Below are 55,895 nucleotides of genomic sequence, written 5' to 3'. Positions count from 1 at the left end.
GCCGCGATGATGTACTGGAACTCCAGGCCGATGCCCTGGTTGGCCTGCACGCTCGCGTACCGCAGGATGTTGATCGAGCCGACGAGCCACGCGGCGAACGCGGTCGTCATGAACAGCAGGATCTTCGACCGCACGACCGGCACGCCGACCGCGCGCGAGCTCTGCGCGGCACCGCCGACCGCGAAGATCCAGTTGCCGAACCGGGTGCGCATCAGCACGGTCGACGCGACAACGGTGAACAGCACCCACCAGATGATCGACACGTAGAAGCCGGTGCCCGCGACCTGGAACGTCGAGGCGAACAGGAACCCGGCCGACTCGTACCCGGCCGCCGAGCGCATGCCCGACACCTGCACGCTGCCCGTGACCAGGCGCGTGACGCCGAGGTTGAGGCCCTGCAACGCGAGGAAGCTGCCCAGCGTCACGATGAAGCTCGGCAGGCCCGTGCGCATCACGAGCCAGCCGTTCAGCGCGCCCACCGCCAGCGCGAAGGCGAGCGACACCAGCAGCGCCAGCCAGACGTTCAGTCCGAGCTGGGTGGCGAGGAGAGCCGTGACCAGCGCGGTGGACGCGGTCATGACGCCGGCGGACAGGTCGAACTCGCCGCCGATCATCAGCAACGCCACCGCGACCGCCATGATCCCGAGCATGGACGCGTCGTCCAGCCAGGTGGCGGCACCGCCGACGCTCAGGAACTGCTCGCTGACCACGGAGAAGAACACGAACACGAGCAGTGCGCCGAGCATGGCGCCGATCTCCGGCCGCTTGACCAGCTGGTCCATCGGCTTCGGCTTGCCCAGCCGTTCGTCGGCAGCCGGTGGAGCTGTGGCTGTCACGGTCATCTCCCCGCCTCCTCCTTACCTCTTGCCGTTCTTGGCGTACTCCGCGACCTTGTCCACGTTGGACTTGTCGACGAAGCCGGGGCCGGTGAGCACGGGCTTGCCGCCACCGAGGGTGTTGGCGTTGTCCTTGAACAGCTTCAGCATCACGACCGGCAGGTAGCCCTGCTGGTACTGCTGCTGGTCGACGGCGAAGAGCACCTCGCCCGCCTTGATCGCGGTGACCACGTCCGCGTTGAGGTCGAAGGTGGCGACCTGCGCCTTCGAGCTCGTGCCCTTGATGGCGGACGCGGCGTTCACGGCGACCTGCGGGTTGAGCGCGAGCACGCCGTCGACGGTGGTGTCGGACTGCAGCTTGGCCTTGATGCGGGCCTCGACGTCGGTCGGGTTGGAGATGTCGACCTGGAGGTTCTCCACCGCGCCGCCGAAGCCGGTGCGGGCACCGTCGCAGCGCTGGTTGAGGCCCGAGTTGCCGGCCTCGTGGATCACGCAGAGCAGCTTCGTCCGGCCGGCGGCCTTGAGCTTCTTGCCGGCTTCCTCACCCGCGATCGTCTCCTCCTGGCCGACGTGCGCCATGGCACCGAACTCCGTGCTCTTCGCGCTGCCGGAGTTGATCGTGATGACCGGGATGCCGGCCTTCACCGCGTTCTCGACGGAGGTCTTGAGCGCGTCCGGGTTCGCCATCGACACGACGATGCCGCCGACCTTCTGCGACACGGCGTTGTCGATCAGCTTGGCCTGGGCGCCGGGGTCGCCGTCGGAGTTGTAGGTGACGCCGACGCCGAGCTGCTTGCCCGCGTCCTCCGCGCCGACCTTCACGACGCTCCAGAACGCGTCACCCGCGGTGCCGTGCGTGATGACGGAGACCTTGAGGTCGCCCGACGCGGCGGCCGGGGCGTTGTCGCCCGTGTTCTGCGACTGCGTTCCCGTCGGGCCGCTGCACGCGGCCAGTAGAGCAACACCGGCGAGAGCGGCGCCCGCACGGATGACCAGACGAGACTTCATCGTCTCCCGTCCCTTCAGAGGATCTTGCTGAGGTGCGCGAGGCTGCGCGCGGTGTCCTGGAGCGGCTTGTCCACGGGACCTCCGTGCTTGAGCCGGGTGTCCTGCTCAAGCACGAACCAACCGGTGTAGCCCGCCTCCAGGACGGACTTCACCAGTGCTTCCACGTCCACGTCGCCGTCCCCGAGCGGCACGTAGATGCCCTGTTCCACGGCATCGGTGTAACTGAGCGCGCCGCTGCGCACCTTCGCCGCGATCTCGTCACGCACGTCCTTGAGGTGCACGTGACCGATCCGGTCCGGGTAGCGGCGCGCCAGCTCGACCGGGTCCGTGCCGCCGATGAGGAGGTGGCCGGTGTCCAGGCAGAGCTGGAGATCGGAGTCGGCGAGGAACCGGTCGACCTCCGCCTCCCGCTCGACGTGGGTGCCCACGTGCGGGTGCAGCACGGTCCGCAGTCCGTGCCCGGCGGCGATCTCGCGGATCTTCGCGCAGGTGCCGACGAGGGTGTCCCACTCGTCGTCGCTGAGCTCCGGCGTCTCGTCGTAGCCGTCGAGGCCGGTCGCGGCGGCGAGCACGAGCACCTCGGCGCCGCCAGCGGCCAGGATCGCGGCGACCCGGTCGGTCTCGTCCAGGGTGGACCGGGCGCCGGTGTGCAGCGGGACGGCCAGGAAGCCGCCGACGAGGCCGAGCTCGTGGCTCTTGAGCAGGGTCTTGAGCTGCTCGGGGTCGGCCGGGAGGTAGTCGGGCGGGCCGAGCTCGGTCGCGGTGAGGCCGAGCGAGCGCATCTCGCTCAGCACGGTCCCGGACGGGAGCACGTCACCCCAGCCCGGCACCTCGCACACGCCCCAGGAGATCGGTGCTCCGGCGATCTTCGCCATGTCCTCAGTTCCCCTCGATCCGCACCGGTGCGCCGCTGCGGCGCGACTGCTCACACGCTTCGGCCAGGCGAAGGCTGATCAAACTCTGCCCCGCCGGCGACGGGTTCGCGACCTCGCCCTTGATGACCTGCGTGAACAGCTTCATCTCGTTGACATAAGCACGGTGGAAGCGCTCGGGGAAGCCGGGGTAGGCGTCCGGTCCGGCCACGTGGCCGCCGGGCTCCAGCGAGTTCAGCGGGGTGCGCGGGTCGACACCCGCGACCAGCGAGTCCTTGCTGCCCAGCACCTCGATGCGGTGGTCGTAGCCGACCGGGTCGTGCCGCCCGCCGGCCAGCGTGGCGTGCGCACCACCGGCGAACTTCAGCAGCACGACCGCGTTGTCGACGTCGTCGGCGTCGGCGAACGCCTGGTGCACCAGGACCGACCCGCTCGCGTAGACCTCGACGACCGGCTCGCCGACCAGCCACGGCACGCAGTCCAGGTCGTGGATCAGCAGGTCGCGGAAGATGCCGCCGCTCGCGGGCAGGTAGGAGAAGTCCGGCGGGGTGGCGTCGTTGCCGATCGCCCTGACCAGGTAGACGTCACCCACCTCACCCGCGCGGATGCGGCGGTGCAGCTCGTGGATCGCCGGGTCGAACCGGCGCTGGAAGCCCACGAGGACCTCCACACCGGACTTCTCGACGTCCGCGACCAGCGCGCGCATCTCGGCGACGTCGCTCGCGATCGGCTTCTCGCACAGCGTGGGAACGCCCTTGGCGATGGCCGCGCGCAGCATCTCGGGGTGCGTGTTCGTCGGGGTGGCGAGCAGGACGCCGTCGACGCTGCCCAGGAGCGTGTCGAGGTCGTCCACCGCCGTGGTCCCGGCGAGGCCCGCCGACGCCTGCGCTGCCCTGCCGGGCACCGGGTCGAAGAGGAGCACCTCGTCCACCCGATCCAGTGCGGCGAGGTTGGTCGCATGCATGGTGCCGATCCTGCCGACACCCGCTACTCCGATCCGCATCGCAGGTTTCCCCTGTTCATCGACCTGATGTGTTAGAGCGCTCTATTGGTTGGAGCGCTCTAATGCTGTAGCTTGCGTCACACGGGTGTCAAGGGTGCGTTTCCCGCCCGTGACGTGAGGGGAGGTGTTGCCGGTGGTCAGGCCGACGATGGAAGACGTCGCACTGCGCGCGGGCGTGTCCCGCGCCCTCGTGTCACTGGTGATGCGCAATTCACCCAAGGTGAGCGAGGCGCGACGCACCGCGGTGCTGAAGGCAGCGGAGGAACTGGGGTACTCCCCGCACGCCATGGCGCGCTCGCTGGCCTCGCGCACCTCGACGGTGCTCGGCGTGATGGTGTCCGACCTGCACAACGCGTTCTTCGCCGAGGTCGTGGACGGCATCGACGAGGTGGCGCGCGAGCAGGGGTTCGACATCATCATCAACACCGGCGGCCGCTCACCCACCCGCGAGCGCAGGGCGCTGGAGTCGCTGCTGTCGTTCCGCCCCGGTGGCCTGGTCCTGCTGTCGCCGGTCGTGCCCGCGACGGCGATCTCCAAGGCGGCCGAACAACTCCCGGTCGTGCTCGTGGCCCGTTCGTCCCGTATGTCCACCGTGGACACGGTGAACGACGACGGCGAGGTGGGCGCCCGGCTGGCCGTCGACCACCTGGTGTCGTTGGGGCACAGGCGGATCGCGCACCTGGACGGTGGCGAGGGCACCCAGGCGGGGCCCCGCCGGCGCGGGTACGTCGCCGCGATGGAGGCGCACGGGCTGGTGCCGCAGGTCGTGCCGTCCGAGTACACCGATGCGGCCGGCGCGCGGGCGATCCGCGGGCTGCTTGAAGCAGATGCCCTGCCCACGGCGATCCTGTCGTGCAACGACTTCAACGCCGTCGGCGCGATCTCGGCTCTGGAGGACGCCGGGTTGCGCGTACCTGCCGACGTTTCCGTTGTGGGGTACGACAACACGTCGCTGGCGGCGTTGCGGCACGTCTCGCTGACGACGATCGACCAGCCCCGCGCCGAGTTCGGCCGGTTGGCCGCTTCCGCGCTGCTGCAACGGGTTCGTGACGGACGCACCGAACCCGTGCGCCATCTCCTCACCCCTTCCCTCGTAGTCCGGAACACGACAGCTCCCCCAGGAGGACCGCGTTGAGCACCATCCCCCACTGGATCGACGGCGCCCGCACCACCGGGGTGTCGTCCCGGACCTCCGACGTCTTCAACCCGGCCACCGGTGCGGTGTCGGCGCAGGTCGTGCTGGCCGAGCAGGCCGATGTCGACCTGGCGGTGTCGTCGTCGCTGAAGGCGGCGCAGTCGTGGTCGGAGTCGTCGCTGTCGACCCGCGGCAGGATTCTGTTCGCCTACCGGCACCTGCTGCACGAGGCGCGCGACGAGCTCGCGGCGATCATCACGGCCGAGCACGGCAAGGTGCTGTCGGACGCGGCCGGTGAGGTGCAGCGCGGGCTGGAGGTCGTCGAGTTCGCGTGCGGCATCCCGCAGCTGCTCAAGGGCGAGCACTCCGAGCAGGTCTCGCGCGGTGTGGACGCGTACTCGCTGCGGCAGCCGCTGGGCGTGGTCGCGGGCATCACGCCGTTCAACTTCCCGGTGATGGTGCCGATGTGGATGTTCCCCATCGCCATCGCGACCGGCAACACCTTCGTGCTGAAGCCGTCCGAGCGCGACCCGTCGGCGTCGGTGCGCCTGGCCGAGCTGTTCCAGGAGGCCGGCCTGCCCGATGGCGTGCTGAACGTGCTGCAGGGCGACGCCTTCGCGGTCAACGCCCTGCTCGACCACCCGGACGTCGCGGCGGCCTCGTTCGTCGGCTCGACCCCGATCGCCCGGCACGTGTACGCGCGCGGCACGGCGGCCGGCAAGCGGGTGCAGGCGCTGGGCGGCGCGAAGAACCACATGGTCGTGCTGCCGGACGCGGACCTCGACGTGGCCGCCGACGCCGCCGTGTCCGCGGGCTACGGCTCCGCGGGCGAACGCTGCATGGCGATCTCGGTGGTCGTGGCGGTGGGCCCGGCAGGCGACGAGCTCGTGGCCAAGATCGCCGCGCGCACCCGCGACCTGCACCCGTCCGTGCTGCCGGGCACCGACCCGTCCGCGCAGATGGGCCCGCTGGTGACCGGCGCGCACCGGGACCGCGTCCGGTCCTACGTGGACGCGGGCGAGGCCGCGGGCGCGTCCCTGGTGGTGGACGGCCGCGGGCACGCACCCGAGGGCCACGAGGACGGCTTCTGGCTCGCGCCGACGCTGTTCGACCACGTCACCCCCGACATGAGCGTCTACACCGACGAGATCTTCGGGCCGGTCCTCGTCGTCGTGCGCGCGGAGACGTTCGAGGACGCGCTCGCGCTGGTCAACGCCAACCCGTACGGCAACGGCACCGCCATCTACACCGGTGACGGGCTGGCGGCGCGCGAGTACCAGCGGCGGGTGCAGGTCGGCATGGTCGGGATCAACGTCCCCATCCCCGTGCCGATGGCCTACTACTCGTTCGGCGGCTGGAAGGACTCGCTGTTCGGCGACACGCACGTGCACGGCGCCGAGGGCGTGCGGTTCTACACGCGCGCGAAGGCGATCACGGCTCGCTGGCCGCAGCAGCACGGCGTGAACCTGGGCTTCCCCACGCACGGCTGACCCCGCCTTCACGGCACGCGGGGACCTTTCGTACCCCAGGAGGGTACGAAAGGTCCCCGCGTGCCCTGCTCAGGCGTCGATTTTCTCGTGCTGGGGAGAGGGAGCAGCAGGAGGGGTTGGGGTGGGGAGGAGGCGGCGGAGCAGCGGGAAGAACACGATCAGCAGGATCACGACGTAGACGACGATCGCCATCGGCGTGTTGACCAGGCCGGTGAGCGAGCCGTCGGAGAGCTGCAGTGCGCGGCGCATCTGCTGTTCGGCCGCCGGGCCGAGGATGACGCCGATGATCGCCGGCAGAACGGGCAGGCCGTAGCGGCGCATCGCGAAGCCCAGCAGGCCGATCACGAACATCAGCAGCAGGTCGAAGATGTCCGCGTTGACCGCGTAGGCGCCGACCGAGGCGAAGAACAGGATGCCCGCGTACAGGTACGGCCGCGGGATGCGCAGCAGCTTCGCCCACACCGGTGCCAGCGGCAGGTTCAGCACCAGCAGCAGGGTCAGGCCGATGAACAGCGACGCGATCAACGCCCAGACCAGGCCGGACTCGCGTTGGAACAGCAGCGGGCCCGGCTGGATGCCGTACTGCTGGAACGCGGCGAGCATGACGGCCGCGACCGCCGTGGTGGGCAGGCCCAGGGTCAGCATCGTGACGAGGGTGCCGGCGGCGGAGGCGGAGGCCGTGGACTCCGGGCCCGCGACGCCCTCGATGGCGCCCTTGCCGAACTCGTCCTTGTGCTTGGAGAGGCGCTTCTCCGTCACATACGACAGGAACGTGGGGATCTCCGCGCCGCCGGCCGGGATCGCGCCGAACGGGAAGCCGATCACCGGGCCGCGCAGCCACGGCTTCCAGGTGCGCTTGAGGTCGGCGCGGGACAGCCACGGGCGGCCGACCGGGATCGGTTCGAACGGCTTGCGGCGCAGGTGGGCGGCCACCCAGAGGGCCTCGCCGACCGCGAACAGGGCGACCGCGACCACGATGATGTCGATGCCGTCCGCGAGGTGCAGCGAGCCGAACGTCAGGCGCTGCTGGCCGGTCATCTCGTCCAGGCCGACCAGCCCGAGGGTGAGGCCGATCAGCAACGACGCCACGCCGCGGATGCGCGAGGCGCCCAGCACCGAGGTCACCGCGATGAACGCCAGCACCATGATCGCGAACAGGTCCGGTGCACCGATGTCGACGGCGTGCTTCGCGACGAACGGGGCCAGCAGCACGATCAGCAGCGTGCCGACGATGCCGCCGGTGAAGTGGCCGATCGCGGCCGCGGCAAGCGCTTGCGCACCCCTGCCCTTGCGGGCCATCGGGTTGCCTTCGAACGCGGCGACGACCGCGGCGCTCTCACCCGGTGTGTTCAGCAGGATCGACGTCGTCGAGCCGCCGAACATGCCGCCGTAGTAGATGCCCGCGAACATGATGAACGCGCCGGTCGGCTCCATGCCGTAGGTGACCGGCAGCAGCAGTGCCACCGCCATGGCCGGGCCGATGCCCGGCAGGACGCCGATCGCGGTGCCCAGGAGCACGCCGATCGCCGCGAACAGCAGGTGTGTCGGCGTCAGCGCGGTCGCGAAGCCGTCGAGCAGTTGTTCCACCTAGAACACCTCCATCAACGGGCCACCGGGCAGGGGGACGCCGAGCAGGTTGTTGAACACCAGGAAGGTCGCGACCGACATGCCGGCCGCGATCAGCGGGTCGCGGACCAGGTTGCGGCTGCCGAGCGCGTAGGCCGCGCCCCAGAACAGGACCGCGCCGGAGATCGGGAAGCCGACCACGCCGATGAGCGCGGCGTTCGCGAGGAAGGCACCGCACAGCAACAAGACCGTGCGCCAGTCGGCGGGTGCGGTCAGGTCGACGTCCTCGCCGCCCTCGGCCTCACCGCGGCCGCCGCGCAGCACGTCGCGGGCCAGCAGCACCGCCACGACCAGCAGCAGCGAGCCGACCAGGACCGGCACCGCCTTCGGGCCGACCGGGCCGCGCTGGGCGAAGTCGGTCGGGATCTGCACGGCGTCGGTCAGCACCAGCGCGCCGAGCACGACCAGCAGGGCGCAGATGCCCAGCTCGGACCGTTCACGGAGCCAGGCACCCGGCCGTGCCCGAGGCCGCTCCTCCGTCTTCGTCGTCATGCGAGCCCCAAGTCCTTGAGCACCGTTGCCACCCGCTTGTTCTCGTTGTCGAGGAAGGTCCCGAACTCGTCGCCCGGTGCGAACGCGTCGGTCCACCCGTTGCGCTGCAGGGCTTCCGACCACTGCGGCGTCTTCTGCATCCGCTCGAACAGGTCGACGAGCTTGTCGCGGTCGGCCTGCGCGATGCCCGGCGGTGCGACGACGCCCCGCCAGTTGGTGAACTCGACGTCCACCCCCGCCTGCCGCAACGTCGGCGCGTCGATGCCCTGGATGCGGTCCTTGCTGGTCACCGCGAGCACCCGCAGCGTGCCGGCCTGGATCTGGTCGCGGTACTCGCCGACGCCGGAGACGCCGAACGCGACCTTGCCGCCGAGGACGCTCGCGAGCAGCTCGCCGCCGCCGTCGAACGGGATGTAGTTGACGGTCCTGGGCGGCAGCCCGACGGCCTTCGCGATCAACATCGGTGCCAGGTGGTCGGGACCGCCCGGCGCCGATCCGCCGCCGACGGTGACCGTGCCGGGGTTGGCCTTCCACGCGTCCACGAGCTGCTGCATCGACGTGTACGGCGAGTCCTTCGCCACCACGACGATGTCCGGTTCCTCGATCAGCTTCGCGATCGGGGTGGTGTCCAGCAGCGAGTTGGGCGACTTGTTCGTGTAGACCGCGCCCACCACGCCCAGGCCCATCGACATGATCAGCTTGCCGTTGCCGCGCTCGCCGACCGTGCGGCCGAGCCCGACCGTGCCGCCGGCGCCGGGGAGGTTGAACACCTCGGCGTTGCGCAGCAGGTCGGCGTCCTCCATGGCCTTGGCCGCGGTGCGCGCCGTGATGTCGTAGCCGCCGCCCGGTGCGTTCGGCACGAGCACGCGCAGCGCCCGCACCTGGTTCGTGTCGCCGCTGTCCGCACCCGGCGTCAGCAACGGCGGCACCAGCAGGACGGCGAGCAACGCCGTCGCCACCGCCACCCACACCTTCACCGACACTGTGATCCCCGCCTCTCGTCCGCGTGGTTGGACATGTTGCTCTGGTGTAAACCTGGATGTCGCTCTTGCGCTTCTAAGGTTTCTTTCGGTCTTTCTGGTCACGGGAGGTTTCATGCGCCGCCGCCGTTCCCTGGCCAGCCAACTGCTCGTGTGGCAACTCGTAGTGGTCCTGTGCCTGCTGTTCGCGGTGGGCGCGCTGACCGTCGTCCAGACGGGCCGCAACTTCCGCTCCAACGAGGAACGCCGGATGCTCTCCGTCGCGGAGAACGTGGCCGCCACGGACGTCGTGCAGACGCAGATGGGCAACCGCGACCTGCTGGCACCGGCCGCGGAGACCGCGCGGGGCCTCTCCGGCGCCACCTACGTGCTGGTCGTCGACCTCCAGCGGCGCGTCCTCACCTCACCCGACCCCGCCCAGGTCGGGTCCACTCTGGACACCACGACCACCGCGTTCGACGGCAGGGCGTGGGTCGGCACGGCCGGAGGCTCGATCGAGGCGCACGTGCCGGTGTTCGACCCGCAGACCCGCGGGGTCAACGGGATCGTGGTCGCGGGCGTGCGCGAGCCGGGCATCTGGGCGGGCGCCCTCAACCAGCCGGTCGACGCGCTGCGCTACCTGCTGATCGCGCTCGTCATCGGCGTCACCGGGTCGCTGCTGCTGGCCAGGCGGGTGAAGAACCAGACGCTCGGGCTGGAACCGCACGAGATCACCGCGCTGGTCGAGAACCGCGAGGCGTTGCTGCACGGCATCAGGGAGGGCGTGGTCGGCCTCGACGCGCAGGACCGGATCACGCTGGTCAACGACCACGCGCGGGAGCTGCTCGCGTTGCCGGGCGACGCGGTCGGGCGGGCGGTGGAGGAGCTGGAGCTCAACGACCGGCTGCGCGACGTGCTCACCGGGCGGGCCACCGGCGTCGACCAGCTCGTGCTGCGCCAAGGCGTCGTGCTCACGTTGAACCGCATGCCGATCGAGGGCGCGGGCGCGGTCGTGACGCTGCGGGACCGCACGGAGCTCCTCGCGCTGCAACACGAGCTGGACGCCTCGCAGCACGCGACGGACACGTTGCGGGCGCAGGCGCACGAGTTCGCGAACCGGCTGCACACCATCGCCGGGCTGATCTCGCTCCAGGAATACGACGAGGTCACCCACTACATCCACCGGATCAGCTCGGCGCAGGACCAGTGGCGGGCCGAGGTCAGCTCGTCGATCGGCGACCCCGCCGTGGCCGCGCTGCTGATCGCCAAGGCGTCGCTGGCCGCCGAGCGCGGCACGGAGCTGCGGATGGCGCCGGACAGCGTGCTGGGCCGCACCGACGAGGCGTTGTCCGCCGATCTGGTGATGGTGCTGGGAAATCTCGTCGACAACGCGTTGGATGCGCTGAGCTCGTTGAACGGCGACCGGAAGTGGATCGAGGTGGGTGTGGTGCAGGTGGACGACGAGGTCCAGGTCGTGGTCCGCGACTCCGGCCCGGGAGTCGCACCGGAGCTGGCCGAGGAGGTGTTCCGGCACGGGTTCACGACCAAGGCGGCATCGCACGGGGAACGCGGCCTCGGGCTCGCGCTGATCCGGCGGGCGTGCCTGCGGCGTGGCGGGTCGGTGAGCGTGTCCGGCTCGGTGTTCACGGCAAGGCTGCCCTGGTGAAGCGGGTGCTGGTCGTCGACGACGACTTCATGGTGGCCAAGGTGCACAGCGGTTACGTCGCGCGCACCGGCGGTTTCGAGGTCGTCGGCGTCGCGCACACGGGCGCGGACGCGTTGCGGCTGGTGGCGACGCTCAAACCGGACCTGGTGCTGCTCGACGTCTACCTGCCGGACATGAGCGGACTCGACGTGCTGAAGTCGTTGCGCGCCAACGAGGACGTCGACGTCATCGTGATCACGGCCGCGACCGACGTGGACACCGTGCGCGGTGCGATGCGCGGCGGCGTCCTGCACTACCTGATCAAGCCGTTCGACTACGACGCGCTGCGCGACCAGCTCGCGCACTTCGCGTCGCTGCACGAGAAGCTCGACCGGCTCGGAACGGCCGGGCAGGCGGACGTGGACCAGGTGTTCGGTGCACGACCGTCGTCGAAACCGTTGCTGCCCAAGGGGTTGACGCCGGAGACCGCGCGGCTCGTGGAGAACGCGCTGAGGGCGCACCCGGAGGGGTTGTCGGCGTCGGAGTGCGCGTCGTCCACGGGGGTCGCGCGGGTGAGCGCGCGGCGGTACCTGGAGCACTTCGTGTCGGCGGGGCGGGCGGAGGTGCGGTTGCGGTACGGCGGAACCGGCCGACCGGAACGGATCTATGCACTACTCCCAGGAGCCTGAGCGGCCGCGTTTGGTCTGTGCCCGGCGCTTCTTGCCCGCGATGCGGCGTTCCTTCGAGCCCCTGGTGGGCTTGGTCGGCTTGCGCATCGGCGGCGGGGGTGCGGCCGCAGCGCGCAGGATCGCGGCGAGGCGTTCGCGGGCGGCGGCGCGGTTCTGCAGCTGGGCGCGGTGCTCGGAGGCGGCGATCGTGAGGACGCCGTCGACCAGCCGACCGGCCAGGCGGTCGAGCATGCGGCGCCTGAGGTGCTCGGGGATCGTGGGCGAGCCGGCGACGTCGAAGCTGAGCTCCACCCGGCTGTCCGCCGTGTTCACGCCCTGCCCGCCAGGGCCACCCGACCTGGAAAAACGTTCGCGCAACTCGGCCGCCGGCAGCACCAGCGTCCGAGTCACGGTCACGTCGTTCATGCCTCCAGGTTAGAAGGTCAGGCCCGGAAGTGTCGCGATCTTTATCAGCGTCTCGCGGTCGGGCAGCGGCGCCGGCCGGGACGTCGGGGCGTCCAGCTTCGGCGCGCCGGCCACGTTGGTGCGGAACTCGCCCACGTTGACGCTGATGACCTTGACGAACGTGCCGTCCGGCCGGAGCGCCTCCACCTGGTACAGGTGGACGCCGTCCGGCCTGCCCGCGATGCTGGACCGGACCTTGATGCCGCCGACCTCGCGCAGTTCGCACGGTGCGACCTCGGGCTCGAAGCACGTGCTGATGTCCGTGGCGTTGCCGCGGGTGAGCTCGATCGTCAACGCGCCGGTGCCCTGGGCGTCGTCCAGCAGCGCCACGGCGCGACGGCTCTTGTCCAGGTCGAAGAACTGCAGCGCACGTCCCGGCACCCCGGGGACGTCCCGCACGGTCACCCCGGCCGGGATCACGTCCGCGGCGCCCAGGACCGCGGTGAGCTGGGCGTTGCGGTCGATCGTGCCGGAGACCGCGCTGCCCGCGCTGTCGCTCGCCGTGAGCTGCGGCCGGAGTGCGACGACCACCCCGCCCAGGCCCGCGACCAGCACGAACGCGAGCGCGCCCGCGATGGCGGTGCGGCGGCGGGCGAGCTTCGTCCTGCCCGCTCTGATGACCTCGCTGCGGCGGATGCCCGACTGCGGTTCGTCGACCAGCAGGTCGCGCAACGCGGCGAGTCCCTTGGCCGCCTGGCTCTTCACCGTGCCCTCCGTCCTGCCGAGGATGCGGGCGGTCTCGGTGATGCTCAGGTCCTCCCAGTACCGCAGCACTACGACGGCGCGTTGCCCCGGTGGCAACGCGTCGAGCGCCTGGCGCAGGTCCAGGTCGGCGGTCGACGGTTCCGGTGCCGCGCGTTCGGGCACGGCGTCGACGGACCGCTCGCGCTGGAAGAACCCGCGCCGGGACTCGTCGATCGACGTGCGCACGAGCACCTTGCGCGCGTACGCGTCCACGCTGTCCCTGCGCACCCGCGGCCACGCCACGTAGAGCTTGATCAACGCGTTCTGGACGATGTCCTCGGCACGGTGCCAGTCGCCGCACAGCAGGAACGCCGTGCGGCGCATGACGAGCGCGCGTGCGTCGACGAACTCCCCGAACTCGCGGTCCCGGTCCAAGTGCCCCTCCTCGGTCGCCGCCTAGTACGCGGCGGCGACCCCGGGAGGTTGCCTCGGGAGATCAGAAACGCGGGTGGTCCCCGACGAGCGAGGCGCCGCCCTCTTCCGACCTGGTGACCTCGCCGAGCACCCACGACGGCACGTGGCGCGCGGTCAGCACGGCCAGCGCGCGGTCGACGTCCTCCGGCGCGACGACGGCGACCATGCCGACGCCCATGTTGAACGCCTTCTCCATCTCCTCGCGCTCCACCCGGCCGCGCTGGGCGATGAGCTGGAAGACCGGGGCGGGCGTCCAGGTGCCGCGGTCGAGCTTCGCGTGCAGGCCCTCCGGCAGCACGCGGGCCAGGTTCGCGGCCAGGCCACCACCGGTGACGTGGGAGAACCCGCGGACCTCGGTCTCGGCGATCAGCGCGAGGCAGTCCTTCGCGTAGATCTTGGTCGGCTCCAGCAGCTCCTCGCCGAGGGTGCGGCCGAACTCCTCGACGTGGCCCTCCAGCGGCATGCGGGCGATCTCCAGCAGCACGTGGCGGGCCAGCGAGTAGCCGTTGGAGTGCAGGCCGGACGAGCCCATCGCGATCACGACGTCGCCGTCGCGGACCCGGTCGGGGCCGAGCAGCTTCGACTGCTCGACCACGCCGACGCCAGTGCCGGAGATGTCGTAGTCGTCGTCGCCCATCAGGCCGGGGTGCTCGGCGGTCTCCCCGCCGAGCAGCGCGCAGCCGGCCTGCACGCAGCCCTCGGCGATGCCCTTGACCAGCGCCGCGATCTTGTCCGGCACAACCCGGCCGACCGCGATGTAGTCCTGCACGAACAGCGGCTCCGCGCCGCACACGACCAGGTCGTCCACGATCATGGCGACCAGGTCGATGCCCACGGTGTCGTGCTTGTCGAGCGCCTGCGCGACCGCGATCTTGGTGCCGACGCCGTCCGTGGAGGAGGCGAGGACCGGCTCCTTCCAGCGGTCGAGCTTGAGCTGGAACAGGCCGGCGAACCCGCCGATGCCACCGAGCACCTCGGGCCGGTGCGCCTTGGCCGCCCACGGCTTCAGCTTCTCCACCGCCTCGTCACCTGCGGCGATACTGACTCCGGCTGCGGCGTAGGTGGCCTTGGCGCTGTCGGTCACGTCAACTTCTTCCACTTGTTCTGGAGGCCTCAGGGGCGACGCAGTGCGTCCTCGGCACCATAGCCGTTGGGCAGGACGGGAGCGGCCGAGCCCGCCACGCCCTTGAGGCCCTCCAGCAGGTGCTTGCCGATGAGCGCGTCCGCCGGGAGCTCGATCGGGTACTCGCCGTCGAAGCACGCCGAGCACAGCCGCGTCTTGGGCTGCTCGGTCGCCGCGACGAGCTGTTCGAGCGACACGTACCCGAGCGAGTCGGCACCGACCGAGCGGCGGATGCCGTCGTCGTCCAGGCCGTTGGCGATCAGCTCGGCCCGCGAGGCGAAGTCGATGCCGTAGAAGCACGGCCACTTCACGGGCGGCGACGCGATCCGCACGTGCACTTCAAGCGCACCGGCCTCGCGCAGCATGCGCACGAGCGCGCGCTGGGTGTTGCCGCGCACGATCGAGTCGTCCACGACGACCAGGCGCTTGCCGCGGATGACGTCGCGCAGCGGGTTCAGCTTGAGCCGGATGCCCAGCTGCCGGATGGTCTGCGACGGCTGGATGAACGTCCGGCCGACATAGGCGTTCTTGACCAGGCCCGAGCCGTACGGGATGCCGCTGGCCTGCGCGTACCCGATCGCGGCCGGCGTGCCGGACTCCGGCACCGGGATCACCAGGTCGGCCTCGACCGGGTGCTCCTTGGCGAGCCGGCGGCCGATCTCGACGCGCGTGGCGTGCACGCTGCGACCGGAGATCGTCGTGTCCGGCCGCGCCAGGTAGACGTACTCGAAGATGCAGCCCTTGGGCTCGGGGTTCCCGAACCGGCTGGACCGCAGCCCGTCGCCGTCGATCGCGATCAGCTCACCCGGCTCGACCTCGCGCACGAAGCTCGCGCCGACGATGTCCAGCGCCGCGGTCTCGCTCGCGACGACCCAGCCGCGCTCCAGCCGGCCGAGGACCAGCGGCCGGACGCCGTGCGGGTCCCGTGCCGCGTACAGCGTGCTCTCGTCGGAGAACACCAGGCAGAACGCACCGCGGACGGTCGGCAGCAGCTCCATGGCCGCCTGCTCGATGCCCTTGTCCGCCGCCGCGTGCGCGAGCAGCGCGGTGAGGATGTCCGAGTCGGTGGTGGCGCCGTTGCGGCTGGTCAGACCCAGCTCCCGCGCCTTCTCCCGCAGCTCGGCGGTGTTCACCAGGTTGCCGTTGTGCCCGAGGCTGAGCCCCGACCCGGCGGCGGTGGTGCGGAACGTCGGCTGCGCGTTCTCCCAGGTCGTGGACCCGGTGGTGGAGTAACGGCAGTGGCCGACGGCCACGTGGCCCTTCAGCGACTGCAGGACCTGCTCGTCGAAGACCTGGCTGACGAGCCCGAGGTCCTTGAAGACGACCACCTGCGCGCCGTCACCGACCGAGATGCCCGCTGCCTCCTGACCGCGGTGCTGCAGGGCGTAGAGGCCGTAGTAGGTGAGCTTCGAGACGTCCTCGCCAGGAGCCCAGACGCCGAAGACGCCGCACTCCTCACGAGGTTCCTGTTCGGGCTGGGAATGGTCGGCGACCACCGAGTTGGCTCCCTCACGACGGGGCTGGCTGCTACCCGAGTGTATGTGGAGCAGGGGCCTGTTCACCCCCATCGCACCCCCGTTGAGGTGATGAAACTCATGCCTTCCGGCACCCGGCGACCTCGGTTCGCACCGAGTTCGCCGGGACGACACCCCGATCGTGTACTTCCCGGCCGCGCGTCAGGCCTTCCGGCACCCGCTCAGCTCGGTGCCCTTCTGCCAGTCCGCGAACGGGCTGCCCTTCTTCTGGGTGCCCGTGCAGACCACCTCGTCGCCCACGGCCACGTCACCGCTGACGTTGCTCGGCATCAGCGACTTGGGGGTGAGGCCGTCCTGCCACAGCACCCCCTCGGGTGCGTCGCCCACCAGTTCGAGGTCCAGGAACTCGGTGGGGGTCGACCTGTCGATCGAGGCGATCCGGTAGCGCAGCTGGCCCTCCCAGCCGGACGCACCGCACCCGGACAGCAGCAGGCAGCCGAGCAGGACCGCGGTGAGCTCGCGCATCAGTGCCCCCGTCCGACCTGCAGGACGTCCAGCACGGCCCGGTCGCCGGTCATGTCCTGGAGGTTCATCCGGTTCCACAGCCAGAAGTAGACGAGCTCGGCCTCGCCGGTGACCCCGGCGTCACCCTCCTCGCCGGGGGCGGCCGCGCGGACGTCCGGCACCCCGCCCGGCGTGAAGGAGATCAGCCACGACTCGGGCACGTCGGTGGGCCGGACCACGGCGGTGCCGGACAGGACGGCAGGCGAGTCGCCGTCGAGCTTGGCGGCGACGATCGTGGTCAGCACCTCGTCGATGCCGTCGGCGCACAGGTCGGCGTCCGTACCGACGAGCGTGCGGACGACCGTCTGCGCGTCGAACCGGCGCAGCACCGTCTCGTGCGCGATCCGGCGGTGCCAGACCCACGCGAGGTCGGGGGCGGACGGCGAGAAGGTCCACACCGGGCGGTTGCCCGGCACCGCGGTGAGGATCTCGTTCGCGGCCACGAGCTGGAGGTCGAGGTACTCGAGCGGGGACAGCCCGGTCGGCGCGGGCGGCGGCGCCATCGGGTTGCGGCTGCCGGTGCGCAGGTAGGCGGTGGAGGTCTCGAGGAAGCGCGCGAGGTGGATGACCAGGTCCTGCACGGTCCAGCCGGGCCTGGTCGGCACCTCCGCCGCCGGGTCCGCGTCCGCCACTGCCTTGCGGAACATCTCCGCCTGCTCGATGAACACAGCGGTCCACCGCTGGGCCGTCCACCCTGTCTGCACCATGCGCGTCATCGTGCCCGAAACGGTCTTCGCATGAGTGGGGAACCGGTCATGATGCTCCTGCGTCGCATGGATCGACGACCAACCAGGGGGTGGCGATGTTCGGCGTTGAGCCAGAGCTGCTGCGAACCGCGTCGAAGGAGTTCGGCAACGGCTCCGACGCGGTGCGGGAGGCAGCGGAGATGATCTCGATGCTCCAGCTCGACGCCGGTGCGCTCGGCGAGGTGGACGCGGCCGCCGAGTTCGCGGACGCCCTGTCGCGGTTCGTCGGCACCCACTCGCAGGACCTCCAGCGCGGCTCGGCCTGGTTCACCGACGCCGCCGAGGGCCTGGTGTCGAACGCGGAGGCCTACCAGCGCACGGACGACGACCACGCGTCGTTCCTGACGAAGATCATGAACGGACTGGGGGGCGGCCGGTGAGCTACACCGATCCGGAGGGCCTGTACGGCCGGCTCGCCTCGGGGGACGTCAGCCGCATCGCCGCCGCCGCGGACCCGATCACCGGTGCGATCAGCGCCGTCGGCAGGGCCGGGGAGTCGGTCGTCAACGGCGGCAGGACCGCGGTCAGCAGCTGGGTCGGCGAGAGCGCCGCGAAGTTCACCGCGCGTGCGGAGCTGTCCTCCACCGCCACGAAAGCCGTCCGCGAACGCCTCGGTGCCGGCGTGGACATCGTGCAGGCCGCCTCCCGCGCCTACGGGCAGATGCGCGGCGCCGCCGACCAGGCGATCAGCGTGTGGCGCAGCCGCCCACCGGGTCTCGACGAGCAGCAGACGCGCCAGCTGGCCAACCAGGTCAACGCCGCACTGGACCGGGTGCGGACCGGCTACGACGCCGTGCTGCGCTCCTACGCGGGTGCGCTCGCCAAGATCCCGCCGGGCTTCGAGGAGTCCGCGCGGACCGACGGCGGCTGGAGCCGGGCGGCCCAGCGCGCTGGCGGTGCGGGTGGACCGCTGCCGCCGGTGCCGCCGCCGGGAACCGACCCGAAGGCGGTCGCCGCCTGGTGGAACTCGCTCAGCGAGGACCAGCGCAAGGCGTTGCGGGACACCAGGTACCAGGAGCTCGGCCAGCTCCGCGGCCTGCCGGCCGACGTGCTCGACGAGGCCAACCGCAAGCGCATCCCCGAGGACCAGGCCCGGTTCAAGCAGCAGCGCGAACAGCTCGGGCAGCAGCTCGCCGACCGCGCGCGGGAGCTCGGCGTCGACCCGAAGTCGGCGGAGGGCCAGCGCGCACTGCGCAACGACCCGCAGGGCTCCCAGCTGATGGCGCAGTACGACGAGGCGGCCCGGCGGGAGAAGAACTCCAACGACGCGGCCAAGGCGTTGACCGACGCCAGGGACCTGGGCAAGGCGAACGGCAAGCAGCCCTACGTCCTCTACTGGAGCCCGGACGGCGCCGGTGCCAAGGAAGGCGCCCTCGCGGTGTCCTACGGCAACCCGGACACCGCGAAGAACCTCGCGGTGTGCGTGCCCGGCACGACGTCGACGCTCACGTCCTTCAGCCAGCACCAGGCCGCGCAGCTCAGCGCGGCGATGGGACCGGACGGCGCCGCGATCCAGTGGCTCGGCTACGACGCGCCGGAGTTCGCGATCGGCCAGGTCAACGACCCGGCGCAGGCCCAGGAGGGCGCGGCGATCCTCGCGAAGGACGTCGAGGGCTACCGCACCACGAACCCCGGCGCCCACGTCACGGTGATCGGCCACAGCTACGGCAGCACCGTCGTCGGCTACTCGGCCATGGACAACGGGCTCAGGGCCGACGACATCGCGTTCGTCGGCTCGCCGGGCGTCGGCGCCTCCACCGTCGACCAGCTCTCCGCCGGCCGCGGCCACGTGTACGTCGGCGGCACCGAGCACGACCCGGTCGTGCAGGCCACCAGCGGTGACTGGTTCACCAAGGACGGCTCGTCCACGGGCCCCTACGACTCGTCGTTCGGCGCCCAGACGTTCGGCACCGCCACGGACGCGAAGGTCGACTACGCGCACTCGGCCTACTTCGACAAGAACTCCGAGTCGCTCGACAACCTCGCGAAGATCGCCACCGGTCGCGGCGACGAGATCAGCTCGCAACGCTGGCAGGACTCGCCCACCCCGGTCGAGGTGCCCGGCTCCGACCTGCCGGTGGCCGGTCCGATCATCGACTGGGGCGTCAACACCGGCAAGGAGGTCGCCGACATGGGCGAGGACCTCTGGAACGGCGGCGGCCGGGTCGTCGAGGACGTGTCGAACGGCAACTGGGGCGGTGCCGCCGGGCACGCCTGGGACACCGCCAAGGAGGTCGGCAGCGACGCCGTCGACGTCGTGGCGGACACCGTGGGCAACGCGGTGGAGTTGGGCCGCGATGTCGTCGAGGGCGGCGTCGGGATCGTGAAGGGCATCGGCAACACGATCGGGTCGTGGTTCTAGACCGGGTCCTGGAACCTCACGACCGGGAGCAGTGCGGACAGGTCGGCTCGGGTGCCGGACGCGGTGACCCGGGCGGTGTCCACCGCGTCGGGCCAGGTCAAGGCGCCGGTGGCCAGTTCGAGCCAGGTGCGGGCGTCGGTCTCGACGACGTTCGGGGGCGTGCCGCGGGTGTGGCGGGGGCCCTCGACGCACTGCACGGCGGCGAACGGCGGGACGCGGACCTCGACGCTGCGGCCGGGTGCCACCTGTTCGAGGGTGCGCAGGCTCAGGCGCACGGCGGCGGCGAGCACGGGGCGTTCCGGCTGGTCGGCGGTGCCGTGCAGCCAGGGCAGGACGGCTTCGACCGCGGCGCGCATCTGCGCGGGGTCGACGGGTTTGGCTGGCACGCGGGCCAGATTAGCGAAGTGCGAGCAGCCGATTTGGTGCTGTTGGTATATCTGGGCGGTGATCAGGAACTTCGCCGTCGTGGGCCCCAGGCTGGCGACGAGGGAGCGGCTGGCGGCGGCGCTGGCGGCCGCGCCGAACCTGTCCGTCTACCGGATCGGCCGGGGCGCCGACCCGTTACCGGTCTCGGCGAGCTTCGACCCGGCCGACCAGTCGGGGTGCCGCAGCCTGCTCGACTGGTTCGAGCGGGGCGCGCCGTCGGGTGCGGTGCTGCTGGTCGACGACTGGGCGCTGTGCGCGGAGATGGACCCGGAGCTCGACCGGACGGTGGAGTGGGTCGCGGCCTTCGGTCCAGGGCGGGGCGTGCAGACCGTGGTGACGGCGCGGGACTGGGACACGCTGCCCCGGCGGCTGCGCAGGCACCTGCACGGCGAGGCGACGGACTTCCTGGCGCTGCACGGGGTTTCGGCCGACCTGCACGACAAGTGGCAGCGCAGTGACTTCAAGACCGCTCTCGGTACGGATGAGCACGGCTGGCCCGTGTACCTCGACATCAGCGTGGACGGACACGGCTACAGCGGCACGTACCTCGGCCCGTTCGAGCAGCGCTCGCAATGGTTGCAGAGCGCGCTCCTCGGCCTGATGGTCACGCATTCGCCGGCAGACCTGAACATCGCGTTCCTCGACATGCAGGACAACGACGTGTTCGGCGAGCTGCCGAACGCGGGCCACACGACGTTCGAGCTGACCGGCCAGGACGACGACGAGTGGTTCGACCGCTTCACCGCGGGCCTGCACGGCGAGCTCAACCGCCGCCAGGAGCTGATCCACCGGGTTGCCCGGTGCCGCAACAGCCTCGACTACCGGGCCGCACGCGCGGCGGGTGCCGGCCTCGAACCGTTGCCGGACCTGCTGATCTGCGTCGACACCGCGGAGATCCTGATCGAACGCGGCTACCGCAACGTGCTGGAACCGCTGGTCAGGGCCGGGCGCACCCTCGGCATCCGGATGCTGTTCTCCGGCGACGCCTTCCCGCCGCAGCTGGCGCTCCAGCTCCCCGAGTGGCCGCACGCGACCCCCGCGTTCGACCTCGACGAGATGGCCGCGGCACTGCCGCACGTGCTGGTGGGCGGCCCGCCCGCGCACGAGATCGTCCTGGCGCCGCTGCACACCACCGGCGACACGCCCACCCTGGACGTGCTGCCGCCGGGCGCGATCGGCGTGCTCGACCTGCCCTACGAACAACGCCGCGGCGTGCTCGTCCCGTCGTTCACCGGCGAGCTGCGGCACGGCGCGATCGTCGGCGGCCCCGGCACCGGCAAGACCACCACGCTGCGCACCCTCGCGACGGTGCTCGGCGACCTCACCGGCTTCCAGCTGCTCGACGGCCCCGGCGAACCCCTCGACCCGAACCGCCACGTCGTCGTGACGGCCCGGACCTGGGACCAGGTGCCGCAGTTCGTCCTCGACAGCCTCGCGTTCGGCGTCGAGCTCCGCCTCGACGACCCGGCCACGTCACTGGTCGGGGCGCGCGAGGCCGGCCGGGTGCCGGACCGGCCGGGCTTCGGCCTGTCCGTGCCCGACCGGCTGCACGTGCAGATCGCGCTGCCGTGACCCACCGCGCCCTCATCGGCCCGCCCCACCTGACCGGACCACGAGCGCTCGCCGACGGCGGGTGGCGGAGGACGGACCCGAGTGCACCGAGCTGCGGCAGCGGACCGGTCGTGACGCGGCACCGCCCGACCGGTCCGGCTCGGGCTCAGCGGCCGCGCAGGCGCCGCTGCGCGTCGTAGAGGTTGCGCGGCACCACGTCCGTCGTGCCGTACAGCTCCAGCCGCGAGTTCAGCGACTCGGTGAAGTCCGGTTTGTCGACCTGGCCGAAGTCGCGGACCTCGGAGATCGCCACCGTCGCGCTGCACGGGGCGACCTGGTCGATGCGGACGTTGCCGGCGCGCTGGTTGGTCACGGTGACGTTCCAGTGCGCGAACCGGGCGCCGTACAACGGGCCCGCGTCCGCGCTGCCGCCGTGGGCGCCGACGTTGTTGATGGTGATCTCGGTGCGGACGTTGCCGAACGGCAGACCGCGGTGCGTGTCGAACACGTCGTGGTCCATCCTGCCGCGGGTCCAGACGTTGCCGCAGGACAGGCCCTCGACGTTGAGACCGTGGTTGCCCGCTCCCGCCTGGGACGGTTCGGACGGGGCCTCGATCACGAAGCCGTCGGTGAGGTTGTCGTGGGACTGCTCGCGGGTGGCGTAGGCGTGGTGGTGGCCGCGGCCGGAGACACGGGTGTTCAGCAGCGAGATGCCCTTGGCGGACACCAGGAGGAAGCCGTTGTCGACGTCGTGGACGTGCACGTCGTCGGCCCAGCAGTCCCAGGCGCACTGGAACGCCACTCCGTTGTAGCCCTTGTCCTGCAGGTGCTTCGGGGTCGGCACCCGGAACATCTCGATCTTGATGCCCTCGACGCCCGCGCCGGTGACGACGGGTGCCATGGTGGTGAGCCGCGGCTTCCACTCGGGCCGGAGCTCCAGCGGCAACGGCTGCGCGAGCTTGACCCTGTTGCCGCGCACCCACTCCACCCGCACCGGCCACAGGAACGGGAAGTAGGACAACAGCTTCGTCTTGTCGTCCCAGCGGTAGGACGTCGTGCCGGGCACGTCGCCGCACATGTGCCTGGGCAGCGAGAACTCGGAGTCGTCCAGCCGCAACAGCACCCGCTGTCCCGCGTGGATCGACCGTCCATCCGCGACGGTCACGACGAACGCACCGCGCGGTGCGGAGCCGGTGATCCCGGTCAGCACCGAGCCCTGCTCCAGCTCGTTGCCGGTCCAGCCCTCGAACGGCCACCTCTTCGCCTGGATCGCCTCGACCAGCGGCCGGTAGCGGTCGCGGTGGCAGACCCACACCAGGCCGCCCGCCCAGCTCCACGCCGAGTTCTCCGAGCCGTAACGGCTGCGGTTGATGCCGATGATCTGCTCCAGCGACCGGGTCGCGTAGAACGTCGTCTTCGCACTGCCCGCGCCGCGCAGCACGACGTTGTCGTAGCCGATGCGGATGATGTCGTCGATGCGGTAGCGGCCCGGCGGGACGAGGACGGTGCCGCCGCCCAACCGGCCCACGAACTCGACCGCCCTGTTGATCGCGGGCGCGGCGTCGGCGGAACCGTCGCGGCGTGCGCCGAAGAACAGGACGTTCGCCAGCACCGGGCGGCGGGGCGGGCGTTCACCGGTGCGGTGGCCCGCGTAGGCGACGTTGGGGAGCTGCGGGTGGTCGTACGGGTTGGCGACGAACTCCTGCCACAGCGAGGCGGAGGACTCGGCGGACGCCGTCCCCGTCAACGCCGGTGTCCCTGCCACCGCAATCCCCGCAGCCACCAGGAACTGCCGTCTGTCGATGTTCATTTCGCCGTCTCCAAGGGGTCTTGGCCACGGCGGCGGTGGTCAGATCAAACCAGAGATCAGTCCGCTGCGGAACGCACTGCTTCCGCGACCAGCTCGTCCACCTGGTGCATCAACCGGCGGGCGTCGGTCGGCGTGAAGGTGCTCCACGGCGGCTGGCCGTTGGTGGAACGGCGTTGCTGCAGGTAACGGCCCTCTTCGGTGTCGAAGAACGAGATCACGCGGTCGGGCCGGCAGCGCTTGCCGTACCTGTCGCGGGCCGCCGCGCCGAAGTTCCCGGTCCGCACGACGCCGGTGAACATCGTGACGAGCGCCTTCGCGTCGTCCTCGCGCAGGCCGATGCCGCGGAACGCGGCCTCCATCGACTTCGGTGAACCGTCGGTCCGCGCGGCCGCCTTCTCGATGTCCGCACTCGGCAGCGTGACCGAGAGGCCGGTGCCTGCGGGGTGCTGGGGCAGCACCGACAGGACCGCGGCGGCCAGGCCGGAGCCCGCCCACGGCTGGAACGTCAGCTGGTCGTCCCGCAACGTCGCGAGCGCGCCGTGGTCGCCGTTCGCCACGGCGAGGACGCGCAGGCCGTGACCGAGCCAGAGGCGGCCGTCCGCCTCCCGCTCGGGCTTGGAGAACATCCGCAGCAGACCGTCCAGCTCGGCCGACAGGCCGCGGGAGTTGCCGAGCCGGCGGTGGTCCAGCTGCTGGTGGACGCGGTTCTCCAGCGCGATGCGCTCGTCCCGCGTCCGGCCAGGTGAGGGGACCTTGAGCACGAGCGGCATGGGACCGACGTTCAGCCGCTCCCACACCACGTCGAACTCCTCGGCGGACAGGGTGATCGGCTCCCTCTCCGCCGGGCCGCCGAACAGGCTCACTCCGACAGGCCTCCGATGACCGGGGGCGCGATCATGCGGTCGTCGCCGAACACGTCGTCGGTCTCGACCAGGTAGTCGGCCACCTTGTGCTCGATGTCGTCCTCGCCCTCGCCCTTGGCACCGTGCGCGCCACCGGCGCCCATGCCGGCTCCACCGGCGGCACCGACCTTGCCCGCGGCACCGCCGGGGCCACCGGCAGCGCCCATGCCGCCGGGGCGCAGCGCGTCGGGGCCCATGCCGGGCACGCCGGCCTTCAGGCCGCCCTGACCGGCGCCGACGCCCTGGCCGGAGGCACCGAGCGACCCGGACATCGGGCCGAACGCCTTGCCGCCACCGAGCTGACCACCGCGCACGCCACCGGTGCCACCGGGACCGCTGCGGCCGCCACCGGGCACGCCCGTGGCCGGGCGGGTGAAGACCGGACCGGGCCCCGGCGTCGGGGTCGGCTTCGGCTCGGGCGTCGGCAGGGTCGTCGGCGGGAGGTGGGTCGTGGGGGGCGTCGTGGTCGTCGACGGCGTCGTCCACGACGTGTGCGTGGTGTCACCGGGCGGCGTCCACGTCGGCGTCGGGGAGACCGTGCCGGTGGGCGGCGCGGTCCACGACGGCGTGGTCGTGCCCGTGTTCGTGCCGGTGCCCGTCGGCGAGCTCACGCCCGTCGGGGTGTAGCCGACGTGCTGGTTGTGCGTGCCCGTCTGGCCGGGCGGCGGCGTGTCGATGACGATCTGCGGCGGGTCCGGGAACTCGCCCAGCGTGGAGGAGTTCCACCGGCTGTCGGCCTGGTAGTCCTCCATGACCTTCACGGCCTGGGCGGCGGCGTTGTCGGCGGCCGCCTCCTGGCGCTCGTGGTCGCGCTGCTGGCCGATGACGTGCGCGATGCCGGCCGGACCGGTCAGCGCGCCACCGGCGAAGTCGAGGAAGCCGGGCTTCTCGGCGGTGATCGGGACGACCTCGGGCATCTTCTTGCGCGCCTCGGCGATGAACTCGCCCTGCAGGCGTGCCGAGCTCTCCATGGTCGTGGCGCCCTGGTTCGCGAACCCGGCCCACTCCGCCAGCGGCGACAGCGCGGCGTTCGCGGCGTCGGCGGCGTCGGACTCCCAGTCCGCGCCCATCTTCGCCAGCGCGGCGTGCAGGTTCTCGTTGATCTCCGCGAGCGAGGCGGCGATCGTCTTCCAGCCGCCCTCGACCGGGATGGAGGCGGAGACGCCGGGGCCGGAGTTGATCATCTTGTACAGCTCGGGGTGTGCGTACCCCTGGAAGCGGTGGTCGCTCATCGGTCAGTCCCCTCCTCTCAGCCCTGCAGGTGCTTTCCCCAGAGGGCGGTGTTGTCGCCCTCGACCATGCGGTACTGCTCCTCGATCGCGCGGAGCTGGTCGATGACCCCGATGAGCTGCTTCTTGTAGAACACCAACGCGGCCAGGGCCTTCTCGCTGGTCTGCTCGTTGAACGCCTTGGAGGTCTCGCTGCTGATCGGGTCACCGGCCCAGGGCCTGGTGGGCAGCGCGTCCGACGAACGTTCGATCTTGGCCTCGAACTCGTCCAACGCGCGCTCGAACGCCGCCCTCGCCTGGGGAATGGCGGACGGGTCCACCTTCAGCCTGCGTTGACCGAACTCCGGAGGCGACGAAGTACCCCCACCATCCGCGAGATGCACGGCACACCCTCCTCAGTACGGCCCTCAGGATCGGGGCCGCGTGTGCATTTGGAACGACTTTAGCTCTGATGCATGACGCGGGTGACCGGTTCCCGGTAAAAGCGAGTAGTTCTGCTCACTTCGCCCGGAGCGCCGACCCCGCTGCCTCCGCGAGCGGCTTGGCCCTCTCACACGCGCTGTCCGCCGTGGAGTCATTACCCAGACCGGCGGTCACCGCAACCCTCAACAGCTGCCCTTCGTTGGCGTCGAGGAAGACCTCGCACTGGGCCGTCCTGTTCCCGGACCGGCCGGTGGCGAGGTAGGCGGGGTACCCGGCGACCTCCAGCTCGGTCAGCCCGGTCGCCTGGCCGACCGTCCTCTTCAGCCGGTCGGCGCCACCGTTGACCACGGTGTCGATGCTCCAGAGGAACTTGCGGTCCTCGTAGCTCGTGCCGCACCCCCTGCTGCCTTCGCCGTAGTCGGCATCGGGCGTGCCGGGCTGCACGCTGCGGATGCCGAGCGCGGTCCTGGTCTCGGGGGTCACCAGCGTGCACGGGTCGAGCGCCAGCAGGTCGACGGCCCTGGGGCGGTTCACCGGTGCGCTCTTCGCAGACGTCCCGGTCTGCGTGCCGGTCGAGGTCTGCCCGCCTGCGGAGGGGGTGCCGGGTTCGGTGGAAGAACACCCGGTCAGGACCGCTGCCAGCAGGAACGGGACCACCACGCGACGCATGACGGTCAACGTATCGGATCGCCGAACGCGGAGTGTCGCGATTGCGGTGAGCCGAGTCACCCGCACGGCCCATTGCCGGTGACCCCACTGAAAGGAAACCTTCTTTACGATAACCCGGAGCGCCGCCGCCCCGATGCGTCGAGGAGCGACATGCTGCGCAACCGACCACTACCGGCACTGGTCGTGGCGGCCGTGGGGCTGGCACTGCTGGTGCCCACCACGGCGGCCGCGGGTCCGGTGCCCGGCACGGGAGCGGCGCTGACCGTGACCGCACGGCCCGGTACCGCCTCCACCGTCCCCGACTGGCGCATGCAGAGCAGCGCCAGGGCCGCGCAGGCCGGTGACGTGATCTCCGGACCGGCCTATCCGGACACCGGGTGGCTGACGGTGCCCGCGCGGTCCACCGTCATGGCCGGCCTGGTGGCCAACGGCCGGTACCCGGACGTCCGGTTCTCCGAGAACATGAAGCAGGTCGACGCCGGCGACTTCAAGGTCGCCTGGTGGTACCGCAAGGTGTTCAGCGCCGACCCGCAGCCGGGCGTGCACACGTTCCTCCGGCTCAAGGGCGGCATCATCGCCCGCGGCGAGATCTGGTTGAACGGCAGCAAGGTCGCCGGCACCGACCAGGTCGTCGGCGCGTACCCGACGCACGAGTTCGACGTGACGCCGTTGCTGCGCAAGGGCGACAACGCGCTCGCGATCAAGGCGACGCCGGCCGACCCGCAGAACGAACTGCTGATCCACTTCATCGACTGGGCGCAGCTGCCGCCCGACCGCAACCAGGGGATCTTCCGCGACGTCACGTTCGAACCGAGCGGCCCGGTCTCGCTGCGCAACCCGCGCGTCGACACCGACCTGCCGCTGCCGGCCCTGACCAGCGCGAAGATCACCACGAAGGTCGACGCGCGCAACAACACCGGCCAGCCGGTCACCACCGAGGTCACCGCCGCGGTCGCCGGTCAGGTCCTCAAGCAGCGGGTGCAGCTCGCGGCCAACCAGACCAGGACCGTGACGTTCACCCAGGACCTGCGGGACCCGCGGGTGTGGTGGCCGTTCCAGATGGGCGCGCAGCCGCTCTACGAGGCCGTGCTCACCGCGAACGTCGGCACCACCGCGTCCGACAGCGCGAAGACCACCTTCGGCGTCCGCGAGGTGTCGTCGAGCCTCCGCGGCACCGGACGGCAGTTCACCGTCAACGGCAAGCCGTTCCTGGTGCGCGGCGGTGGCTGGGCCTCGGACCTGTTCCTGCGCACGGACGTGCGCTACGTCGAGGACCAGCTCGACCTCGTGAAGGCCATGGGCATGAACACCCTCCGGCTGGAGGGCAAGCCGGAGAACGACGAGCTCTACGACCTGGCCGACCAGCGCGGCATCATGATCCTCACCGGCTGGGAGTGCTGCTCGAAGTGGGAGCGGTACGACTCGTTCGACGCCGAGGACGACCGGGTCGCCGGCGAGTCCGCGGAGAGCGAGGCGCGGCGCATCCGCAACCACCCGAGCATGATCGGGTTCATGATCGGCTCCGACGCCGCACCCGGCGCCGGCCTGGAGAAGACCTACCTCGACGCGTTGCAGCGGGCCGAGTGGAACCTGCCGGTCATCTCGTCGGCCAAGAACATCGGCTCGCCGCAGCTGGGCAAGCCCGGCATGAAGATGGACGGCCCGTACTGGTGGGAGCCGCCGGTCTACTGGCACACCAAGCAGCTCGGCGGCGCGGCCGGGTTCGCCTCCGAGATCGGCCCCGGCGCGACCATCCCCGAGATGGACGAGCTGAAGAAGTTCCTGTCCGCCGCCGAGATCACCAGGCTCACCGACTACAACGCGACGCAGTACCACCTGTCGCCGTCGGCCACGTTCGACAAGCTGACGTTCTGGGGCACCGCGCTCGACAACCGCTACGGCAAGCCGGCGAACGCCGAGGACCTGGTCCGCAAGGCGCAGCTCGCGAACTACGAGACGAACCGCGCGCAGTTCGAGGCGTTCGGCGACAACTTCAGCGACGCGACCAACCCGTCGACCGGTGTCATCTACTGGATGCTCAACAACGCCTGGCCGACGCTCTACTGGCACCTGTACGACTACTACCTCGCCACCGCGGGGTCGTACTTCGGCGCCAAGGCGGGACTGCGGCCGTTGCACGCCCAGTACTCCTACGACGACAAGTCGCTGTCCGTCATGAACACGAGCCTGCACCCGGCCACCGGCCACCGGCTGCAGATCACCCTGTTCAACCTCGACGGCACGCAGAAGGCCGACGAGACCCGGACCGTGACCGCGGCGGCCAACGGTCCCACCAAGGCCGGCGCGCTGCCGCAGCCGTCCGGGCTGTCCACCACGTACTTCGTGCGCCTGCTGCTCAAGGACGCGGCCGGCCAGGTGGTGGACCGCAACGTCTACTGGCTCTCCACCAAGCCCGACACGCTGAACTACGGCGGTTCCACCTGGTACCACACGCCGCAGTCCGGGTACGCGGACCTCAAAGGCCTCAACGCGTTGAAGCCGGGCACGGTCACCTCGACCGTGTCGACCGCACCCGCCGGTGACGACAGGCAGGTCACCACCGTGACGCTGAAGAACACCGGCAGCACCGTGGCGTTCTTCGTGCGGGCGTCGCTGCGCAAGGGCACCGGCGGTGCCGAGGTGCTGCCGACGCGGTGGAGCGACAACTACGTGACGTTGTGGCCGGGCGAGACCCTGGCGCTGAAGGCCGAGTACCGGTCCTCGTCGCTCGGGTCCGCCCGGCCCGTCGTGGAGGTCTCCGGCCACAACGTGGCGAAGAAGTCGGTCAGCTGAGGTACCGCTCAACCACCACGGCAGGTCGCTCGACCGGTTCGCCCCGGTCGAGCGACCACGCCAGCCGCACGTACTGGGCGTGCGTCCAGGCCAGCGGGGTCGCCGACTGCGTGCCCCGGCCGTCCCACACCTGTTCGGGCAGCATCAGGCCGCTGTTCGCCGTCGCCGCGACCTCCCGCAACCGCTTGGCTGCACTCGCCTTGTCGCCCGCGAGCAGCTCGTACTCGCCGCGTTCACCGCTGAGCAACGGCCACAGCCGCCCGTACGTGCGGGTCGGCTCCGGCCAGTTGATGCCCCACGGGCGGCCGTCCGCGGTCTCGCCGTAGCCGTCCTGCGTGAACCGGTGCCAGTAGCCCTGTTCCTTCAGCTGCGCGTCGACCACGGCGACCGTGTTGCGGATGACCGGGTCGTCGGCGCGCTGCACGCCGAGCCGCACCAGTTCGAGGAAGCTCGGGTCGACGACGGCCCGCTGGTCGATGTCGGTCGGGTTGTTGTCACCGAGGTTGTACTTCGTGCCCTGGTCGGGCTTCCCGTCCTTGGTGACGCGCAGGTAGTACGGCTTGGGCGCGTACGGGCCGGTGCTCGTCGCGGTCCAGCCCTCGACCTGCCGCTGCCACGCGTCGGCCGCGGCGAGGTAGCGGTCGGCGTTCTCCCCGTTGCGCCGCAGGAGGTCCGCGAAGCACACCAGGCCCGCGACCGCGGACGCGATCGTCGCCGGCGAGTACCCGCTCTGGTTCTCCCACCGCTCCTGCTCGCTGAACGGCGCGTCCGGGTAGCTCAGCAGGTAGTCGGCCGAACGGCGCAGAGCGTCCACTGTGGACCTGTCACGCCGGTCCAGGTGCCACGCCAGCAGCAGCGGTGCCGCGGTCTGGTCGAGCTGGACCTTCAGCCACACCGGGGTGCCGTCGACCCGCGTGTTCTGCGGCAGGTGGCCGTCCGGCTCCTGCTGTTCGCGCAGCATGAAGTCCAGCGAGCGCTCGGCGAACCCGCGGTCGCCGGCGGCGATCATGGCGGTGGACACGTGGTAGAGGTCGCGCGGCCACACGAGCGCGTACGGGCCGAGCTCCGGTGCCAGCTCCCGATCGGACCCGAAGGCCCACGGGAAGCTCGGCGACGCGATGGACGCACCGGGGTGCGTCTTGTCCTCGGTCGCCGCCAGCACCATCACGGACATGTCGTAGAGCCGCCGGTCCGCCGACCTCGGCCGCTTCAACCCGTCCAGGTACTGGTGCCAGCCGCGTGCGTACTCCCGTGCCACCACACGGAAATCACGGTTCAGCGCCGCCCGTGCGACACCGTCGCCGAACCCGACGGCGAACGTGCCACGAGCGTGCCGCACGGGTTCGGCGGGCAGCGTGCTCTCGACGGTGCTCGCGCCCTTCATCGGCACGTGGTCGATCGTCAGCTTCATCGGCCGCTTGGCCCAGAACTCCACGTCCGCCAGCACGGCCGCACGCTGCGGATCGGTGACGTAGGTGAGCACGGCGTGCCAGCCCTCACCGCGCAAGCGTTGCCGGAACGTCAACGACCGGTCGTCGGCGGGTTCGGTCCGCGCCTGACCGGGCCTGCCGTCGACCAGCAGCCGGGTCTCGCGGGTCGCCGGGGTGCTCAGGTCGGGGTGGAAGACCTCGGACAGGCCCTGGTGGCCGAGGGTGAACCACACCGGGCTGCCACCTCTGGCCGTGCCGAACCCCTGTTTGTCCGCGGGGAGGGGGACGACCTCAGCGGCGTGCACGACCGGTGTCACCGCCACGAGAAGGAGCACGACGAGCGCCAGGATCTTCATGGCACTCGGAGTTCCCCGACCTAGAGATCACCACGCAGCAGGCTGTCGATGTCCTCGGGCGGACCGGGCCGCGCGAAGAACCAGCCCTGGCCGGTGTCGCAGCCCAGCCGCAGCAGCCGTGCGGCCTGAGCAGGCGTTTCGACGCCCTCGGCGGTGACGCCCAACGACAGCGCGTGCGCCAGCTGCACCAGCGTGGCCACGATCTGCGCGTCGACCGGGTCCTCCTCGTTCTCGGCGCGCAGGCCCTCCATGAACGAACCGGCGATCTTCAGCTCGTGCACGGGCAGGTGCTTGAGGTACGCCAGGTTGGAGTAGCCGGTGCCGAAGTCGTCGATCGCGATGCGCACACCCATGTCGCACAACGCCCGCAGCGCCTCCAACGGCTCGTCGGCGGTGCCCATGATCGCCGACTCGGTCAGCTCCAGCTGCAGGTGGTGCGGCGGCAGCGCGCACTCGTCGAGGATGCGCTTCACGTCCCGCACCAGCTCGGGGTCGCGGGACTGGCGCACGGCGAGGTTCACCGACACGAACGGTGCCGCGTCACCGAACTCGACCAGCCAGCGCCGCGCCTCCTCGCAGGCCTTGCGCAGCACCCACCGTCCCAAGGGGACGATCAGCCCGGTCTCCTCGGCCAGCTCGATGAACCGGTCCGGCGCGAGCCGCCCGAACTCCGGGTGCTGCCAGCGCACCAGCGCCTCGACACCGACGACCGTGGAGTCCTCCAGCCGCACCAGCGGCTGGTACTCGACGTAGAACTCGTCGCGTTCCAACGCGCGCGGCATCGTGGCGGACAACGTGAAGCGGGCGACCTCGCGGGCGTTGCGCTCCGGGTCGTACAACGCCCAGCGCGCCTTGCCGTCGGCCTTCGCCCAGTACAGCGTGATGTCCGCGTCGCGCATCAGGTCGGCGGCCGTGGTGCCGGACAGCTGCCGTTCGACGATGCCGATCGAGGCCGACACCGACAGCTCGTGGCCGGCGATGCGGATCGGTGCCTCCAACTCGGTCAGCACCCGGCCGGCCACGTCGACGATGTCCTGTTCACCGGACGAGCCCTCGACCAGGATCACGAACTCGTCGCCGCCCATGCGGGCGACCAGCTTGCCCTCGCCGGACACCGAGTGGTCGAGCCTGCGCCCGACCTCGACCAGCAGCTGATCGCCGACGTCGTGGCCGAGCGAGTCGTTGATGACCTTGAAACCGTCGAGGTCCAGGTAGCAGAGGCCGGCCCGCTGGTGCTTGCCGCGGTTGTTGAACACCCGGCCGAGGCGTTCCAGGAACAGCGCCCGGTTCGGCAGCCCGGTCAGCGGGTCGTGCAGCGCCTGGTAGCGCAGCCGGTTCTGCAGCAGGTGCCGGTCGGTGACGTCCTCGATCATCGCCACCTGGTACTGCGGCTCGCCGTGGTCGTCGCGGACCAGCGACAGCGTCAGGTGCGTCCACACCTGCTCGCCGTCGGCGCGGTGGAAGCGCTTCTCGGCCCGGTAGTGGTCGCACTCGCCCGCGATGAGCTGGTCGTAGAGCCGCCACACGCTGCCCGCGTCCTCGGGGTGCATGAGGTCGCGCACGTTGTACTGGCGCATCTCCTCGACGCTGAAGCCGAGCATGTCCTGCAACGCCTGGTTGACGTCCAGTATCCGGCCGTCGATGGCGGCGATGCCGATGCCGATCGCGGCCTCGGTGAACATGGCGCGGAACCGGGCCTCCGAGGCCCGCAGCGCCGCCTCGGCTTGGTCGCGGGCGTCCAGCACGGCCGCCCTGATCGCCTCCTGCTCGGCGAGCGTGCGTTCCCGCAGCGCGCGGGCGTACCCGGCGGACAGGGCGCCCTGCAGCGCGGCCAGCCGGGACCGCAACCGCGTGTCCCCGGCCGCGCCCAGCTCGGCCAGCAGGTCGTCACCGAGCAGCTGGACCGTGCGGCCGAGGGTGTCGGTGCCGGTGAAGTGCGCGTCGACCAGCCGGGAGCCGATCTCGTAGCCGGGCTCGGTGCGGAACGGGCTCGCGTAGAGCGCCTCGACCAGCAGCACGGTCAGGTCCTGCAGGTGCTGGGCGACCTCGGCCCTGGTCATGGGGACGTAGCTGGACCCGATGACGGCCGTCGCCCAGCTGCGCGCGAACGACTCGGCACCGGCCAACACGGCCGGGTCCGAGGGAGAGCGGTCGTCGCGCACCCGGTGGTCAACCCGTTCGGTCATCGTCTCGGCCCTAACGCCACGAACGCGCAGCATACGGGCGGTTGCCGTGCGCAGTCACCTTTACGCCTTCCGGCCCAGCGCGCCGAACGCCGGGAAGGGCGTTCGCGAGCCGTTCAGGTCGTCCGGCGACTCGGGCCGCCAGGCCGGCAACCGCACCACACCCGGCTCCACCAGGTCGAACCCGTCGAACAAACGGGTGAACTCAGCCTCGTTGCGGTACGTCATCGGGGTGACGTCGCGGTCGTACACGCTGCGCACGGCCCGGTACGAGCCGGTCTCCTCGTCCGCCTCGTACCCGGCGTGGGAGATGGCGAGGTGGCTGCCCGGTGCGAGCCGGTCGCGGTACCCGCCGATGATGCCCAGCGGGTCCTCCTCGTCGGACACGAAGTGCAGCAGCGCGATCATCAGCACGGCGATCGGCTCGTCGAAGTCCAGCAGGCCGCCGACCTCGGGCGAGCCCAGCACGGCCGCCGGGTCACGCACGTCGGCCTGCAGCACGGCCACCCGTCCGTTGCCGTTCAGCAGCGACCGGCTGTGGGCCACGGCGACCGGGTCGACGTCGACGTAGACGACCTTCGCGGCCGGGTCGGTGCCCTGCGCGATCTCGTGGACGTTGCCCACGGTCGGGATGCCCGAGCCCAGGTCGAGGAACTGCCGGACGCCCGCGCCGAGCAGGTGGCGCACGACCCGGCGCAGGAACGCGCGGTGGTTGAGGATGACGTCGCGCAGCTCGGGCATGACCTCCAGGGCCCGCTGCCCGACCGCGCGGTCGGCCGCGAAGTTGTGCGCACCGCCCAACCAGTAGTCGTAGACCCGTGCGACGCTCGGCCGTTCCAGGTCGATGTCCCCCGGTGCCCAGTTCGGCCGCTCCACCGCTACCTCCACGTCGGATCCGCGCACCCACGTCCTGGGCCGATCCGCCAGCGTTGCACATCGCGCCGTTGGCAGAATGCGGACCTCGTGAGGTTCCTGCGGCTTGCCGATCGGCGCAAGCACCACCAGAAGACCGTGCTGCTCCCCACCCTCCCCGCCTCCCTCGTGGCGTTCCCACGAGCCCGACCTGCCGCTGACGTGGAGGAACTGACGTGAAGTGGCTCTTCGCCGTCATCTCGGCCGCTCTCGTCACCGCGGGCACCGCCGTGGCGCTGTGGTGGCTCAAGGCACCCGCGGTGGAGGTCGTGAAGACCGCCGGTGTCGCCGGTGGTGCCGTCATCGCGGTCTACGCGTTGTGGCTCAACGACCGCAAGCACCTGCTGGAGAGCGACAAGGTCGCCGACGAGCGGTTCGCGCGCTCGGTCGAGCTGCTCGGCAACGAGGCCGACCAGGTGCGCGTGGGCGCGATGCACGCGCTGGTGTGGCTCGCGAACTCGACGCCGCGCTACACGCAGACCGTGCTCGACGTGCTGTGCGCGTACCTGCGCCGCCCGTTCAAGCACCCGTCGTGGGAGCACGACCGCGCGGACCCGGACACGGTGTTCGTCACGGTCGACCCGGAGGTCCAGCGCGAGCAGCAGGTCCGCCGCACCGCGCAACGGCTGATCCGCGACCTGCTGTCGTGGGGGGACAGGAACAGGAAGGACTTCTACGACCTCGACCTGACCGGTGCCGCGCTGGAGTACTTCCAGCTCGACGGGCGGCGGGTGCACCGGTTCGTCTGCCGGCGCGCGCAGTTCTACGGCATCACCGAGTTCCGCGAGCTGCACGTGCGCAGCCGGGCGTTGTTCTCCGGTTCGACCTTCCACGGCCGGCTCTCGGTACCGGAGGCGCGGTTCGAGGGCGGGCTCGCGTTCACCGAGTGCACGTTCCACGGCAAGGTGGACTTCCGCGGTGCCACCGTCGGCACGTTCCTGGCGCTCGTCGACCCGCCACCGCCGGAGCAGGTGGGCGAGCTGAGGTTGTTGCCCGGCACCGCTCTGCGCACGCCGGTGGAGGGCTGGTCGCTATCCGGCGGCGCGCAGGCGCCCCGCCCGCGCCTCGGCGACCACGTCCAGCAGGACGCGCGCGGCGGCGCTGACCGCGTGGCCGGTGACGACCGCGGTCTCGGCAACGGGCACGTCCCCGCGCAGGCCGACGAAGTGCGCCCTGGTGGGCTTGACCGCGAAGGACTGCGGGACGAGCGCAACCCCGAGACCGAACCCGACGAAGTCCAGAAGTGAGTGCACGTCGTTGACCTCGACGGCGACGTGCCGCTCGACCCCGGCCGCGGTGAGGGTGCGGTCGACCTCGTCGCGCGTGCCCCAGTCGGCGTTGAAGTCGACGAACGCCTGCCCCCTCAGCTCGGTCAGCTCGACGCTTTCTTTACCGGCGAACGAACTTTCCGGCGCACACGCGAGCACGAGCGGTTCACTGGCCAAAGTGGACACCCGGAGGTCGTCGGGCATCCTCGGCCGGCGCGTCACGAAGGCGAGGTCGAGCCGCCCGGCGCGGACGTCCTCGACCAGCTCGGCGTTGCCGGACTGGCGCATCCGGATCTCCACGCCGGGGTGCAGCTCGTGGAACCGCGCCAGCACGGCCGGCAGGTGCACCACGTGCAGGCACTGCAGGCTGCCGACGGACAACGTGCCGCGCAGCAGCCCCTGCACGGCGGCCACGGCGTCGCGCGCCGACTCGACGGTGCCCAGCGCGCGCCGTGCCTCCGGGAGCAGCGCGCGGCCCGCCTCGGTCAGCTCGACCTGGCGGGTGGTGCGCAGGAACAGCGGCGCGCCGAGCTCGACCTCCAGCGCGCGGATCGACGCCGACAGCCCCGACTGGGCGATGTGCAGGCGCCGCGCGGCCCTGGTGAAATGGGATTCCTCGGCGACCGCGACGAAGTGCTCCAGCTGCCGGAGTTCCACGATTCATCACCTGCGGTGCTCAATGAGATCACTTCTCTGCGTTGGACAGCTTAATGCAGGTGGAGCAGAGTGGAGGGCATGCAGAAGCGCCGAATCGGAGAAGTCGAGGTCAGCGCCATCGGACTGGGCGGCATGCCCATGTCGGTCCAGGGCCGGCCGGACCGCGCACAGGCCATCGAGACCATCCACGCCGCGCTCGACGCGGGCGTGACGTTCATCGACACCGCCGACGCCTACTCGCTCGACGACAGCGACTTCGGGCACAACGAGGAGCTGATCGCCGAGGGGTTGCGCGGTCGTTCCGAGGAGGTGTTCGTCGCGACGAAGGGCGGTCACACGCGCGTCGAGGGTGGCGGCTGGGCGCTCGACGGACGGCCCGAGTACCTGCGCAAGGCGGTCGACGGGTCGTTGCGGCGGCTGGGTGTAGACCAGATCTTCCTCTACCAGTTCCACCGGCCCGACCCGAAGACGCCGATCACCGAGTCGGTCGGGGCGCTCGCCGAGCTGCTGGACAACGGCAAGATCCGCTACGCGGGCGTGTCGAACTTCAACCCCGAGGAGATCGTGCAGGCCAACGAGGTCCTGGGCGGTCGGCTGGCCGCCGTGCAGAACCAGTTCTCGCCGTCGTTCCGGTCGAGCGAACCGGAGCTGGAGCTGTGCGACAAGCTCGGCATCGCGTTCCTGCCGTGGAGCCCGTTCGGCGGCATCGGCAAGGCGGGCGCGCTGAGCGGGCCGTTCAAGGAGGTCGGCGACGCGCACGGGGTCAGCCCGCACCAGGCCTGCCTGGCGTGGATGCTGGCCAAGTCCGAGGTCGTCATCCCCATCCCGGGTGCTTCCCGGCCGGCGAGCACCACGGACTCGGCAGCGGCGACCCACCTGGAGCTGACCGCGGAGGAGCTGACCCGCCTGGACGGGTGAAGCCGGTGGCCGACTGAGCCGAATGGTCGCACGATCTAGTGCATGCGGACCTTGATCAGCATTGCGGCGATCGTCGCCGGGATGACCCCGGCCCCCGCGTCCGCGGTGCCCTTGCCCGAGGGCTCCGCGGACCACTTCGCGGGTTCACAGATCCTCCGGCACGAGGGGGTGGGGACCCGGACGGCCGCAGCACCACCGGCAGACGGCAAGGTGCCCGGCATGGACGTCAGCAGCCACCAGGGTGACGTCGACTGGGCGGACTCGTGGGCCAAGGGTGCGCGGTTCGCCTACGTCAAGGCGACCGAGGGCACCGACTACAAGAACCCGGACTACGCCCAGCAGTACAACGGCTCGCTCGGCGTCGGCATGATCCGCGGCGCGTACCACTTCGCGCTGCCCGACCGCTCCGACGGCGCCGAGCAGGCGAACTTCTTCGTCGACAACGGCGGGGGCTGGACACCGAACAGCAAGACCCTGCCACCCGCGCTGGACATGGAGTACAACCCGTACGGCGACACCTGTTACGACATGTCCCAGGCGGAGCTGACGACGTGGGTGCGCTCGTTCAGCGACACGGTCTACGCGCGCACGAAACGGTATCCGGCGATCTACACGTCCACGAACTGGTGGAACAAGTGCGTCGGCGGCTCGTACAACTTCGGCGAGCACCACCCGTTGTGGATCGCGCGCTACGCCGACGAGCTCGGACCGCTCCCGGCCGGCTTCACCTTCCACACCATCTGGCAGTGGCAGGCCGCCGGCTTCTTCCCCGGCGACCAGAACCTCTTCAACGGCAAGTACGACCAACTGGCCCGCCTGGCCGCCCGCTGACCGCTCAACGCACGCGGGGAGCTTTCGTACTCTCCGAGAGTACGAAAGCTCCCCGCGTGCGGTTGAAGCGTCAGTCGAACAGGGCTGGGAGGGTGGCTTCCCAGGCCTCGCGGAGCTCGGTCAGGGGCAGCGAGCCGAGGTCCTGGATCTCCAGGGCGCCCGACTCCGGGTCGACGACGCCGACCTTGCGCCACGGCAGAGCGCGCGCGGTGCACATGTCGGTGAAGCGCTGCTCCTCGGTGCGAGGAACGGCCACGAGCACACGGCCGGCCGACTCGCTGAAGAGCTCGGTGAACAGGTCGCCCTCCAGGAAGACCCGCGCACCCGTCTCGCCGATGAGGCACGTCTCGACCAGGGCCTGGGCCAGACCGCCCTCGGACAGGTCGTGCGCGGCGGAGACCATGCCGTCGCGGGAACCCGCGACGAGGACCTCGCCGAGCAGCTTCTCGCGCTGCAGGTCGACCTTCGGCGGCAGACCGCCGAGGTGGCGGTGGACGACGTGCGCCCACTCCGACCCGCCGAACTCGGCGCGCGTCTCACCGAGCAGCAGCAGCGTCTCGCCGGCCTCGGCCCCGATCCCGGTGGGGATGCGGCGCCGCACGTCGTCGATCACGCCGAGCACGCCCACGACCGGCGTCGGCAGGATCGCCGTGGAACCGGTCTGGTTGTAGAAGCTGACGTTGCCGCCGGTCACCGGGATGCCCAGCTCCACGCAGCCGTCCGCGAGGCCCTTCACGGCCTGCTCGAACTGCCACATGACACCGGGGTCCTCCGGCGAGCCGAAGTTGAGGCAGTTCGTGACCGCGACCGGCGTGGCACCGGTGGCGGCGACGTTGCGGTAGGCCTCGGCCAGCGCCAGCTGCGCACCCGCGTACGGGTCGAGCTTGGTGTAGCGGCCGTTGCAGTCGGTCGAGAGCGCCACACCGCGGTGCGTGTCCTCGCCGATGCGGATCATGCCGCCGTCGCTGGGCTGCGCCAGGACCGTGCCACCGCGCACGTACCGGTCGTACTGCTGGGTGACCCACCGCTTGGAGGCCAGGTTGGGGCTGGCCGCCTGGGACTTGATCAGCTCCAGCAGCTCGTCCTTCGCGGGCTTCGCGAGGGCGTCCGGCGTGTTGGCCTGCAGCTCGTCCTGGTCGGCGGGCCGCTGGATCGGCCGGTTGTAGACCGGGCCCTCGTGGGCGACGGTCCGCGGCGGCACGTCCACGACGACCTCGTCGTGGTACGTGATGACCAGGCGGTCGCCTTCCGTCACCTCACCGATCTCGGTGGCGATGACGTCCCACTTGCGGCAGACCTCCATGAACGCGTCGACGTTGTGCGGCTCGACGACCGCGCACATGCGTTCCTGGGACTCGCTGGACAGGATCTCCGCCGGCGTCATGCCCGTGGCCCGCAGCGGAACGCGGTCGAGCCACACGTGCATGCCGCCGTCGCCCGCGGACGCCAGCTCGCTCGTGGCGCAGGACAGGCCCGCGCCGCCGAGGTCCTGGATGCCGACGACGATGCCCTTCTCGAAGAGCTCCAGGGAGCACTCGATCAGCACCTTCTCGGTGAACGGGTCGCCGACCTGCACGCTCGGCAGCTTCTTGCGCTTGCCGGCCGTGTCGTCGAACGTCTCGCTCGCGAGCACGGACACGCCACCGATGCCGTCGAGGCCGGTGCGCGCGCCGTAGAGGATGACCTTGTTGCCGGCACCGGACGCGTGCGCCAGGTGCAGGTCCTCGACCTTCATCGCGCCGACGCACAGCGCGTTGACCAGCGGGTTGCCCTGGTAGGTCTCGTCGAACACGACCTCGCCGCCGATGTTCGGCAGGCCGAGGCAGTTGCCGTAGCCGCCGACGCCCGCGACGATGCCGGGCAGCACGCGCCTGGTGTCGGGCGCGTCCGGCGCGCCGAAGCGCAGCGGGTCCATGACCGCGAGCGGCCGGGCACCCATCGCGAGGATGTCGCGCACGATGCCGCCGACCCCCGTCGCCGCACCCTGGTAGGGCTCGACGTAGGACGGGTGGTTGTGGCTCTCGGCCTTGAACGTGACCGCCCAGCCGTCACCGATGTCGACCACACCGGCGTTCTCGCCGATGCCCGCGAGCATCTTCGACTTCATCTCGTCGGTCGTGGTCTCGCCGAAGTACTTCAGGTGCACCTTGGACGACTTGTAGGAGCAGTGCTCGCTCCACATGACCGAGTACATGGCGAGCTCGGCGTCCGTCGGCCTGCGGCCGAGGATCTCCTTGATGCGCGCGTACTCGTCGTCCTTCAGGCCCAGCTCCTTGTAGGGCTGCTCCTGGTCGGGGGTGCTCTCGGCGTTCTTGACGGTGTCCACGGTCATGCCTTCACCTGCACTGCGTCGAGGAGGGACAGGAACATCCCCAGTCCGTCGTCCGTCGGGCCGGTGAGCGCGTCGATCGCGTGCTCGGGGTGCGGCATGAGGCCGACGACGTTGCCCCTGGCGTTCGTGATGCCCGCGATGTTGTTGCGGCTGCCGTTGGGGTTCTCGCCGACGTACCGGAAGACGACGCGGCCTTCACCTTCGAGCTCGTCGAGGGTCCGGTCGTCGGCCTGGTAGCCGCCCTCACCCGACTTCAGCGGCACGAGGACCTCGGCGCCGGCGTCGTAACGGGTGGTCCACGCGGTGCTGTTGTTCTCGACCTTCAACCACTGGTCGCGGCACACGAAGTGCAGCTTGTGGTTGCGGACCAGCGCACCCGGCAGCAGGTGGGCCTCGGCGAGGATCTGGAAGCCGTTGCAGATGCCCAGCACGGGCATCCCCTTGTTCGCGGCCTCGACCACCTCCTGCATGACCGGCGCGAACCGGGCGATGGCACCGCAGCGCAGGTAGTCGCCGTAGGAGAACCCGCCGGGGACGATGACCGCGTCGACGCCCTTCAGGTCGTGGTCGCCGTGCCAGAGCGGCACGGCCTCCCCGTCCGCGTACCTGACGGCTCGCTGTGCGTCGACGTCGTCGAGGGTGCCGGGGAAGGTGATGACCCCGACCCTCATGCGTCGACCCTGCGCACGGTCCAGTCCTCGATCACGGGGTTCGCGAGGAAGGTCTCAGCGATCTTGGCGAGCGTGGCGTCGTCGACGTCGTCGGCGACCTCCAGCTCGAAGTGCTTGCCCTGGCGGACAGCGGTGATGCCGTCAAAACCGAGGCGCGGCAGCGCGTTCGCCACCGCCTGGCCTTGCGGGTCGAGAATTTCGGGCTTCGGCATGACGTCGACGACGACTCGGGCCACGACAGACTGCTCCCGGGATTCGAGGGGGCTGGCGGTACCCGGAGAGCCTACCTGACCTGGGTGTTCATCAACTCGACAGGTGTTCGGGGGCACATCTTCACCGGGTTCCACCATCGGGTGAAGCGGCTTGTCCGGGCCACGGGTCCTGCTATTCTTGACTCAGCTTCGGCCCGTAAGCCGGAGAAGTGAGCACGGTGCCCGTCCGGACGGTCGGCCGCCGTGCTTCGCGCTTTCTAGGGCCTTCGCGTGTCGATGACGGTCCCGATCAGCGGTCGTGACCGGCGTAGCCAGTCACCGCCCGCGCCGTAACACCAAGCCACGATGTCCGCGATCCACAGCAACGGGTCGTTCTCGCTGGGCAGGTGCTCGTAGAACAACCCCGTGCCCCACGCGGACTTGCCGAGCGTCGTTCGGATGGTCAGCAGGTCGTGGTCGTCGCGGATCTCACGGCTGTCGAACACCAACCGCGTCACGCCGGCTTTCAGCACGTCGTCCGTCAGGCGGGAGACGCACGTCTGCCGCGCCCGCTCCTCACCCTTCCGGCAGCAGGCGAGGTAGATGTCGACCTGGACCAAGGCCGGTCCCAGAGCGGACAGGATCTGCTTGCGCCGAGCCGGTGTCTCCTTCTTGAAGTGCAGCTCGCGCTGGTTCGGCATGCGCAGGCCCATGAGCAGCTTGCGCAATTTGGTCAGTTGGCCGGGCGAGACCAGTGCGACGGCCAGCAGGTAGGTGTTGTTTCGCCGCGACTCGTCGACGAAGGCGTGCAGACTCACGGAACGTTCATCGGCCGGGGCCGAACGACACTGCAGGAAGTCCAGCCGATCGAGCGCGTTTCGCCGTCAGCGGAGCGCGCTGGCGTCCGGGGTGTTCCGGACGGATGCTGGGATCATGAAGATCCTGGTGCTCGGCGGAACCGTGTTCCTCAGCAAGGCCGTCACGGCGGAGGCGGTCCGCCGGGGCCACGACGTGGTGTGCGGTGCTCGTGGCGCCTCGGGCGAAGTACCCGAAGGTGCGCGCCTGGTCTCGATGGACAGGAACCGGCCCGGCGCGTTCGACCAGCTCGCCGGGGAGCGGTTCGACGCCGTCATCGACGTGTCGAAGTACTCGGTGACCTGGGTGCGGGACGCGTTGGAGGCGTTCGGGGCGACCACGCCGCACTGGACGTTCGTCAGCAGCATCTCGGTCTACGCCGACCACGCGTCGGGCAGCGACGAGCTGTTGCCGCCGCTGGAGGACGATCCGGCGCAGGAGTTCACGTCGGAGCGGTACGGCAGCGTCAAGGTCGCGAGCGAGAACGCGGTCAGGGAGGCCGTGCAGGGCAAGGAGTTCATCGTCAGGGCCGGGCTGATCACCGGGCCGGACGACCCGAGCGACCGGTTCGGGTACTGGCCCGCCAGGCTCAGCAGAGGTGGCCGGGTGGTGGTGCCGGACAGCCCTGAGCTGGGGTTCCAGCACATCGACGTGCGGGACCTGGCGCGGTGGATCGTGTTCGCGGCCGAGGAGCGGGTGACCGGCACGTTCGACTCGACCGGGCCGGTCATGCCGTTCCAGATGGCCATCGGGGAGATCGCCGGGGCCACGGCGGCGCCGGGGACGCAGCTCGTGCCGGTGGCGGAGAGCGTGCTCGAACAGCTCGGGGTCAACCCGTGGGCCGGGCCGCGGTCGTTGCCGCTGTGGTTGCCGCGGGAGTGGGCGAAGATGGTCGGCCGCGACGTCAGCGCCGCGCTGGCGAACGGGTTGCGGACCAGGCCGCTGGCCGAGACCGCGCTCGATTCGCTGGAGTACGAGCGCGGCCTCGGCGTGGACAGGCCCCGCAAGGCGGGACTGACGCCCGACGAGGAGGCGGAGGTCCTTACAGCAGCGGGTTGACCTGCGCGGCGACGAGGTCGATGCGCACGCCCTGGTTCGGGCAGCCGCCGAAGTGGTGCAGCCCGATCACCTTGTGCGTGCGCCTCGACAGCACCGGCGAACCGGACGAACCGCCCTCGGTGTCGCACATGTAGCTGATGTCGGACTGCGACGAGCTGCCGTTGACCCGTACGGCCCGCACGGCGCAGTAGCCGCCGCCGTTGCTGTCGTCGCGCAACGACAGCTTCTTCAGCTTCCCGGCCGGGTGGCCGACGATGTACATCTCCTCACCCACGGCCGGAACGCGCGCGTCCAGCTCGAGGTAGCCGAACGAGCTGATGGCCGCGAAGTTGTTCACGGTGAAGAGGGTGTAGTCCAGCGCGGCGCTGTACTTCAGGACCTGGGCCGCCAGCACCTTCGTGACGGTGGCCGTGGCCGTGCCGCCGCAGGTGGGGCACTGGTAGTTGAACCACACCTCGATGCCGGTGGTGCTGGTGAAGCAGTGCTCGTTGGTCAGCATGCGGTTGTTGGGGCCGACCCGCCACGCGGTGCACAGCGAGCTGCCGTTGCGCAGCAGCTTCGCCACGGCCGGCGTCTTGCCCCACTCGGTCGGGTTGCTGGACTGGTAGCAGACGGCGTCCTTGTAGTCGTTCGTGCCGCAGATGCTCTGCACGGACGGCTGCGCGGACATCTCCGCCTCGGTGTAGCCGCGGGTGAGCTTGTCGACGCGGGCGCGGCTGAGCGGGCTGCTCACCGACACCACCGCCCTGTCGCCGGTGATCGACATGGCCCAGAAGCCGGTCGCGTCGACGGTGGCGGTCAGCGAGGACTTCAGGTCGCGGGTGTAGGTGTACTTCTCGGTGCCGTCAGGGTTCGACACCGTGAGCACGTCACCCGGCAGAATGCGCAGATCCGTGAAATGCAGCTTCACGTATCCCGATCCGGGCCGTTCGACGGTCGTCGAACGGCTGAGGCCGCCCACGCGGACCGAGACGGATTCCTCGGTGCCGATTTCCTGTGACTGCGGCGATTGCGCCTGAGCAGGTGTAGACGTGGTGGTGGTAGCAGGGACAACGGTCGTCATCGGCAGGGCCAGCGCCAGTGCCGTGAGGAGTTGCAGGGTTTTCCTCATGCCCTTTGATACTTCCGACGTCACCTGACCGTGTCAGCCCGCCGAACGTCGGTAATGGAGGAATCCATGCAAGTTGTCCATTTCGGTCATGCCTGTGTGCTGCTCGACACCGGCAGCACCCGCATCCTGATCGACCCCGGCACCTTCTCGTCCGGGTTCGAGGACCTGGTGGACCTGGACGCGATCATGATCACGCACCAGCACGCCGACCACGTCGACGCCGAGAAGCTGCCCGCGCTGCTCAGGTCGAACCCGCGGGCGTTGCTGGTCGTGGACGAGGGCACCGCGCCGAGCGTCGAGCACCCGACCGTCGCACGGCCGGGTGATGTGCTGAAGGTCGGCGACACGACCGTCAAGGCCGTCGGCGGTCAGCACGCGGTCATCCACCAGGACATCCCGGTCGTCCCGAACACCGGCTACGTCGTCGGCGACGGTGCGTTCTACCACCCCGGCGACGCCCTGTTCGTGCCCGACGAGGACGTCGACGTGCTCGGCCTCCCCTCCGGCGCGCCCTGGATGCGCACCGGTGAGGCCGTCGACTTCATGCGCGCCGTGAAGCCGCGCGTGGCCGTGCCGATCCACGAGGCGGTGCTGGCCATGCCGCAGATGGCCTACCACCACTTCGAGAACCTCAAGCCGGTCGGAACCGAGGTCAGACCACTGCAGCGGGGCGAGGAGACGGAAGTCTGACGTAGGTGGTCGGCACGGCGTCGTGGGCGAGGGCCACGTCCACGGCGTCGAGCACGGCCTGCCGCGCCCCCGCACGGTGCAGGTCGCGCGCGTCCACGGTGATCCGCGTGAGCCCACCGCGCCGCGCGGACCTGGCCGCCGCGTAGACCAGCGCCAGCGACCGCAGCTCACCGAAGTTGCTGCGCTCGGTCAGCGCGTGCAGCCGCCCGAGCGTCGCGAGCCCGGTGCCGACGTCCCGCACGGCGTGGGCGTCGGCGCAGAGCTTGAACTTGTGCTTGGCCAGCGCGATCAACGTCCCCGGCGACGCCACACAACGCCGTGGCGCGAACGTGTCGACGTTCAACCCGATGGCGTCCATCTGCACACGGGCGCCCGTCAGCAGAAGCCCCGCCTCGTACGCGGGGAGCCTGCGTTGACCGAGGCCGTGCAGCACGACGGCGTCGCCGAGCGCGGCGCGCTGCCGCACCCAGTCCTGCGCCGTGGCGAGCTCGCGGGGGACCACGAGCAGCGACAACGGCACCCGCCGCGACTGGAGGGCCGCGGCCAGATCAGCGCACCGGTCGAGGGTCTGCGGACCGATGCCGGACAGTGAGACCACGAGCTGTGAGTGCACCCGACGAGTGCGCCATGCCGTGGTGACGTCCGCGTGAAACCGGAGCTAACTCACGCGAGCCAGTCGGCGAAGGACCGGCCGGTCAGCAGCTCGTAGGCCTCGACGTAGCGCTTGCGGGTGGCCTCGACGACCTCGTCGGGCAGCGGGGGCGGCGGGGTGTCCGAGCGCCGGTCCCAGCCGGACGCGTCCGAGGTCAGCCAGTCGCGCACGTACTGCTTGTCGAACGACGGCTGCACCCGGCCCGGCGCGTAGCCCTCGGCCGGCCAGTAGCGCGACGAGTCCGGCGTGAAGACCTCGTCAGCGAGGATCAGCTCGCCCTGCTTGTCCAGCCCGAACTCGAACTTGGTGTCGGCGAGGATCAGGCCGCGCGTCTTGGCGTACGCGCGCGCTTCGCTGTACAGCTCGATGGTGCGGTCACGCAGCTTCGTGGCCAGCTCGACACCGTGCTTGGCGGCGATGACGTCGAACGACACGTTCTCGTCGTGCTGCCCGATCTCCGCCTTGGACGCCGGCGTGAAGATCGGCGGGTCCAGCTCGTCGGCCTCGACCAGGCCCTCCGGCAGCTCGATCCCGCACACCGCGCCGGTCTGCCGGTAGTCGGCCATGCCGGAGCCGGTGAGGTACCCGCGCGCCACGCACTCGACGTCGACCATGGCCAGCTTGCGCACCAGCAACGCCCGTCCGCGCACCTCGGCGGGAATCCGCGGGTCGTCGGCGGCGACCAGGTGGTTCGGGCCGAGCCGCTCGAACCAGAACACGCTCATCGCGGTGAGCACGCGGCCCTTGTCCGGGATCGCGGTGCTCAGGACGTGGTCGTAGGCCGAGATCCGGTCGGACGCGACGAACAGCAGCAGCTCGTCGTCGACGTCGTACAGGTCGCGGACCTTGCCCCTGGCGACGTGCTGGTAGTCAGCGAGCGTTGGCACGCCGGTCAGCCTAGCCGGGCGGGTCGGCCGGCTTCCGGCCACCGCACCACTACAGATCGGGCGTCCGGCCATTTAAGGTGCACCCCGTGCTCACCCGAAAGGCCCTGTTGATCCCGGCAACCGCCAGTGCGGGACTGCTCGTCGTGCTCGCCGTCGCGGGGTGGGGCGGCGACTCCGGTCCGCAGTCGTCCGCACCGGCCCCCGGTCTGGGCGCGAGCACGACCCAGCAGGTCAGCCTCGTGCCGACGCCCGAGCTCGCCGAGATCACGGTCAAGACCACGACCAGGACGACCACCACCACGACAATCACGACCACCACGCGCAGGCCGGCGCCGCCGCCCGTGCAGCCGCCGCCACCCGCGCCGGTGGTCACCACGACGGAGCCGCCGCAGCGGGGTCTCCTCGTGAACGAAGGCGCGCGCTGTGCTCCCGAGGGTGCCGGCGGTGTCGACCTGCGCGGGCAGGCGCTCGTGTGCCGCAAGGACGACCGGCGGGCCGACCGCCTCCGCTGGCAGCAGGCCTAGGCCGGGGAAGCTGGAGGGGCCGGAGGGGCCCACTCCAGGACGTCGACCTCGTCGCCGACGGCGAGCGATCCCGCCCGGACCACGGCCGCCTTCATCCCGAAGGTCACGCCGCCGTCCGGGTCGCGCCGGTAGGAGGCGAGCGTGCGGATCGGCTCCGGGCCCGCGCGCAGACCGGTGTCCTGGTCGACCAGCGGCACCGAGCAGCGCACGCAGTCCTTGGCGTAGCCCAGCTCCACGTCGCCGATGACCGCGCGCCGCACCCGGTCCTCGGTGTGCGGCTCCGGCCAGCCGGAGATCACCACGTTGGGGCGGAAGCGGTCCATCGGCACCGGTTCGCCGCCGCGGTCCAGGACGCGTTCGTTCAGGCCGTCCAAAGAGGACAGCGACAGCACCAGCAGCGGGTGCGCGTCCGCGTAGCCCACCAGGCCCTCGGTCTGCCCGCCCGACTCCCTGCGCACGTCCTGCGGCATCCGCACCAGCCGGACCGCCTGACCGAGCACGTCGGAGAAGTACGCGGCGGCGTCGTCGCCCTGGTCGACGCCGAAGCCGTCCCACTTGTGCACCACGACCGGGATGCGCGGCCCGTCGGCGACCACCGGGAACGACTCGCCGCCGACTCGCAGCGCCGAGTCCACGAGGGACGGTCGCAGTGCGGCGAGCGCGGGCGTGTTCCGCTGCGACAGGAACACGCCGTCCTCGGCCGACACCAGCATCATCATCCGGTCGTCGCGCAGCCCGGTGAGGTCCACGGCGGACGACGTGACGGCGACGCCGCCGCACCCCTTGACCGGGTAGGCGAACAGCCCGGACACGATCACAGGATCGGCTCCGGCTCGTACGCCGGGTACTTCTCGACGACCGCGGCCACCTGCTCGACGACCGCGGCGACCTGCGCCGACGCCACGCCGGTGAACGACAGCCGGTCCGCGAGCAGCGCGTCCAGGGCCGCGCGGTCGAGCGGCAGGCGCTCGTCGGCGGCGAGGCGGTCCAGCAGGTCGTTCTGCGCCAGGCCCTCCTCGCGCATCGCGAGCGCCACGGCGACGGCGTTCTCCTTGATGGCCTCGTGCGCGGTCTCCCGGCCGACACCCGCGCGCACGGCCGCCATCAGCACCTTCGTCGTGCCGAGGAACGGCAGGTAGCGGTCCAGCTCACGGGCGACGACGGCCGGGTACGCGCCGAACTCGTCCAGCACGGTCAGGAACGTCTCCAGCAGCCCGTCGAACGCGAAGAACGCGTCGGGCAGCGCCACCCGGCGCACGACCGAGCAGGACACGTCGCCCTCGTTCCACTGGTCGCCCGCGAGCTCGCCGACCATCGACAGGTAGCCGCGCAGGATCACCGCGAAGCCGTTCACGCGTTCGCACGACCGGGTGTTCATCTTGTGCGGCATGGCGCTGGACCCGACCTGGCCGGGCTTGAAGCCCTCGGTCACCAGCTCGTGGCCCGCCATCAGCCGGATGGTCTTCGCGAGCGACGACGGCGCCGCCGCGAGCTGCACCAGCGTCGACACCACGTCGAAGTCCAGGGAGCGCGGGTACACCTGGCCGACCGAGGTCAGCACGCGCTCGAAGCCGAGGTGGCCCGCGATCGTGCGTTCCAGCTCGGCCAGCTTCTCACCGGAGCCGAGCAGGTCGAGCATGTCCTGCGCGGTGCCGACCGGGCCCTTGATGCCGCGCAACGGGTACCGCGAGATCAGCTCGTCGAGCCGGGAGAACGCCACCAGCAGCTCGTCGGCGGCCGTGGCGAACCGCTTGCCCAGCGTCGTGGCCTGCGCGGCGACGTTGTGCGAACGGCCGGCCATCACCAGGTCGGTGTGCTCGGCGGCCAGGCGCGCCAGCCGGCCCAGCACCGCCGCGGTCTTGCCGCGGACGAGCTCCAGCGACCGCAGCACCTGCAGCTGCTCGACGTTCTCGGTGAGGTCGCGCGAGGTCATGCCCTTGTGCACGTGCTCGTGACCGGCGAGGGCGTTGAACTCCTCGATGCGCGCCTTCACGTCGTGCCGCGTCACCCGCTCGCGGGCCGCGATCGACTCCAGGTCGACCTGCTCCAGCACGCGTTCGTAGTCGGCCACCGCGCCGTCCGGCACGTCGATGCCGGCGGCCGCCTGCGCGCGCAGGACCGCGAGCCACAGCTGGCGCTCCAGCACGATCTTGTGCTCGGCCGACCAGAGCGTCGCGAGCGACGTGGAGGCGTAGCGACCTGCGAGGACGTTGGCGATGCGCGGCTTGGTCACGCCGCCAGGTTAGTGCACGTCGGACTCACTCCCAGCGGATGCGGCCGTCGGTGAGCATCGTTGTGAGCACGTCCACAGACACCGGCAGCTGCGCCCGCAGACCGCTGCCCGTCGCCGGGTTCGTGGTGAACGCCGACAGCTTCACGGTGTAACCGCTCTCGAAGACGCGGGTGGACACGGCCCTGACGACCGTCGAGGTCCCGTCGAGGTACTCGGCCTCGATGATCTTCGACCCGTCGTCGACGGGCATCTCCTTGCACGTGACCGCGCCGATGCACTCCAGCCGCGAGCTCTTCGGGGTGCTCGTGGTCGTGAGCAGCAACGCGGTCGGCCCGATGTCGTCGGTCAGGTACACGTAACCGCTCAGGGACGGGTCCGGCGCGGAGCCGGGCGAGGGCGGCTTCGTCGTCGAGGTGCCCTGGACCACCTGCATGCCCGGCTGGACGTAGGCGGAGACGTCGCGCAGCTCCCGGCGCACGGTCTGCAGCTTCGCCGCGAGGGCGTCGCCGATGCGCACGCTGCGGGCGTTCGGCGACTCGGTCGACGTGGGCGCGCTGCTCTCGGTGCGCCGCGCCGCGATCTGGTCGTCGTCACCGGTCTTGGGCAGCAGCCCCGGCAGTGCGAAGGCGGACACGACGATCAGGGCGGTGGCCACTCCCACGCTGACCAGTGCTCGCCTGCGACTTTTTTTCTGCTCGGCCCGCCTCATCAGGGCGTCCGGGTCGAAGTCGAGGGGCGGCTCGTCCCAGACGGCCAGCAGCATCCCCTCGCGGATCTCCTGCTCACTCACGACGCGACCCTCCCCGAACTGCTGTCGAGCTTCTCCACGATGGTGCGCAGCGTCGCGAGGCCACGCGCCGTCTGGCTCTTGACCGTTCCCTCCGAGCACCCCATGGCCACCGCCACCTCGGCGACCGAGAGGTCCTCGAAATAACGCAGCACGAGCACCGCCCGTTGCCGTGGCGGGACCTGGAGCAACGCAGTGTGCACCAGCTCACGCGCCCACAGCTTCGCGCTGGTGTGGTCGGGGTCGACCCGCTCGTCGGCGGCGTCGGGCAGCTCCCCGTCGCGCTGCTCGGCCCTGCGCCACGGCCTGCGCTTCTCGTCCAGCCAGGTGCGCAGCAGCACCTTGCGGGCGTAGGCGATCAGGTTGTCCAGGCCCTTGATGCGCTTCCAGGCCAGGTACATCTTCATGAGGCTGGACTGCATGAGGTCCTCTGCGGTGTGCCAGTCCCCGCAGAACAGGTACGCGGTGCGGCGCAAGCTCGCGGCATTGGCTGCCGCGAACTCGCGGAAGCCCTGTTCATCGGCCTTGCGCATGCGATCCCCTCTCGCGTCCTCATCCAGGGGAACGCACCGGGGTAACGCGGGGTTGCATCACTCGTGACGCGAAAGGGCCTTTCGGAGCATTCTCGCCGCGACACCGCGCGGGTCGGACTTCAGCTCGATGAACGCGTTCACCATCGTGCCGTCCACGAGCGCGATCAGCTCCTCGACCCGGTCGGCGGGCAGTGCGCGGCCGGAGCGGGCGAAGATCGCGGAGATCAGGTCCTGCAGCTCGGAGCCCATGACCCGCATCAACGGCCGCAGGTAGGGGCGGCGGCCGGTCGCGACGAGGCGTTCGTAGCGCAGCAGCATCGTCTCGGTGTCGGTGACGTCCGGGCCGACCAGCAGGTCGAGGACCAGCTGGATCAACGCGTCGTCGTCGACGGTCCCGTGCGGCAGCGCGGCCAGCTTCTCCCTGCTGCTCGCGAGCTCGGCGCGGCCGTGCAGCTCGACCGCCGCGGTCACGAGCTCGTCGAGCGAGTCGAAGTAGTACGTGGTGGACGCGAGCGGCAGACCTGCGCGTTCGGCGACCGCGCGGTGCCGGACCGCGTCGAACCCGCCCTCCACGAGCAGTTCGGCCGCGGCCTCCACGAGCGCCTGCCTGCGGCGCTCCCCCTTGGGAGTTGCTGCGGTCATAGTCGGGCCAGAGTACTGGGCGAGCGGGCGCGGCCTGGTCAGAACCGGGACGCGAGTGCGTCCGCGACCCGCGTTGCCTGCCCCTTCAGCTCGCCGTCGCCCTGCGTGAAGACGTAGAGGTCCTGGCCCTTGCCGGTCTTGACCACCGCGGTGTCGGCGCGGTCGGGTGCCGTGAACTCGCTCGGGGTGACGATGGCCGTGATCGTCAGCCCGTCGACCTTGAACGCGGCCGAGCGCGACGACGGCGCGCAGCTGACGGTCGGCGGGACGGCGTCAGCGGGTGGGACCGAAAGCTCTCCGGCGAGGGCGACGGCGAGCTCCCGGTCCACCTCCGCGCAGCCCTGCACCGCGCGTTCGCCGACACTGGGGTCGGCGCTTCCCGGCGTGGCCGTGTCCCCCTGCGTGGACACGTCACCAGGGAAGTTCTTCGTCTGCATGTTCGGCGGGTCGACCGGAGCGGACAGCGGCGATTGTGCCGAGTTGTCCCCCGCCTGGCCAGCACTGGCGACGGACTCGGCGCCTTTGTCCTGGTTCACCCAGTTCGTCCCGGCCAGGACGCCGCCGAAGCCGAGCACCACGACCAGCGCGGTGCCGCCGGCGATCGCGCTGCGCCTGCGCTGGGTGGCCCTGCGCGACGCGGTGCGGACGTCCGACACGTCGAAGGCCGCCGGTGGTGCGTCGTGCGCGGCGTCGCGGAACAGGTCCGCGAGCTTGTTCTCGTCCACCTACAGCCTCCTTCCGCTGGTCGCCGTCATGACGCCGGTCGCAGGTCGTCGATCGCGCTGCCGAGCGCTTCCCGCAGTGCGGTCAGCCCGCGGGCGGTCTGACTCTTCACAGTTCCTTCCGAGCACTTCAGCACCTCGGCGGTGGCCGTCACGTCGAGCCCTTCGAGGAACCGCAGCACGAGCACCGCCCGTTGCCGCGGCGGAACCCTGCGCAGGCCCTTCATCAGCGCCTCGCGCGTCGCGACCGTGTCGCCGACCTCGTGGTCGAGGGCCGGCGTCTCCGGCAGCTCGTCGGTGAACTTCTCGCGCCGCCACGGACGCCGTGACTCGTCGATCACCGCGCGCACGACGCTGCGCCGGACGTAGGCGTCGAGGGCCTGCTTGTCCCGGATCTTCCGCCACCTCCTGTGCAGTGCCACGAACGCGGTCTGGGCGAAGTCGTCAGCGCGGTGCCAGTCGCCGCACAGCAGGTATGCCGTTCGGCGCACGGCCTCACGGCGAGCCACGAAGTACTCCGCGAACTCCTGCTCGTCGCGCTGATCCACGCGGACTGCTCTCCGCTCGTTCCTCGAGTTGCACTGACCGGACGGAATCCGGGGGCCCCACGGTTGCACGAACCCGCGGGGAGAGCCACATCACCCCCTCGGTCGTGAGCCGGATGTGATGTGATCGGGGTCGTGACCCCCATTGACCTGCGCTCGGACACCGTCACCCGCCCGGACGAGGAGATGCGCCGCGCGATGGCCGCGGCCGAGGTCGGCGACGACGTGCTCGACCACGACCCGACGATGGCCGCACTGGAGGAGCGCGTCGCCGGGCTGCTCGGCGTCGAGGCCGCGCTGTGGGTGCCGTCGGGCTCGATGGGCAACCTGATCGCGTTGTTCCTGCACCTGGACCGCGGTGACCGGTTCCTGGCCCCGCTCGGCGCGCACGTGCTGGACGCGGAGCTGGGCACGGCGGCGTGGCTGGCCGGCGGCATGCCGCACGCGTTGCACTCGATGACCCCGGAGGCCGTGGTCGCGGCGGGCGGCGGCGAGTCGCCGTACTACGGGCTGCGGTCGACCCTGCTGTGCCTGGAGAACACCCACAACGCCGCCGGTGGCGCGCTGACCCCGGTCGCCGGTCATGCCGCCCTGGTGGCGGCGGCGCGGTCGGTCGGGCTGGCCGTGCACCTGGACGGGGCGCGGCTGTGGAACGCGTCGGTGGCGCTCGGGGTGCCGTTGACGGCGCTGACCGCCGGGGTGGACACGGTGCAGGTGTGCCTGTCGAAGGGGCTGGGCGCGCCGGTCGGGTCGGTCGTGGCCGGGTCGGCGTCGTTCGTCGTCGAGGCGCGGCGGGTGCGGAAGATGCTCGGCGGCGGGGTCCGGCAGGGCGGTGTGCTGGCCGCGGCCGGGCTGGTGGCGCTGGACCGGATCGCCCGGCTGGCCGACGACCACGCGAACGCCGCTGCGCTGGCCTCCGGGCTGCGGTCGATCGGCTGGGAGGTCGCGGAACCCGCGACGAACATCGTGCTGGCGGCGGTGCTGGATCTGGACAAGACGCTGCTGTCGTTGCGGGAGGCCGGCGTGCTCGCGAGCCCCATGTCGGGCAAGGTGCGGTTCGTGACGCACGGCGACGTGACCGCAGCGGACATCACCGAGGTGCTCCGCCGGGTTCGGGAAGGTGCCTGAGATGCGCTGGGTCGTGTTCGACTTCGGTGAGGTCATCAGCCAGCGCAACCCCGGGATTCCCGGCATGGCCGCGCGGCTCGGGGTGTCCGTGGAGGCGTTCGAGGCCGTGTACTGGGACCGCGACGCCTACGACCGCGGCGGCTCCGACGCGGACTACTGGGGCCGGATCGGGTCGCGGCTGGGCGTGCCGGTGGACGTGGAGGAGCTGACGGCCCTCGACAACGCGGGCTGGCTGGCCGACCCGGTGCCGGACACCGTCGCCCTGATCGCGGACCTGGCCGCCGCGGGCGTGCCGCTCGCGTTGCTGTCGAACGCGCCGGTGACGTTCGCGCGCCTCGCGGAGGAGGAACCGTGGACCGAGCACTTCCGGCACCTGGTCTTCTCCGGCGACCTCGGGTGCGCCAAGCCGGACGCGGTGATCTGGCAGCGGCTGAAGGACGTCGTGGGCAGCTCGGACCTGGTGTTCTACGACGACCGCCAGGTCAACGTCGACGGCGCCCTGGCCGCGGGCATCGACGCGCGGCTGTGGACGTCAGCCGCCGCTGCGCGCGTTGAGCTCCGCGCGGAGCTCGGCGATCTCGGCGCGTAGGTTCCTGAGCTCCCGCACCGTCTCCAGCTCCGCCTCCTCGACGCCGCGCAGCTTCTCGACCAGCCAGCTGGCGATCGTCCCGGTGATGACACCGAGCAACGCGATGCCGCCGACCATGAGCAGCCCGGCGACGAGCCGCCCCTCGGTCGTGACCGGGTAGCGGTCGCCGTACCCGACCGTCGACATCGTGGTGAGCGTCCACCACAACGCGTCACCGAACGTCGTGATGCTCGCGTTCTCGGCGTGCCTTTCCGCGTCGAGCACGGCAAGGCTCGCGCAAAAAGCGACGATGGCCGTGACCCCCGCGACGTAAATGCTGACGCGCCGGCGGATCTTGTGCTGGAACTTCTTGTTCAACAGCGTGATGACGGTGATCAACCGCAGCACGCGCAACTGCCTGATCATCGGCAGCAACACCGCGGCGAGGTCGAACAGGTGCGTTTTCAGGAACCGCGGTTTGTCGACGGCGAGCGTGAACCTGACCGCGAACTCGACCGCGAACACCGCCCAGATCAGCCACAACACGACCTCGACCGGAACGTGCAGGAACACGTGGTCGTCGAGCACCTGGAACGCGTAAACGACGAGGAACAGCACGGCGAGCGCCGTCAACGGCCACTCCGCCTTGCGCTCCCACCGTTCCAGGCGGGCCTCGCTGGACTGCAACACCGCTCCATGGTGAATGTTGCGGCGGCATTGTTCCAGGGGCTAGCGCCGCGATTTCACCGCGCCATAAGCCACCGTGCCCACGAGGAGTAGCACTCCGATCACGGCGAGCCAGAAAAGGCCCTTCACGACGGCGCCGACGACGGCGAGGACGACCCAGATCGCGACGAGCCAGCCGATGATCGCCCACATGTGGTGTCTCCCCTGTTCTTCTGGTTGCTCTACAGCCAGGCCTTCAACCGCCTCAACGCTTCCTCGACGTCGTTCGTTGAACCCGCGAACGACATCCGCACGAAGTGGTGCCCGTCGACCGGGTCGAAGTCGATGCCCGGCACGATCGCGACCCCCGTGTCGTCCAGCAGCCTGCGGCAGAACCCCATCGAGTCGTCGGTCAGGTGCCGCACGTCCGCGTACACGTAGAACGCTCCGTCGGCCGGCGCGAGCTCCCCGATCCCGAGGCTGGTGAGCCCGTCGACCAGCAGGTCCCGGTTGACCCGGTACCGCTCCAGGTGCCCCGCGGTCTCCGCGTACGAATCCGGGTGAAACGCCTCAATCGCCGCAAACTGTGACAAAGCGGGCGGACACAGCGTGAAGTTGCCGGTCAGGCAGTCCACCGCCCGCCTGAGCCGCTCCGGCAGCAACATCCACCCCAGCCGCCACCCGGTCATCGCGAAGGCCTTCGAGAACGAGTTCACGACCACCGCGTCCCGCGACGTCTCCCACGCACACGCCAACGGCTCCCCGTAGCTGATCCCGTGGTAGATCTCGTCACTGATCAACTGCACACCGTTGTCCGCACACCACCGCGCGATCGGCGCGATGTCGGCCACCGTCCCGGTGGGATTCGCGGGGCTGGCGACGATGACCCCCTTGAGCGCCGCAACAGCGTGCTCCGCGGCAAGCATCTCCACCGTCGGCTGGAACCGCGTCGCCGGCCCGCACGCCAACTCCACCACCGAACACCCCAACGCCCTCAGGATGTTCCGGTAAGCCGGGTACCCCGGCCGCGCCAACGCCACCCGGTCCCCGACGTCGAACGCCGCCAGGAACGCCAACGTGAACGCCCCCGACGACCCGGTCGTCACCACCACGT

Annotated in this window: 55 protein-coding genes and 1 pseudogene (2 of these 56 only partly in view); 16 read left to right on the top strand and 40 right to left on the bottom strand. The window is 70.7% G+C overall.

What is annotated here, in order from left to right:
- From ACZ7CH_RS02460 to ACZ7CH_RS02445, 4 genes are all read right to left on the bottom strand, one after another.
- Positions 1–782, bottom strand: partial view of an ABC transporter permease gene (locus ACZ7CH_RS02460; RefSeq protein WP_470373183.1) — the 5' portion only. It extends 208 nt beyond the left edge of the window; only the first 782 of its 990 coding nucleotides appear in the window; it begins with the start codon at positions 780–782; the stop codon falls past the left edge of the window.
- Between the two features lie 75 nt (positions 783–857).
- Entirely contained in the window at positions 858–1,844 is a 987-nt protein-coding gene (locus tag ACZ7CH_RS02455) for a sugar ABC transporter substrate-binding protein (protein WP_360396729.1), read from the bottom strand.
- A 14-nt stretch (positions 1,845–1,858) separates the two neighbouring features.
- Positions 1,859–2,719: a TIM barrel protein gene (locus tag ACZ7CH_RS02450; protein WP_470373005.1), complete on the bottom strand. Its 861-nt coding sequence runs from the start codon at positions 2,717–2,719 to the stop codon at positions 1,859–1,861.
- A gap of 4 nt (positions 2,720–2,723) precedes the next feature.
- The gene (locus ACZ7CH_RS02445; protein WP_470373004.1) at positions 2,724–3,719 is read right to left on the bottom strand and encodes a Gfo/Idh/MocA family protein; all 996 of its coding nucleotides are present in this window, start codon (positions 3,717–3,719) and stop codon (positions 2,724–2,726) included.
- A gap of 133 nt (positions 3,720–3,852) precedes the next feature.
- Between ACZ7CH_RS02445 and ACZ7CH_RS02440 the strand changes: the two genes are divergently transcribed.
- A complete protein-coding gene (locus tag ACZ7CH_RS02440) occupies positions 3,853–4,854 on the top strand; it encodes a LacI family DNA-binding transcriptional regulator (RefSeq protein ID WP_470373003.1) in 1,002 nt (333 codons plus the stop codon).
- Complete coding sequence (locus ACZ7CH_RS02435; RefSeq protein WP_470373002.1) at positions 4,851–6,344, top strand: CoA-acylating methylmalonate-semialdehyde dehydrogenase; 1,494 nt, start codon at positions 4,851–4,853, stop codon at positions 6,342–6,344. Before ACZ7CH_RS02440 ends, ACZ7CH_RS02435 begins: the two co-directional genes overlap by 4 nt.
- A gap of 69 nt (positions 6,345–6,413) precedes the next feature.
- Here the strand turns inward: ACZ7CH_RS02435 and ACZ7CH_RS02430 are convergent, their stop codons facing one another.
- From ACZ7CH_RS02430 to ACZ7CH_RS02420, 3 genes are read right to left on the bottom strand one after another with little or no spacing between them, the layout of a single operon-like run.
- Positions 6,414–7,931, bottom strand: a complete 1,518-nt coding sequence (locus ACZ7CH_RS02430) for a tripartite tricarboxylate transporter permease (protein ID WP_360394433.1) — start codon at positions 7,929–7,931, stop codon at positions 6,414–6,416.
- Positions 7,932–8,462 carry a tripartite tricarboxylate transporter TctB family protein gene (locus ACZ7CH_RS02425; RefSeq protein WP_470373001.1) on the bottom strand — a complete coding sequence of 177 codons (531 nt, stop codon included), beginning with the start codon at positions 8,460–8,462 and terminating at the stop codon, positions 7,932–7,934.
- Entirely contained in the window at positions 8,459–9,427 is a 969-nt protein-coding gene (locus tag ACZ7CH_RS02420) for a Bug family tripartite tricarboxylate transporter substrate binding protein (protein WP_458434290.1), read from the bottom strand. The genes ACZ7CH_RS02425 and ACZ7CH_RS02420 overlap by 4 nt, the downstream gene beginning before the upstream one ends.
- A 130-nt stretch (positions 9,428–9,557) precedes the next feature.
- Between ACZ7CH_RS02420 and ACZ7CH_RS02415 the strand changes: the two genes are divergently transcribed.
- Both ACZ7CH_RS02415 and ACZ7CH_RS02410 read left to right on the top strand, forming a co-directional pair.
- Positions 9,558–11,087: a sensor histidine kinase gene (locus tag ACZ7CH_RS02415; protein ID WP_360394428.1), complete on the top strand. Its 1,530-nt coding sequence runs from the start codon at positions 9,558–9,560 to the stop codon at positions 11,085–11,087.
- Complete coding sequence (locus tag ACZ7CH_RS02410; protein WP_360394425.1) at positions 11,084–11,755, top strand: response regulator; 672 nt, start codon at positions 11,084–11,086, stop codon at positions 11,753–11,755. Before ACZ7CH_RS02415 ends, ACZ7CH_RS02410 begins: the two co-directional genes overlap by 4 nt.
- Here ACZ7CH_RS02410 and arfB read toward each other — a convergent pair.
- From arfB to ACZ7CH_RS02380, 6 genes are all read right to left on the bottom strand, one after another.
- Positions 11,738–12,160: an alternative ribosome rescue aminoacyl-tRNA hydrolase ArfB gene (arfB, locus tag ACZ7CH_RS02405; RefSeq protein WP_360394422.1), complete on the bottom strand. Its 423-nt coding sequence runs from the start codon at positions 12,158–12,160 to the stop codon at positions 11,738–11,740. The genes ACZ7CH_RS02410 and arfB overlap by 18 nt on opposite strands.
- A 9-nt stretch (positions 12,161–12,169) precedes the next feature.
- Positions 12,170–13,318 carry a SigE family RNA polymerase sigma factor gene (locus ACZ7CH_RS02400; RefSeq protein ID WP_470373000.1) on the bottom strand — a complete coding sequence of 383 codons (1,149 nt, stop codon included), beginning with the start codon at positions 13,316–13,318 and terminating at the stop codon, positions 12,170–12,172.
- A gap of 61 nt (positions 13,319–13,379) precedes the next feature.
- Positions 13,380–14,441 (bottom strand): phosphoribosylformylglycinamidine cyclo-ligase, encoded by a 1,062-nt coding sequence (gene purM, locus ACZ7CH_RS02395; RefSeq protein ID WP_470369852.1) that lies wholly within the window; start codon positions 14,439–14,441, stop codon positions 13,380–13,382.
- A gap of 29 nt (positions 14,442–14,470) precedes the next feature.
- Positions 14,471–15,976: an amidophosphoribosyltransferase gene (gene purF, locus ACZ7CH_RS02390; RefSeq protein WP_360394417.1), complete on the bottom strand. Its 1,506-nt coding sequence runs from the start codon at positions 15,974–15,976 to the stop codon at positions 14,471–14,473.
- A 180-nt stretch (positions 15,977–16,156) separates the two neighbouring features.
- A complete protein-coding gene (locus ACZ7CH_RS02385) occupies positions 16,157–16,480 on the bottom strand; it encodes a hypothetical protein (RefSeq protein WP_458429999.1) in 324 nt (107 codons plus the stop codon).
- The gene (locus ACZ7CH_RS02380; protein WP_360394412.1) at positions 16,480–17,226 is read right to left on the bottom strand and encodes a maleylpyruvate isomerase N-terminal domain-containing protein; all 747 of its coding nucleotides are present in this window, start codon (positions 17,224–17,226) and stop codon (positions 16,480–16,482) included. The genes ACZ7CH_RS02385 and ACZ7CH_RS02380 overlap by 1 nt, the downstream gene beginning before the upstream one ends.
- A 95-nt stretch (positions 17,227–17,321) precedes the next feature.
- On the opposite strand from ACZ7CH_RS02380, the gene ACZ7CH_RS02375 reads away from it, so the two are divergent.
- Both ACZ7CH_RS02375 and ACZ7CH_RS02370 read left to right on the top strand, forming a co-directional pair.
- A complete protein-coding gene (locus ACZ7CH_RS02375; protein ID WP_360394409.1) occupies positions 17,322–17,645 on the top strand; it encodes a type VII secretion target in 324 nt (107 codons plus the stop codon).
- The gene (locus ACZ7CH_RS02370; protein WP_360394407.1) at positions 17,642–19,627 is read left to right on the top strand and encodes an alpha/beta hydrolase; all 1,986 of its coding nucleotides are present in this window, start codon (positions 17,642–17,644) and stop codon (positions 19,625–19,627) included. The genes ACZ7CH_RS02375 and ACZ7CH_RS02370 overlap by 4 nt, the downstream gene beginning before the upstream one ends.
- On the opposite strand, the gene ACZ7CH_RS02365 is transcribed toward ACZ7CH_RS02370, so the two are convergent.
- A complete protein-coding gene (locus ACZ7CH_RS02365; RefSeq protein WP_458434289.1) occupies positions 19,624–19,983 on the bottom strand; it encodes a sterol carrier family protein in 360 nt (119 codons plus the stop codon). The two genes, ACZ7CH_RS02370 and ACZ7CH_RS02365, sit on opposite strands and share 4 nt — an antisense overlap.
- A gap of 88 nt (positions 19,984–20,071) precedes the next feature.
- On the opposite strand from ACZ7CH_RS02365, the gene ACZ7CH_RS02360 reads away from it, so the two are divergent.
- Positions 20,072–21,625 (top strand): hypothetical protein, encoded by a 1,554-nt coding sequence (locus ACZ7CH_RS02360; RefSeq protein WP_470372999.1) that lies wholly within the window; start codon positions 20,072–20,074, stop codon positions 21,623–21,625.
- A gap of 145 nt (positions 21,626–21,770) precedes the next feature.
- Here ACZ7CH_RS02360 and ACZ7CH_RS02355 read toward each other — a convergent pair whose 3' ends face one another.
- From ACZ7CH_RS02355 to ACZ7CH_RS02335, 5 genes are all read right to left on the bottom strand, one after another.
- A complete protein-coding gene (locus ACZ7CH_RS02355) occupies positions 21,771–23,414 on the bottom strand; it encodes a glycosyl hydrolase family 28-related protein (protein WP_470372998.1) in 1,644 nt (547 codons plus the stop codon).
- 56 nt (positions 23,415–23,470) lie between these two features.
- Positions 23,471–24,277 (bottom strand): ESX secretion-associated protein EspG, encoded by an 807-nt coding sequence (locus ACZ7CH_RS02350; RefSeq protein ID WP_458429996.1) that lies wholly within the window; start codon positions 24,275–24,277, stop codon positions 23,471–23,473.
- The gene (locus ACZ7CH_RS02345; RefSeq protein ID WP_470369849.1) at positions 24,274–25,548 is read right to left on the bottom strand and encodes a PPE domain-containing protein; all 1,275 of its coding nucleotides are present in this window, start codon (positions 25,546–25,548) and stop codon (positions 24,274–24,276) included. The genes ACZ7CH_RS02350 and ACZ7CH_RS02345 overlap by 4 nt, the downstream gene beginning before the upstream one ends.
- Before the next feature lie 17 nt (positions 25,549–25,565).
- On the bottom strand, positions 25,566–25,865 hold the full coding sequence (locus tag ACZ7CH_RS02340; RefSeq protein ID WP_360394387.1) for a transcriptional regulator: 300 nt from the start codon (positions 25,863–25,865) through the stop codon (positions 25,566–25,568).
- A gap of 178 nt (positions 25,866–26,043) precedes the next feature.
- A complete protein-coding gene (locus ACZ7CH_RS02335) occupies positions 26,044–26,637 on the bottom strand; it encodes a DUF3558 domain-containing protein (protein WP_360394384.1) in 594 nt (197 codons plus the stop codon).
- 150 nt (positions 26,638–26,787) lie between these two features.
- On the opposite strand from ACZ7CH_RS02335, the gene ACZ7CH_RS02330 reads away from it, so the two are divergent.
- On the top strand, positions 26,788–29,430 hold the full coding sequence (locus tag ACZ7CH_RS02330) for a glycoside hydrolase family 2 protein (RefSeq protein ID WP_470372997.1): 2,643 nt from the start codon (positions 26,788–26,790) through the stop codon (positions 29,428–29,430).
- Here the strand turns inward: ACZ7CH_RS02330 and ACZ7CH_RS02325 are convergent.
- The 3 genes from ACZ7CH_RS02325 to ACZ7CH_RS02315 are packed head-to-tail and all read right to left on the bottom strand — an operon-like array spanning position 29,423 to position 34,287.
- Positions 29,423–31,216 carry a glycoside hydrolase family 15 protein gene (locus tag ACZ7CH_RS02325; protein ID WP_470372996.1) on the bottom strand — a complete coding sequence of 598 codons (1,794 nt, stop codon included), beginning with the start codon at positions 31,214–31,216 and terminating at the stop codon, positions 29,423–29,425. The genes ACZ7CH_RS02330 and ACZ7CH_RS02325 overlap by 8 nt on opposite strands.
- A 20-nt stretch (positions 31,217–31,236) precedes the next feature.
- The gene (locus tag ACZ7CH_RS02320; protein WP_360394376.1) at positions 31,237–33,402 is read right to left on the bottom strand and encodes a putative bifunctional diguanylate cyclase/phosphodiesterase; all 2,166 of its coding nucleotides are present in this window, start codon (positions 33,400–33,402) and stop codon (positions 31,237–31,239) included.
- A gap of 60 nt (positions 33,403–33,462) precedes the next feature.
- Positions 33,463–34,287 (bottom strand): SAM-dependent methyltransferase, encoded by an 825-nt coding sequence (locus tag ACZ7CH_RS02315; RefSeq protein ID WP_470372995.1) that lies wholly within the window; start codon positions 34,285–34,287, stop codon positions 33,463–33,465.
- A 455-nt stretch (positions 34,288–34,742) separates the two neighbouring features.
- Here ACZ7CH_RS02315 and ACZ7CH_RS02310 point away from each other — a divergent pair.
- A pseudogene (locus tag ACZ7CH_RS02310) lies at positions 34,743–35,192 on the top strand (hypothetical protein); the annotation flags it as partial.
- Between the two features lie 150 nt (positions 35,193–35,342).
- On the opposite strand, the gene ACZ7CH_RS02305 reads toward ACZ7CH_RS02310, so the two are convergent.
- On the bottom strand, positions 35,343–36,236 hold the full coding sequence (locus ACZ7CH_RS02305; RefSeq protein WP_470372994.1) for a LysR family transcriptional regulator: 894 nt from the start codon (positions 36,234–36,236) through the stop codon (positions 35,343–35,345).
- A 78-nt stretch (positions 36,237–36,314) separates the two neighbouring features.
- Between ACZ7CH_RS02305 and ACZ7CH_RS02300 the strand changes: the two genes are divergently transcribed.
- Positions 36,315–37,154, top strand: a complete 840-nt coding sequence (locus ACZ7CH_RS02300) for an aldo/keto reductase (protein WP_360394368.1) — start codon at positions 36,315–36,317, stop codon at positions 37,152–37,154.
- A 42-nt stretch (positions 37,155–37,196) separates the two neighbouring features.
- Entirely contained in the window at positions 37,197–37,985 is a 789-nt protein-coding gene (locus ACZ7CH_RS02295) for a lysozyme (RefSeq protein ID WP_360394365.1), read from the top strand.
- A 70-nt stretch (positions 37,986–38,055) separates the two neighbouring features.
- On the opposite strand, the gene purL is transcribed toward ACZ7CH_RS02295, so the two are convergent.
- From purL to ACZ7CH_RS02275, 4 genes are all read right to left on the bottom strand, one after another.
- Complete coding sequence (gene purL / locus ACZ7CH_RS02290; protein WP_470369843.1) at positions 38,056–40,317, bottom strand: phosphoribosylformylglycinamidine synthase subunit PurL; 2,262 nt, start codon at positions 40,315–40,317, stop codon at positions 38,056–38,058.
- Entirely contained in the window at positions 40,314–40,988 is a 675-nt protein-coding gene (gene purQ / locus ACZ7CH_RS02285; protein WP_360394360.1) for a phosphoribosylformylglycinamidine synthase subunit PurQ, read from the bottom strand. The genes purL and purQ overlap by 4 nt, the downstream gene beginning before the upstream one ends.
- Entirely contained in the window at positions 40,985–41,224 is a 240-nt protein-coding gene (gene purS / locus ACZ7CH_RS02280; RefSeq protein ID WP_053739663.1) for a phosphoribosylformylglycinamidine synthase subunit PurS, read from the bottom strand. The genes purQ and purS overlap by 4 nt, the downstream gene beginning before the upstream one ends.
- A 233-nt stretch (positions 41,225–41,457) precedes the next feature.
- Positions 41,458–41,997 (bottom strand): hypothetical protein, encoded by a 540-nt coding sequence (locus ACZ7CH_RS02275; protein WP_360394357.1) that lies wholly within the window; start codon positions 41,995–41,997, stop codon positions 41,458–41,460.
- A gap of 115 nt (positions 41,998–42,112) precedes the next feature.
- On the opposite strand from ACZ7CH_RS02275, the gene ACZ7CH_RS02270 reads away from it, so the two are divergent.
- Positions 42,113–43,093: an NAD-dependent epimerase/dehydratase family protein gene (locus tag ACZ7CH_RS02270; RefSeq protein WP_360394354.1), complete on the top strand. Its 981-nt coding sequence runs from the start codon at positions 42,113–42,115 to the stop codon at positions 43,091–43,093.
- Here the strand turns inward: ACZ7CH_RS02270 and ACZ7CH_RS02265 are convergent.
- Positions 43,077–44,003 carry a trypsin-like serine peptidase gene (locus tag ACZ7CH_RS02265; RefSeq protein WP_360394351.1) on the bottom strand — a complete coding sequence of 309 codons (927 nt, stop codon included), beginning with the start codon at positions 44,001–44,003 and terminating at the stop codon, positions 43,077–43,079. The two genes, ACZ7CH_RS02270 and ACZ7CH_RS02265, sit on opposite strands and share 17 nt — an antisense overlap.
- A 267-nt stretch (positions 44,004–44,270) precedes the next feature.
- Here ACZ7CH_RS02265 and ACZ7CH_RS02260 point away from each other — a divergent pair, with 267 nt between their 5' ends.
- Complete coding sequence (locus tag ACZ7CH_RS02260; RefSeq protein WP_470372993.1) at positions 44,271–44,894, top strand: MBL fold metallo-hydrolase; 624 nt, start codon at positions 44,271–44,273, stop codon at positions 44,892–44,894.
- Here ACZ7CH_RS02260 and ACZ7CH_RS02255 read toward each other — a convergent pair.
- Together ACZ7CH_RS02255 and ACZ7CH_RS02250 are read right to left on the bottom strand one after the other, a co-directional pair.
- A complete protein-coding gene (locus tag ACZ7CH_RS02255) occupies positions 44,857–45,492 on the bottom strand; it encodes a DUF2334 domain-containing protein (RefSeq protein ID WP_470372992.1) in 636 nt (211 codons plus the stop codon). The genes ACZ7CH_RS02260 and ACZ7CH_RS02255 overlap by 38 nt on opposite strands.
- A 65-nt stretch (positions 45,493–45,557) precedes the next feature.
- Positions 45,558–46,433, bottom strand: coding sequence for a phosphoribosylaminoimidazolesuccinocarboxamide synthase (locus ACZ7CH_RS02250; RefSeq protein ID WP_470372991.1), 876 nt, complete (start codon positions 46,431–46,433; stop codon positions 45,558–45,560).
- Between the two features lie 86 nt (positions 46,434–46,519).
- Between ACZ7CH_RS02250 and ACZ7CH_RS02245 the strand changes: the two genes are divergently transcribed.
- Positions 46,520–46,957 carry a hypothetical protein gene (locus ACZ7CH_RS02245; RefSeq protein WP_470372990.1) on the top strand — a complete coding sequence of 146 codons (438 nt, stop codon included), beginning with the start codon at positions 46,520–46,522 and terminating at the stop codon, positions 46,955–46,957.
- On the opposite strand, the gene ACZ7CH_RS02240 is transcribed toward ACZ7CH_RS02245, so the two are convergent.
- The 7 genes from ACZ7CH_RS02240 to ACZ7CH_RS02210 are packed head-to-tail and all read right to left on the bottom strand — an operon-like array spanning position 46,954 to position 52,422.
- Positions 46,954–47,769 (bottom strand): MOSC domain-containing protein, encoded by an 816-nt coding sequence (locus ACZ7CH_RS02240; RefSeq protein ID WP_360394337.1) that lies wholly within the window; start codon positions 47,767–47,769, stop codon positions 46,954–46,956. The two genes, ACZ7CH_RS02245 and ACZ7CH_RS02240, sit on opposite strands and share 4 nt — an antisense overlap.
- 2 nt (positions 47,770–47,771) lie before the next feature.
- A complete protein-coding gene (gene purB / locus ACZ7CH_RS02235) occupies positions 47,772–49,190 on the bottom strand; it encodes an adenylosuccinate lyase (protein WP_360394335.1) in 1,419 nt (472 codons plus the stop codon).
- A gap of 25 nt (positions 49,191–49,215) precedes the next feature.
- Positions 49,216–49,980: a hypothetical protein gene (locus ACZ7CH_RS02230; protein WP_360394332.1), complete on the bottom strand. Its 765-nt coding sequence runs from the start codon at positions 49,978–49,980 to the stop codon at positions 49,216–49,218.
- Complete coding sequence (locus ACZ7CH_RS02225) at positions 49,977–50,510, bottom strand: RNA polymerase sigma factor (RefSeq protein ID WP_360394330.1); 534 nt, start codon at positions 50,508–50,510, stop codon at positions 49,977–49,979. Before ACZ7CH_RS02225 ends, ACZ7CH_RS02230 begins: the two co-directional genes overlap by 4 nt.
- A gap of 57 nt (positions 50,511–50,567) precedes the next feature.
- Positions 50,568–51,152: a TetR/AcrR family transcriptional regulator gene (locus ACZ7CH_RS02220; RefSeq protein WP_360394327.1), complete on the bottom strand. Its 585-nt coding sequence runs from the start codon at positions 51,150–51,152 to the stop codon at positions 50,568–50,570.
- Between the two features lie 38 nt (positions 51,153–51,190).
- Positions 51,191–51,877 (bottom strand): hypothetical protein, encoded by a 687-nt coding sequence (locus ACZ7CH_RS02215; protein WP_470372989.1) that lies wholly within the window; start codon positions 51,875–51,877, stop codon positions 51,191–51,193.
- Positions 51,878–51,903: 26 nt separating this feature from the next.
- Positions 51,904–52,422 carry a SigE family RNA polymerase sigma factor gene (locus ACZ7CH_RS02210; protein ID WP_458429971.1) on the bottom strand — a complete coding sequence of 173 codons (519 nt, stop codon included), beginning with the start codon at positions 52,420–52,422 and terminating at the stop codon, positions 51,904–51,906.
- Between the two features lie 183 nt (positions 52,423–52,605).
- Here ACZ7CH_RS02210 and ACZ7CH_RS02205 point away from each other — a divergent pair, with 183 nt between their 5' ends.
- Both ACZ7CH_RS02205 and ACZ7CH_RS02200 read left to right on the top strand, forming a co-directional pair.
- Positions 52,606–53,547, top strand: coding sequence for a GntG family PLP-dependent aldolase (locus tag ACZ7CH_RS02205; protein WP_470373182.1), 942 nt, complete (start codon positions 52,606–52,608; stop codon positions 53,545–53,547).
- A gap of 1 nt (position 53,548) precedes the next feature.
- Positions 53,549–54,136 carry an HAD family hydrolase gene (locus tag ACZ7CH_RS02200; protein ID WP_360394319.1) on the top strand — a complete coding sequence of 196 codons (588 nt, stop codon included), beginning with the start codon at positions 53,549–53,551 and terminating at the stop codon, positions 54,134–54,136.
- On the opposite strand, the gene ACZ7CH_RS02195 is transcribed toward ACZ7CH_RS02200, so the two are convergent.
- The 3 genes in view from ACZ7CH_RS02195 to ACZ7CH_RS02185 are tightly spaced (at most 39 nt apart) and all read right to left on the bottom strand, a layout consistent with a single transcriptional unit that may run on beyond the window.
- Complete coding sequence (locus ACZ7CH_RS02195; RefSeq protein WP_458429968.1) at positions 54,080–54,805, bottom strand: potassium channel family protein; 726 nt, start codon at positions 54,803–54,805, stop codon at positions 54,080–54,082. The two genes, ACZ7CH_RS02200 and ACZ7CH_RS02195, sit on opposite strands and share 57 nt — an antisense overlap.
- A 39-nt stretch (positions 54,806–54,844) precedes the next feature.
- A complete protein-coding gene (locus ACZ7CH_RS02190; protein ID WP_360394313.1) occupies positions 54,845–54,994 on the bottom strand; it encodes a hypothetical protein in 150 nt (49 codons plus the stop codon).
- A 29-nt stretch (positions 54,995–55,023) separates the two neighbouring features.
- A protein-coding gene (locus tag ACZ7CH_RS02185; protein ID WP_470372988.1) for a pyridoxal phosphate-dependent aminotransferase crosses the window boundary here: on the bottom strand, positions 55,024–55,895 show its 3' portion. Its footprint extends 274 nt past the window's final position; only the last 872 of its 1,146 coding nucleotides appear in the window; its start codon lies beyond the right edge, outside the window; the stop codon is at positions 55,024–55,026.

It is taken from the genome of Lentzea sp. NPDC037011, from assembly GCF_055607425.1.
Note: the sequence above shows the minus strand (reverse complement) of the source record. Positions and strands in the feature narration are given on the sequence as shown.

Coding starts and splice junctions, on each gene's coding strand:
- ACZ7CH_RS02355 (WP_470372998.1), bottom strand. CDS start 23,414: ATGAACATCGACAGACGGCAGTTCCTGGTGGCTGCGGGGATTGCGGTG.
- ACZ7CH_RS02375 (WP_360394409.1), top strand. CDS start 17,322: ATGTTCGGCGTTGAGCCAGAGCTGCTGCGAACCGCGTCGAAGGAGTTC.
- ACZ7CH_RS02200 (WP_360394319.1), top strand. CDS start 53,549: ATGCGCTGGGTCGTGTTCGACTTCGGTGAGGTCATCAGCCAGCGCAAC.
- purQ (WP_360394360.1), bottom strand. CDS start 40,988: ATGAGGGTCGGGGTCATCACCTTCCCCGGCACCCTCGACGACGTCGAC.
- arfB (WP_360394422.1), bottom strand. CDS start 12,160: ATGAACGACGTGACCGTGACTCGGACGCTGGTGCTGCCGGCGGCCGAG.
- ACZ7CH_RS02445 (WP_470373004.1), bottom strand. CDS start 3,719: ATGCGGATCGGAGTAGCGGGTGTCGGCAGGATCGGCACCATGCATGCG.
- ACZ7CH_RS02190 (WP_360394313.1), bottom strand. CDS start 54,994: ATGTGGGCGATCATCGGCTGGCTCGTCGCGATCTGGGTCGTCCTCGCC.
- ACZ7CH_RS02425 (WP_470373001.1), bottom strand. CDS start 8,462: ATGACGACGAAGACGGAGGAGCGGCCTCGGGCACGGCCGGGTGCCTGG.
- ACZ7CH_RS02415 (WP_360394428.1), top strand. CDS start 9,558: ATGCGCCGCCGCCGTTCCCTGGCCAGCCAACTGCTCGTGTGGCAACTC.
- ACZ7CH_RS02300 (WP_360394368.1), top strand. CDS start 36,315: ATGCAGAAGCGCCGAATCGGAGAAGTCGAGGTCAGCGCCATCGGACTG.
- ACZ7CH_RS02205 (WP_470373182.1), top strand. CDS start 52,606: ATGCGCCGCGCGATGGCCGCGGCCGAGGTCGGCGACGACGTGCTCGAC.
- ACZ7CH_RS02270 (WP_360394354.1), top strand. CDS start 42,113: ATGAAGATCCTGGTGCTCGGCGGAACCGTGTTCCTCAGCAAGGCCGTC.
- ACZ7CH_RS02295 (WP_360394365.1), top strand. CDS start 37,197: ATGCGGACCTTGATCAGCATTGCGGCGATCGTCGCCGGGATGACCCCG.
- ACZ7CH_RS02385 (WP_458429999.1), bottom strand. CDS start 16,480: ATGCGCGAGCTCACCGCGGTCCTGCTCGGCTGCCTGCTGCTGTCCGGG.
- ACZ7CH_RS02455 (WP_360396729.1), bottom strand. CDS start 1,844: ATGAAGTCTCGTCTGGTCATCCGTGCGGGCGCCGCTCTCGCCGGTGTT.
- ACZ7CH_RS02380 (WP_360394412.1), bottom strand. CDS start 17,226: ATGGTGCAGACAGGGTGGACGGCCCAGCGGTGGACCGCTGTGTTCATC.
- ACZ7CH_RS02365 (WP_458434289.1), bottom strand. CDS start 19,983: ATGCGCGCCGCGGTCGAAGCCGTCCTGCCCTGGCTGCACGGCACCGCC.
- purL (WP_470369843.1), bottom strand. CDS start 40,317: ATGACCGTGGACACCGTCAAGAACGCCGAGAGCACCCCCGACCAGGAG.
- ACZ7CH_RS02335 (WP_360394384.1), bottom strand. CDS start 26,637: ATGCGTCGCGTGGTGGTCCCGTTCCTGCTGGCAGCGGTCCTGACCGGG.
- ACZ7CH_RS02325 (WP_470372996.1), bottom strand. CDS start 31,216: ATGAAGATCCTGGCGCTCGTCGTGCTCCTTCTCGTGGCGGTGACACCG.
- ACZ7CH_RS02220 (WP_360394327.1), bottom strand. CDS start 51,152: ATGACCGCAGCAACTCCCAAGGGGGAGCGCCGCAGGCAGGCGCTCGTG.
- ACZ7CH_RS02260 (WP_470372993.1), top strand. CDS start 44,271: ATGCAAGTTGTCCATTTCGGTCATGCCTGTGTGCTGCTCGACACCGGC.
- ACZ7CH_RS02320 (WP_360394376.1), bottom strand. CDS start 33,402: ATGACCGAACGGGTTGACCACCGGGTGCGCGACGACCGCTCTCCCTCG.
- ACZ7CH_RS02450 (WP_470373005.1), bottom strand. CDS start 2,719: ATGGCGAAGATCGCCGGAGCACCGATCTCCTGGGGCGTGTGCGAGGTG.
- ACZ7CH_RS02225 (WP_360394330.1), bottom strand. CDS start 50,510: ATGCGCAAGGCCGATGAACAGGGCTTCCGCGAGTTCGCGGCAGCCAAT.
- ACZ7CH_RS02345 (WP_470369849.1), bottom strand. CDS start 25,548: ATGAGCGACCACCGCTTCCAGGGGTACGCACACCCCGAGCTGTACAAG.
- ACZ7CH_RS02330 (WP_470372997.1), top strand. CDS start 26,788: ATGCTGCGCAACCGACCACTACCGGCACTGGTCGTGGCGGCCGTGGGG.